The 46,523-nt window shown below is 28.8% G+C and carries 33 protein-coding genes; 1 reads left to right on the top strand and 32 read right to left on the bottom strand.

Going from position 1 to position 46,523, the window contains the following annotated elements:
* Positions 1-408: 408 nt before the first annotated feature.
* The 18 genes from fliY to ACTNAO_RS07915 form a co-directional block, all read right to left on the bottom strand.
* Positions 409-1,596, bottom strand: a complete 1,188-nt coding sequence (gene fliY / locus ACTNAO_RS08000; RefSeq protein ID WP_441027898.1) for a flagellar motor switch phosphatase FliY — start codon at positions 1,594-1,596, stop codon at positions 409-411.
* Positions 1,589-2,584, bottom strand: coding sequence for a flagellar motor switch protein FliM (gene fliM, locus ACTNAO_RS07995; RefSeq protein WP_441027897.1), 996 nt, complete (start codon positions 2,582-2,584; stop codon positions 1,589-1,591). The genes fliY and fliM overlap by 8 nt, the downstream gene beginning before the upstream one ends.
* 276 nt (positions 2,585-2,860) lie before the next feature.
* Positions 2,861-3,256 carry a chemotaxis protein CheW gene (locus tag ACTNAO_RS07990; protein WP_441027896.1) on the bottom strand — a complete coding sequence of 132 codons (396 nt, stop codon included), beginning with the start codon at positions 3,254-3,256 and terminating at the stop codon, positions 2,861-2,863.
* A 36-nt stretch (positions 3,257-3,292) separates the two neighbouring features.
* Positions 3,293-3,652: a response regulator gene (locus tag ACTNAO_RS07985; RefSeq protein WP_441027895.1), complete on the bottom strand. Its 360-nt coding sequence runs from the start codon at positions 3,650-3,652 to the stop codon at positions 3,293-3,295.
* Between the two features lie 12 nt (positions 3,653-3,664).
* Positions 3,665-4,264, bottom strand: coding sequence for a chemotaxis protein CheC (locus ACTNAO_RS07980; RefSeq protein WP_441027894.1), 600 nt, complete (start codon positions 4,262-4,264; stop codon positions 3,665-3,667).
* A 37-nt stretch (positions 4,265-4,301) separates the two neighbouring features.
* Positions 4,302-6,344 (bottom strand): chemotaxis protein CheW, encoded by a 2,043-nt coding sequence (locus ACTNAO_RS07975; protein ID WP_441027893.1) that lies wholly within the window; start codon positions 6,342-6,344, stop codon positions 4,302-4,304.
* Positions 6,345-6,359: 15 nt separating this feature from the next.
* Positions 6,360-7,127 (bottom strand): CheR family methyltransferase, encoded by a 768-nt coding sequence (locus tag ACTNAO_RS07970; protein ID WP_441027892.1) that lies wholly within the window; start codon positions 7,125-7,127, stop codon positions 6,360-6,362.
* A gap of 10 nt (positions 7,128-7,137) precedes the next feature.
* A complete protein-coding gene (locus ACTNAO_RS07965) occupies positions 7,138-8,223 on the bottom strand; it encodes a protein-glutamate methylesterase/protein-glutamine glutaminase (RefSeq protein WP_441046122.1) in 1,086 nt (361 codons plus the stop codon).
* A gap of 11 nt (positions 8,224-8,234) precedes the next feature.
* Positions 8,235-8,723 (bottom strand): chemotaxis protein CheD, encoded by a 489-nt coding sequence (locus ACTNAO_RS07960; RefSeq protein WP_441027890.1) that lies wholly within the window; start codon positions 8,721-8,723, stop codon positions 8,235-8,237.
* A gap of 3 nt (positions 8,724-8,726) precedes the next feature.
* Positions 8,727-9,185, bottom strand: a complete 459-nt coding sequence (locus tag ACTNAO_RS07955) for a chemotaxis protein CheW (RefSeq protein WP_441027889.1) — start codon at positions 9,183-9,185, stop codon at positions 8,727-8,729.
* A gap of 12 nt (positions 9,186-9,197) precedes the next feature.
* Complete coding sequence (locus ACTNAO_RS07950) at positions 9,198-11,138, bottom strand: flagellar assembly protein A (protein WP_441027888.1); 1,941 nt, start codon at positions 11,136-11,138, stop codon at positions 9,198-9,200.
* Positions 11,139-11,213: 75 nt separating this feature from the next.
* The gene (locus tag ACTNAO_RS07945; protein WP_441027887.1) at positions 11,214-12,014 is read right to left on the bottom strand and encodes an aminotransferase class IV; all 801 of its coding nucleotides are present in this window, start codon (positions 12,012-12,014) and stop codon (positions 11,214-11,216) included.
* A 24-nt stretch (positions 12,015-12,038) separates the two neighbouring features.
* Positions 12,039-12,677: an HAD-IB family hydrolase gene (locus tag ACTNAO_RS07940; RefSeq protein WP_441027886.1), complete on the bottom strand. Its 639-nt coding sequence runs from the start codon at positions 12,675-12,677 to the stop codon at positions 12,039-12,041.
* 193 nt (positions 12,678-12,870) lie between these two features.
* Positions 12,871-14,064, bottom strand: a complete 1,194-nt coding sequence (locus tag ACTNAO_RS07935) for a pyridoxal phosphate-dependent aminotransferase (protein ID WP_441027885.1) — start codon at positions 14,062-14,064, stop codon at positions 12,871-12,873.
* A gap of 16 nt (positions 14,065-14,080) precedes the next feature.
* Positions 14,081-14,905, bottom strand: a complete 825-nt coding sequence (locus ACTNAO_RS07930; RefSeq protein ID WP_441027884.1) for a PHP domain-containing protein — start codon at positions 14,903-14,905, stop codon at positions 14,081-14,083.
* A 117-nt stretch (positions 14,906-15,022) separates the two neighbouring features.
* Positions 15,023-15,343: a DUF1292 domain-containing protein gene (locus tag ACTNAO_RS07925; protein WP_441027883.1), complete on the bottom strand. Its 321-nt coding sequence runs from the start codon at positions 15,341-15,343 to the stop codon at positions 15,023-15,025.
* Between the two features lie 255 nt (positions 15,344-15,598).
* Positions 15,599-19,102 carry a pyruvate:ferredoxin (flavodoxin) oxidoreductase gene (gene nifJ / locus ACTNAO_RS07920; protein ID WP_441027882.1) on the bottom strand — a complete coding sequence of 1,168 codons (3,504 nt, stop codon included), beginning with the start codon at positions 19,100-19,102 and terminating at the stop codon, positions 15,599-15,601.
* Positions 19,103-19,399: 297 nt separating this feature from the next.
* Positions 19,400-20,458, bottom strand: a complete 1,059-nt coding sequence (locus ACTNAO_RS07915) for an undecaprenyldiphospho-muramoylpentapeptide beta-N-acetylglucosaminyltransferase (protein WP_441027902.1) — start codon at positions 20,456-20,458, stop codon at positions 19,400-19,402.
* Positions 20,459-20,684: 226 nt separating this feature from the next.
* On the opposite strand from ACTNAO_RS07915, the gene ACTNAO_RS07910 reads away from it, so the two are divergent.
* Complete coding sequence (locus ACTNAO_RS07910) at positions 20,685-20,900, top strand: alpha/beta-type small acid-soluble spore protein (protein ID WP_441027901.1); 216 nt, start codon at positions 20,685-20,687, stop codon at positions 20,898-20,900.
* Positions 20,901-20,954: 54 nt separating this feature from the next.
* Here the strand turns inward: ACTNAO_RS07910 and recJ are convergent, their stop codons facing one another.
* From recJ to ACTNAO_RS07840, 14 genes are all read right to left on the bottom strand, one after another.
* On the bottom strand, positions 20,955-22,724 hold the full coding sequence (gene recJ, locus ACTNAO_RS07905) for a single-stranded-DNA-specific exonuclease RecJ (RefSeq protein WP_441027881.1): 1,770 nt from the start codon (positions 22,722-22,724) through the stop codon (positions 20,955-20,957).
* Between the two features lie 89 nt (positions 22,725-22,813).
* Positions 22,814-23,377 (bottom strand): DJ-1 family glyoxalase III, encoded by a 564-nt coding sequence (locus tag ACTNAO_RS07900; RefSeq protein ID WP_441027880.1) that lies wholly within the window; start codon positions 23,375-23,377, stop codon positions 22,814-22,816.
* A gap of 17 nt (positions 23,378-23,394) precedes the next feature.
* Positions 23,395-26,325, bottom strand: coding sequence for a DNA topoisomerase IV subunit A (locus ACTNAO_RS07895; RefSeq protein ID WP_441027879.1), 2,931 nt, complete (start codon positions 26,323-26,325; stop codon positions 23,395-23,397).
* Between the two features lie 12 nt (positions 26,326-26,337).
* Positions 26,338-28,281 carry a DNA gyrase/topoisomerase IV subunit B gene (locus ACTNAO_RS07890; protein WP_441027878.1) on the bottom strand — a complete coding sequence of 648 codons (1,944 nt, stop codon included), beginning with the start codon at positions 28,279-28,281 and terminating at the stop codon, positions 26,338-26,340.
* Between the two features lie 190 nt (positions 28,282-28,471).
* Complete coding sequence (locus ACTNAO_RS07885) at positions 28,472-29,893, bottom strand: glycosyltransferase family 2 protein (protein WP_441027877.1); 1,422 nt, start codon at positions 29,891-29,893, stop codon at positions 28,472-28,474.
* Between the two features lie 302 nt (positions 29,894-30,195).
* Entirely contained in the window at positions 30,196-31,542 is a 1,347-nt protein-coding gene (gdhA, locus tag ACTNAO_RS07880) for an NADP-specific glutamate dehydrogenase (RefSeq protein ID WP_441027876.1), read from the bottom strand.
* A gap of 177 nt (positions 31,543-31,719) precedes the next feature.
* On the bottom strand, positions 31,720-32,316 hold the full coding sequence (locus ACTNAO_RS07875) for a hypothetical protein (RefSeq protein WP_441027875.1): 597 nt from the start codon (positions 32,314-32,316) through the stop codon (positions 31,720-31,722).
* Between the two features lie 17 nt (positions 32,317-32,333).
* A complete protein-coding gene (locus ACTNAO_RS07870) occupies positions 32,334-33,356 on the bottom strand; it encodes a rhomboid family intramembrane serine protease (RefSeq protein ID WP_441046120.1) in 1,023 nt (340 codons plus the stop codon).
* A 63-nt stretch (positions 33,357-33,419) separates the two neighbouring features.
* Positions 33,420-35,210, bottom strand: coding sequence for an oligoendopeptidase F (pepF, locus tag ACTNAO_RS07865; protein WP_441027873.1), 1,791 nt, complete (start codon positions 35,208-35,210; stop codon positions 33,420-33,422).
* A gap of 10 nt (positions 35,211-35,220) precedes the next feature.
* Positions 35,221-35,619: a DUF6762 family protein gene (locus ACTNAO_RS07860; protein ID WP_441027872.1), complete on the bottom strand. Its 399-nt coding sequence runs from the start codon at positions 35,617-35,619 to the stop codon at positions 35,221-35,223.
* Between the two features lie 262 nt (positions 35,620-35,881).
* Positions 35,882-43,213, bottom strand: a complete 7,332-nt coding sequence (locus tag ACTNAO_RS07855; protein WP_441027871.1) for an amino acid adenylation domain-containing protein — start codon at positions 43,211-43,213, stop codon at positions 35,882-35,884.
* A gap of 11 nt (positions 43,214-43,224) precedes the next feature.
* Entirely contained in the window at positions 43,225-44,994 is a 1,770-nt protein-coding gene (locus tag ACTNAO_RS07850; protein ID WP_441027870.1) for an MATE family efflux transporter, read from the bottom strand.
* 27 nt (positions 44,995-45,021) lie between these two features.
* Entirely contained in the window at positions 45,022-45,330 is a 309-nt protein-coding gene (locus tag ACTNAO_RS07845) for an STAS domain-containing protein (protein WP_441027869.1), read from the bottom strand.
* 53 nt (positions 45,331-45,383) lie between these two features.
* Positions 45,384-46,439, bottom strand: a complete 1,056-nt coding sequence (locus ACTNAO_RS07840; protein WP_441048065.1) for an AI-2E family transporter — start codon at positions 46,437-46,439, stop codon at positions 45,384-45,386.
* Positions 46,440-46,523: the final 84 nt, after the last annotated feature.

Below are 46,523 nucleotides of genomic sequence, written 5' to 3'. Positions count from 1 at the left end.
ATTATTAATCCTTAATTATTAATTAACCTAATTTATAAATGATGAAAAATAGAAAGCTTAATAATACAAATATTTGATCCCACACTTAAAATAAAATTAAAATTTTTGCGAGGCAAGGAGTAAAAATATCCTCAATTCTTAATTATTAATCCTTAATTATTAATTAACCTAATTTATAAATGATGAAAAATAGAAAGCTTAATAATACAAATATTTGATCCCACACTTAAAATAAAATTAAAATTTTTGCGAGGCAAGGAGCAAAAATACCCTCAATTCTTAATTATTAATCCTTAATTATTAATTACCAAAGTTGTAAGTGATAAAGAACAAAAAGCTTAATGACGTAAATATTTACGGCCACACTTAAAAAACCTTAGGTTCATAACCCAAGGCTTTTTATAAATACTATTTTAAAGATTTAATTCTATCAGCATTACTTACTATACTTGTTATTCTTACACCAAAGTTTTCATCTACTACTACAACTTCACCATAAGCTATTTGCTTTCCATTTACAAGTATTTCTACTGGTTCTTCAGCTAATTTATCAAGTTCTATAAGTGATCCTGTTCCTAGTGCTAATATATCCTTTATGTTCATTCTACTTCTTCCTAAAACTACTGATATATCAAGAGGTACATCTAAAATTAAATCAATATTTTTAGGAGCACTTGCACTTGCACTTTGATCTAGAGGAGCAAAGCTTGCACTATGTACTTCAACAGGCTTTGGTTGTGGCATTGGCTGCTGAACTGGTGGTGGTGCAGCTGGTTGACTAGGAGCTTGTTGCATTGGCTGACTCTGTTTAGTTACATCAACCTTTGGTTGTTCAGGTGGTGCTGCTGGCTGTGCAGGAGCTTGTGCTTCTACTGTAGGTGTACTAGGAGCTTGTGCTTCATCAGCTTCCTTATTTTCAGTTCCCATCATAATTGACACTATTTTTTTAGCAGTTGGAAGTGGTAACACCTGCATTATTTTACTATCAACAAGATCACCTATTGTCATGTTAAAACTTACTTTAACAAGCATTTCATCTTCTGGTATATCTTCTGTTAGTTTATCATCATTATTTTTCCAGATTTTTGATGTTGGAGTAGAAATATTAACTTCTCTTCCAAACATTTGAGCCATTGATGTTGCAGCTGAACCTATCATTTGATTCATAGCCTCTTGAACTGCACTAATTTCTATTTCTGACAATTCAACGCTATCAGATACTTTACCATCCCCGCCCATCATTAAATTAGCAATAACTGCTGCATCTTGAATATTTATTATAAGTATATTTCTTCCTACTATTCCGCTTGTATATTTTACATCAATAACAACTGTAGGTGCATCAAATCCTTGCTTTATTTCAGCTAATGTTGCCATAGATACAACTGGTGTTGTTATGTTAACATTTTGATTTATTATTTGATATAGGGCAGTAGACGCTGACCCCATTGATATATTTCCTATCTCTCCAAGTAAATCTTCTTCATCATGACTTAATCCGTTAGCATTATCTGCTGGCTTTGGGCTATCTGATGCACCACCTTCACCATTTAATAGTGCATTAATCTCATCTTGAGATAAAAACCCATTACTCATAATCATTCACATCCTTATTTATAATATCTAGTATGGATATTCCCATATTCTTACCTACTAAACCTGGTTTAGCATAATAATATTCTTCATTTTCAATTAAAACTTTTATTGGACTAGCTGAGTTAGTATCAAGTTTTATAATATCTCCACTGCTTAGCTTCAAGAAATCATCAACAGTAAGACTTGCACGTCCAAGTTCTGCTGCAATATTCACCTCTACAGGTTTTAACACATGTTCCATTTTTTGTCTAGTTTCTTCTTTGTCTTCAGTTTCATCATTTTTAAACCAATATTGAACTACTAATTTATCAATAAGCTTTTCTATACTTATGTATGGAATGCATAAATTTATAAAAGTAGTAGATTTACCCATTTCGACCGAAAAAGTTACAAGTGCAACAGGTTCATTAGGTGCAAGGGTTTGGTTTATTGCTGGGTTTGTTTCTATCCCTTCAATTTCTGGCTCTACATGAATTATATCTTCCCATGCAAGCTTAAGATTAGAAATCATACCGTCTGTAATCTGATACATTATATTTTTATCTATATCAGTAATTTCTTTTCCTGTTCTCTTTCTTTCACCTGTACCCCCAAGTAATATATCAAGTACTTGATATGAAAAATCTAGATTTGTCTCAAATAAAATTGTTCCATTTAAAGGAGGCATTTTAAAAAGTGTCATAATAGTTGGATTTTGTACTGAATGTATAAATTCCTCATATGTTATCTGCTCTACAGTTTCAATCTTAACTTTTACATTTTTTCTTATTTGACCAGTTAAATAGTTTGATAATATTCTTGCGAAATTATCATGAATCATTTCTAAAGTTCTAATATGATCTTTAGAGAACTTTTGAGGACTTCTAAAATCATAGACTTTTATTTTATGTTTTTCTTCTTCCTGTTCTATTTGTTCTGGTTCAAGATCTCCAGTAGACAGAGCAGATAACAAAGCATCTATCTCACTCTGAGATAAAACATCTGCCATTTCTCTCCCTCATTTCATTTTTTTATTTTCAAATCTTATAAAATAATAATTCTTAATTTAAATAAGAATTTTAAAAAAAGATAAGAATAAAATTTTTTACCCTTTATTTTTCTTTAGTACATCATATTAATTTTATCATTTTATACACAAATTTAATGCTTTAAATATAAAATTTCATATTTTTTTTACATTTTTAATATTTACATTAAGTAATTATCTTATTAAATAAAATGATTTTGTAAACACAATGTTTGCAAAATCATTTTATTTATAATATTATTCATTTAAAAGTGAATCCATATCTATTATTGTCAAAAGTTTATCTTCATGATTGTATATACCTTTTACATATTGCTTATCTTGATTATCCATCTTTTGAATTTGCTTTTGGTCTATATCTAAAACCTCTTCCACTTCATCAACAGATATTCCTATTTCTTCATCTTGTACATTTAATATTATTATACTATTTTGTTCTGTACTTTTATTAACCTTTAGCAATAAATTTATGTCCACAAGAGATTTTATATTTCCTCTTAAATTAATTAATCCTTTTATGTAATTAGGTGCTTTCGGAACTTTTGTAACACTCATCATATCATTTATACTTTGTACTTTTTCAGTTTCAACAGCAAAATGTTCATCACCTAATTTAAATACAACTATCTGCACTATACTCACCCCTTCGTAAATTACTATAAATAATTTTTATCCTACTACTTTTTGTACTGCTTCTAAAACTCTATCTGCCTGAAATGGCTTTACGATAAAATCTCTAGCTCCTGCCTTAATTGCATCCATAACCATTGATTGTTGACCCATTGCAGAACACATTATGATTTTTGCTCCAGGATCTATGGCTTTTATTCTTTTTACAGCTTCAATACCATCAACATCTGGCATTGTAATATCCATTGTAACCACATCCGGTTTTTCCTTTTGATACATTTCAACTGCTACTGCACCATTTGGTGCTTCACCAACAATTTCATATCCATTTTTTTCTAATATATCCTTAATCATCATTCTCATAAACGCTGCATCGTCAACTATTAATACTCTAGCCATAATTTCTACCTCCTAATTTATACCAATTGTTTTTAATATTTTTTCCAGTGATCCTGGTTCTGGCACATAATAAAAATGTGCTCCTAAATTGTTATTATTTTCATCCAAAAATATAGTTTCTATATCTAATATATAATCATCATACTGACCAGATTCAACAAATACTATTGAAAGAATTGAACTGCTCATATCATCTGCCAATTCTGGTACTGATGGTGAAATCTCAAGTCCAGTAAACTTTGCTATAGAATTCATATAAGAAGCTGATACAATATTTCCTATTTCACAAAGAGCTGATGTTGACATGCTATTAAGCTCTGTCATATCATTATTACCTATCAGTTTGTTAGCTATCTGCATTGCCTTGTCCTTTTCAAATTCTATAAGAATACTTCCTTTTATATCTCCAAGGACCTTAACTAAAATACCTATAACTTCTTTTTCTCCAGCACTATTAATAAGATCATCCATTTTTACAATATTAACTGCTGGAACAGTCATATCAATTTTTTTGCCAAGCATCATAGATAAAGAGGTAGCTCCATTTCCTGCTCCAATATTAGATACTTCTTTTAGAGCATCAAGCTGAATATTTGTAAATTTATCTTTCATTTAACTCCCCCTTTATAATAAATTTTAGGCTTTACATTTAGATAAGAGCTCCTACATCTAATATTAATGTAACAAGTCCATTTCCTAAGATTGTTGCACCTATATATTGATTTAATGATTTCAATGTTTTTCCAAGTGGTTTTATTACAATTTCCTGTTGACCACATAATGAATCTACAAGAAGTCCTACTGTCTTATCACCAACATTAACAATTATTACATATTTCTTATTTGTTTCACTTGCTTCAATACCTAATTTTTCATTTAACCTAACAAGCGGAATAACATCATCTCTATATATAATTACTTCTTTGCCATTAGTACTCTTTATCTTGTCTTCCTTATAATTAATAACTCTATCAATAAATCCTAATGATATTGCAAGAGTTTCCCCTCCAACCTTAACAAGTAATGCTTGGATAATTTGAAGTGTTAATGGAAGCTTAATTATAAATGTTGATCCTTTTCCTTCTTCACTTTGAAGATCTACTGTACCACCAAGAGCTGCAACTTTTGTTTTTACAACATCCATTCCTACTCCTCTTCCTGATATATCAGTAACAACTTCATTTGTACTAAAGCCTTGAGCAAATATAAGATTTTTTATTTCATCATCTGATAAACCTTCTGTAGGTATTCCTACTTTTTCAGCCTTAGCTTTTACTTTTTCAACATTTATTCCAGCACCATCATCAATTACTTTAATAAGTGCTTTTGTTCCTTCTTGATATGCAACAAGTTTTACTGTTCCTACGGGACTCTTTCCAGCTGCAAGTCTTTCTTCTTTAGTCTCAACACCATGGTCTGCTGCATTTCTAAGTAAATGAATAAGTGGTTCACCAATTTCATCTATTACTGTTCTATCAAGTTCAGTATCTGCACCTTCAATAACAAAATTAATTTCCTTGTTAAGTTCTACAGAAATATCTCTTATCATTCTTGGGAACCTATTAAATACAGTATCTAAAGGAAGCATTCTTATTTTCATAACAAGATCTTGAAGATCTGATGTTGTTCTTCCTATTTGTTCTAAAGTTTCTGTTAAGTCTTGAGACTTGTAATTTAATACAATTTGTTCAAGTCTTGTTCTATAAATAACAATTTCAGAAACCATGTTCATTAACTTATCTATTCTTTCAAGATCTACTCTTACTGATTGATGCATTTTTTTGTGTTCTTTCTTTACTGGTTTAGGTGCATCCTTCTTTTTATTTTCTTCCTTCTTAGCTTCTTGTGAAACCTTAGGCTTTTCTATTTGAACTTTTTTAGTTTCTTCCTGTTTATTTTTTTCTGTTTCAACAGCATCAATATCAATTTCAGAAACCAAAACATTTTTAACTTCTGATATTCCATTTGCTACACCTTGAATTTCTTCTAATGTATTAGAACTTAAAAGTACAAATTCTAATTTAAATTCAAAATCTTCATTTTCAATATCTTCAGTTGATGGTTCAGATTTAATTATTTCTCCAAGTTCTTCTAAATCTTTTACAATTAAAAATGCCCTAGCTGATTTTAAAAGTGTATTTTCACTAAGTTCAATTTTTATATTATAAGCTTTAAAGTCTTTTTGCTTTGCTTGTTTTATAACTGAAATATCATATTCATTTAATACAATGCCTTCAGTTTCTTTCTTTTCTTCAGTTGCACCTACCTCACTTGCAGCCATTTTTTCTGCTGCTTCTTCACCACCACTATCAGTAGCTTCTTTTATGGCAATTAACTTATTCATAATATCAGTTATGTCTACCTTATCCTCAATGCCTTCCTCTATATTATTGACCATTTTTTCTAGAGTATCTAGACATCCAAATAATACTGTTACAACATTTTGTGTAACCTTTAATTTTCCTTCTCTAAATTCTGATAATACATCTTCCATTTTATGAGTTAATTCTGCAATATCAGAAAATCCCATTGTTGCAGCCATACCTTTTATAGTATGAGCAACTCTAAATATTTCATTTAGTTTATCCATATCATCAGGATTTTGTTCTAGTTCTAATAATGATTCGTTTAATGTTTGAAGATTATCCATAGATTCTCCAAGAAACATTTCTAAATACTGTGATGTATCCATGTACAAATTCCCCCTTTACACCTTTTGATAAATAAATGTTGATAATTTATCAAATCCAAATTCTTTATACTTATATATACTTTCTGTTGCGCCGACAAATAATAAACCTCCTGGTTTAAGACTTTCTGCAAATTTCATATATATTTTTTCTTTAACATCATTATTGAAATAAATAACAACATTTCTACATAGAATCAAATCAAAATTACTCTCATAAGAATCTAAAATTAAATCATGTTTCCTAAAAGTAACCATAGATTTAATACTATCATCTATATAATATTTATCGTCCCTTTTTTCAAAGAATTTATCTAATTCATCACTTTTAACATTTTTAATTTCAGCATTTGTATATTCACCTTTTTTAGCTTTAGCTAAAATAGTATTATCTATATCTGTAGCAATTATAGTGTTTATGCCATTTCTATTGATTCTATTTAACATAATAGCAAGGCTATATGGCTCACATCCAATAGAACATGCAGCACTCCATACTTTTAAATTTTTACTTTTTGTTAACAATTCCTTCTTAATAGATTCTTCTAAACAATCAAATATTTCAGGATTTCTAAAAAATTCAGTAACATTTATTGTAATAAAATCTAAAAACTTCTGTCTTTGCTCACTATCATTTTTTATAACAGTTTCATATTCTTCTAAGCTACTAATACCATTTCTTTGCATTAAGCTATTAATTCTTCTGTTTAATTGTTCAGGTTTATATGCTAATAGATTTATTCCTAATTCTCTATATACCCATTTATGAAAATCCACAAATTCCATAGTCTCTCACCTACTTTTCCTTTAGTATTTCTGTAATTTTATTCCCTATATCTCCTATTTTTAATACCATATCAACTTTTCCTGTTTCATATGCAACTTTAGGCATTCCATATATAGTGCAAGTAGACTCATCTTGTGAAATTGTTATTCCTCCTGCATCCTTTACATGAATTGTACCTTCTGCTCCATCTCTTCCCATACCTGTTAATACGACTGAAAGCAAATTTCCACCATATATTTCTACTGCTGAATCAAATAATTTATCTACAGCAGGTCTTACTCCCCATATTGGAGGTTCTGTACTTAGCTTAATTGTGTCCTTACTATGTATTTTCATATGATACCCTCCTGGTGCGATATATATGGTATTAGGACATATTTTCATGTTATCCTCTGCCTCTACTACCTTAAGCTTTGAAAGTTTATCCATTCTTTCTGCAAATGCTTTTGTAAAACCTTTAGGCATATGTTGAACAACAAATACAGGTACATTTATATCTTTTGAAATAACAGGTAGAACACTTTGCAGTGCTTTAGGGCCTCCTGTAGATGCGCCTATTACTACTGCATCTATTTGGGCACCTCTAAATAAATCTTTGTTAGTATATTTATATCTATTGCCACTTCTACTATTTACTGCATTTAAACGATTACCATTTTTTGTCTTAATATTATTTTCCTTTCTCTTATTTTTCTCCTTTACTGTAGCTTCAATTTTTACTAACAATTCATCTTTTATTTTACTAATATCAGTAACTATTGTTCCTGGCTTTTGAATAAAATCTATAGCACCTAATTCTAAACATTCAATTGTATGTATAGAATCTTTAGATGTTTGATTACTAAGCATTATTACAGGATACCTTTTATGTAAATATTTCATTTTTTTCAGTGTTTCAATTCCATTTAAAACAGGCATTTCAATATCTAAAGTTACAATATCGGGATTATACTTATCAATATTATCTATAAGTTCTTGACCATTTTTAAATTTTGCTACTACTTTATAATTACTTCTAGATTCAACCATATCAGATATTACTTTTCTCATAAAAGCTGAATCATCTACTACTATTACTTTTACAATCTCTAGCATATTATCACCTCTCATATTGTAAATGCTTCCTGTCCAATTACTTTAATAGTAACTGTACCATCTTCTGCATTTGCAATCATAGTTCTTCCCTTGTTACCTCCAGTTTCTTCTGACAAAATAGGAATACCCTCCTTATCTTTCAATATGTGTTTAACCATTTCACAATTACGTCTACCTATATCACTAGATGCACTAGAGCCTCCAAATTTAAACATTGAAGCTCCACCAGCAATCTTTGCAACAATATTATTTTTAAAACAGCCCATATCTTGCATTTTTTTTAACAACATAGGAATTGCAAGATCAGCAAATTTCATAGGATTTGTTACTGTTGAAAATTGAGTACTATCAGGCAACATTATATGAGAAAGTCCTCCAACCTTAATTCTTCTATCATATAAAAATATCCCAATACATGAACCAAGGCCTATTGTTATTATTTTGCCTGGATTTTCTACTACATTTAAATCCCCAATTCCTACCCTTACTTCATTAGCCATAAATTATTTTTCAGAGAAAATAATTTCCTCTTCTTCCTCTGTTAAAAGATCAGTTAGACTTAATAAGATTATTATTTTTCCATCTAACTTTATTAACCCTTTAATATATTTTTGAGCTGATTTTATGGCAATTGTTGGTGGATTTTCAAAAGAATCTGTATTAGCATCTCTAACTTCATAAACATCTTCTACAACTATTCCAAATTTCTTTTCTTCCCTTTTTATTGATATTATTTTTTTAGCTTCTGCATTATTAGTTTCCTTAAGTTTAAATTTCTTTTCAAGATTTACTATAGGAAGTATTTCATCCTCATAATTAATAACCCCTTCAATAAATCTAGGTGCATCTGGCATAGGTGTTGTTTTTTCAAATCCTAAAATTCTCTCAACATCTCTAATATCTGTAGCATAATATTCACCAGCTACTCCAAATATTAATATTTTTATCTCTTTCTCATCCATACTTGATTCCTCCTAAAGCAATAGCTTATCTACAACTATTTCGCCTTTATTATCTACATATGCCTTTATACCCTTTGATGCCTTATCTAAAACATATTTCATTTCACCAAAACAGAATGTTGTATTTTGATATGCCACATCTGCTGTTATATTTCCAGTCTTTGGAACCCTCAACTCTGTTGTAACACCTGCTGCACTTCCTACAACCTTTGCATTTATATTTTTAGCTTTTATACTGCCACCTCTAGCTACAGATCCTTCTCTAGTAAAAATAACATCCTTCTTTGCTTCTATATCAGTAACATATTCCCCTTTTCCATCTATGTAAACTGTACCTGTAGCTTGAATTTTAGAATCTTGCATATACATAACATGTATATCTATAGGAATAAATATATCCCCCTTAAGTGGCTTTATTTCTTCATCAAGCCAGCTAATAAATTCACTAAGTTCACTTGTAAATTTAATTTTTAAAGGTCCTGCTCCTATAATTTTACCTCGTATAAAATTACATATATTCACATAGTTTTTTCCACCTCGTCCATTAAGAACCTTTAATGCTTTTCTTTGAATAGCTTTGAACTTAGTCTCCAGCAAAATTTTAACTATTTGTCCATCAGTTTTATCTGCTCCAAGTAAATTTCTTTCTTTTACATCCATAACTACAAGAACAAGATTTTCCATATCTTCCTTAAAATCTTCTAAGGCTTCTATATAATTCTGCTTTTCAAGATTTTTAGCCCCAACAATAATTTCAGATCCTATTATGCTTCCCTGTATTTTTGTTTCTCCTTGGGATTTTATTGTTGCCTGTTCAACGCTACCACTTATTTCTAATGTGTTACCACATTCAACAGTCATTCCTTCTTTAACGCTTCCATTAATAGTTACATCTCCAGAAAATTTAATATTTCCAGACTTCAAATCTACATCTCCTGGATTTTGAAGTACTTTATGAACATGAAGCATACCACCTTTAATATTAGGTTGTCCATCTATCAAAGAATAAAAAGAATTTCCTTCTATTTTTACTCCCTGGCCAGGTTTAATATCAAGAGTCTTTTTTACTTTTCTTGGTGTTTCATTACCAAAAACATCTACTCCATTTTGTCCTTCTTTACCTATAATTATTTGTGCAATTTCATCTCCTGCACAAACATTAGCTATAAAATTACTATTTCTGTAATCTATTGTTTCCTTTGAATTATCATTAATACTTTTTTTAGGTTTATCAAAAAGTAATTTTAAAGTATCATCTTCATCATCTATAACAGGTCTTCCTTCTGCAATAACAAGATCAGAAACATCATATTCTTTAGTTACTTTATTTAATGCATCTTTCTTAATTCCAAACTTTACTCCTTTTTTTTCAAGTAACTTAAGTATCTGATCCCTTGTATAAAGTGGTGGTTTTCTTCCTTCTTCCATTTTCTTTTTAACTCTTAGGTTATTACCATTTATTTTTCTACAATATATTTTTGCAACATATTCTGGCAGATACTTTGTTGTAACAGTTACCTTATTAGGTTCAACTTCAATATTTATACTTCTTTCTGCCTTTATTTTTTCAGTTGAAAATGTAATTTTATCCTTTGATGTAACCTTTGTACCGTTAATTACCTTTTTGCCATTAACTAATATATTTATATCAACATCAAAATATAATTCATATTCATTTATATCATTTTCATCTAAAATAATTTCAGAATAAGTTGTTTTAACTTCTTCACCTTTTTCTTTTGTATTTTTTTTATCTTCCATATCATTAGTTGAGGATTTATTGTCATCTTTTTGTACTTCATCATATTCTACAGATATCTTGCACTTTTTAGAAAATAAGCCTTTACTTTCTTCTTTAATTGTGTATTTTATTTTGTCTTCACTAATTCCCAATTCCTTTGAAGCTTTTTCCAAACATTCTTTCTTTGTTTTACCTTCGTATATATATTCCATACCAAACCCTCCTTATACCATAATTATTTAAAAACACTTTTAATCTGCTACCCAAAACAAATTATATATAATAATTTACTTGAAATTCAGAAAATATTCATTTCTCTTTTCTTTAAATAAATTAATTAACTTCTTTAAAAGCTCATTTTTACAGTTAAATTTATGCCCCTCTACAGAATTTATTGGTAAAATATGTGGTGATGTACCGCTAATAAACATAGCATCATAACTTGGAAGTGTTGTGTAATTAATATTTTCTTCAATAACCTCAATGTTATTTTCCTTTGCCATTTTTATAATTTCTGTTCTAGTAACACCTGGAAGCACACTTTCAACTTTAGATGTATATAATTTGTTATCCTTTATTAAAAATATATTGGATTTGCTTCCTTCTGTAATTACACCATATCTATTTACAAGTATAGCCTCAAAAGCTCCACGTCTCTCAATTTCAGCATTAACCTTTGGTCTAAAATTATTATCTATGACTTTAGCATTTGGATTATTTCTTTCACCAAAATATAAAATACATTCTACCCCTTCACTATACATTTTTAATGTAGGATATTTATGCTCTATTAAAAAAAGCAATAAGTCACCAGTTGATAAATTGTATGTTATCTTTATATTTTCGGACAATAATTTATTTTCCTTAACTAGCCTTTCTATATTTTTTCTAAACCATTCCCTTGTCATAGTAAAATTTGATCCACTTAATTTTAACGAATTAATAAATCTATCATAATGTGCTTCATAAAATAGTGGCTTTCCCTTAGTAATTCTTATTACTTCGTAAATTATTTTTCCATCCTTACATTCATTTTCAAATTGTTCTATGTTCCTTGGCAATCCATTTTTTATATATACTTTTTTCATATTATTACCCCCTGTAAAATTGTATTATTTCCAATTTAATATTTTATATTTGCTTTTTCCTTTATAATTAATAAGATATGGATTTCCTACTAAATCAAGAAGTGGTTTATCTGACAAGGAATCTGAAAACATATATGAATTTTTAAAGTCAACTTTCATATGCTCTCTTTCTATTACTTCCTTTAATCTTTTAACTTTCTCTTTCCCTTTACAATTAGCTCCATACATCTTTCTTGTAAATCTTCCATTTTCAAAGGAAAATCTTGTTCCTATTATTTTATCAACTTCTTTAATATCATATAATTCATTAAGATAAAATTCAGGTGATGCAGAAATAAGGTAAACCTTATATCCTTCCTTCTTCAGCTTTTTTATCATTTTTAAGCCATCCTTATATAAAATACCTTTTAAGGACTTTCTATAAAATCCATTTGTAAGTTTCCTTATTTCATTTTCGTCCATATTATCTAGAAATTTTAGAAAACTTTCTTTAACTCTTTTTTCATCATAAATCTTTAACAAATACATAAGACCGCTAAATAATGCACGTGGAAGATATTTTATATTCTTTTTATCTTCTTTTAATGTATATATATAAAGCTGCATAAGAGTTTCTTTTTTGGTGATTGTAAAATCCACATCAAATAAAGCTAATCTTTCCATTTTATCTCCTCCATTATAAATATATTATATAATATTTAAAAAGAATAACAAATATAATGGAAAAAACTAAGCTATTTTAAATTATTATATATAAAAAAACTTAGGTATAAATTCTACTCTATACCTAAGTTTAAATAATTTTTTTATTTAGTTCTACAAAAATGCATATATTTAAAAAAATATTAACACATTTTTATTTTAATTTCTTTGTAAAACATTCTATTCTCTTTAATCCTTCACCTATCATATCCTTTGATGTAGCATATGATAATCTTATGTAATTTTCAAGTCCAAAAGCAGCACCAGGAATAACTGCCACCTTTTCCTCATCAAGTAACATCTTTGAAAAATCCATAGAATCTTTTATTGTTTCACCATTAAGTGATTTATTAATGCAATTTTTTATATTAATCATTACATAAAATGCACCTGATGGTCTTATGTAGCTTAAGCCTTCAATATTGTCAATTAAATTTGTCATATAATTTCTTCTTTCTTCAAATTCCTTAACCATATCATTTAATGCATCTTTTGGTCCATTTAATGCTTCTACTGCTGCGTATTGGGTTATTGAATTTGCATTTGAAGTCATATGACTTTGAATACTTGACATAAGCTTTGTAATTTCTTCGTTAGCAGCTGAATATCCAAGTCTCCATCCAGTCATTGCAAAAGCTTTAGAAAATCCATTAACTATTATTGTTCTATTGTAAGCATCTTCTGAAAGGCTTGCAATACTTATATGCTTTTCTCCATCATATATTAGTTTTTCATACATTTCATCTGATATTATTATTAAATCGTGTTTCTTAGCAAATTCTGCAATTTCTCTTAATTCATTTTCTGAATATATACTTCCTGTTGGATTGTTAGGGCTATTAATAACAACTGCTTTTGTTTTTTTAGTAGTAGCTTTTTCTAAAGCTTCTATAGTAAATTTATAATCATTTTCTTCTTTACATTCAACAAATACTGGATTTCCACCTGCAAGTTTTACAAGTTCAGGATAGCTTACCCAATATGGAACTGGTATTAAAACTTCCTCTCCTTCATTTAATATTGCAAACATAGCATTTGCAAGAGCTTGCTTACCTCCAGTTGAAATAATTATATTAGATGTATTATATGATAAATTATTATCCTCTTTAAATTTTTTGCATAATGCTTCTTTTAACTCAATTATACCTGATGCTGCAGTATATTTTGTCTTTCCCTCATCCATCGCCTTTTTAGCTGCATCAATTATATTTTTTGGAGTATTAAAATCTGGTTCTCCTGCACCAAAACTTACTACATCAACACCTTGTGCTTTTAATGCCTTTGCCTTTGCTGTTATAGCTAATGTAATAGAAGGATTAATATTTTTAGCTTTTCTTGAATATTCCATCTTTGGCCTCCATTAATTATTTATATATACTTAATTTTTTAAATTTATATAACAAATTTTCATCTATCCCATAATCCCCAATAATACAATTTTTACTTGTACTGTAGTGAAAATCGCTACCTCCTGTAATAATTAGCTTATGCTTTAATGCAAGATTATAGAAAGCATTTCGCTGAATACTACTATGACTGGCATGATATACCTCAATACCATTTAAACCAGCACATTTAAAATCCTTTACTAATTGTTCAAGTGACATTTTTCTGTATATTTTACCTGGATGAGCAAGAACAGAAATACCTCCACTTTCTCTAATTATTTTTAAAACGTGCTTATAATTAAGCTTTTCACCCTTAACATAGGCAATCTTTCCCTTATCTAAATATCTAAGGAAAGCTTCTTTATAATTTTTAGCATAACCTTTTTCAGCTATGGCAGAACCTATATTGCCTCTTCCAAAGGATGTATTATTATTACTTTTAATATCTTTAATATTAATATCTATATTTATATCCTTAAGTTTTTTTAAGATTTTTTCAGCTCTCTCTCTTCTTTTTTCCTGTATACTATTTATATTTTTTATAAGAATAGGATTATTTATGTCTATAAAGTATCCAAGAACATGTATTTCCATGTCATCATATTCAGTGCTAAATTCTACACCTGGTATAATTTCTATGTTTGCAATTTTTTCTTTTGTTATATACTGAGAAGCTATAGTATCGTGATCTGTTATTGAAATGCATTTTATACCTTTTTCCTTTGCTAAATCAACTATTTGTTCAGGTGTAAACAAACCATCTGAATATGTAGAATGAATATGTAAATCAGCATACTGCATTTCCTATCACCTCACCAAAAAGCTCTTCATTAAAAATATAGCATTATTTTTATATATTGTAAATGTTATTTAATCATAAAGAGACCACCACAAAAAATATATGGTAGTCTCTTTTTTTTATTCTTCAGCTTCGTAATAAATCTTTGTAACTCTATCAAATTCTTCATCTGTTGGATTAACTAATTCTTCTCCATCAACCTTTAACATGAAAGTTGAATTATCATCAACATCTTGAATTAATACATATTCAACTCCCTCAACAGAAAAGCAGTCAACTATAGGATAATCTATAACATTTCCATTTTCATCTTCATATTGAACTGATCCAAATCCTTCATCTTCACAATTACAATTTTCATCATGATGATCATGATTACAATTACAGTCATGGTCATGATGATGATTTTTTGAATTACATGAACACTTATCTTTAGCCATAAAGCGCCTCCTTAAAATAATATTATTATGATAATATTCTAACCTTTTTTATCATAAAATAAAAGAAGTTTTTTTAATATTATTATTGTGATCAAATTTATTAGCTTCTATAAGCTTTCTATTCTTCAGTGCTTTAACTACAACTAATTAATAATTAAAAAAAGACCGCATTTTAGAAAATTTCTCTTCTAAAATACGATCTTTAAATGATTAGTTTTTATTTTTATGATTAGTTTTTAATATCCGTATCTAAAATTATTTACCTTCGTCTAATTTAATATATCCAGCTAATCTTTCTGCTGCATCTTTCTTAGTCTTTTCAAATAAAGCATCTGCAGCTTCTGGGAACATCTTAGCAAGTGAAGAGTATCTAACTTCTCCCATTAAGAATTCCTTAAAGTCAGCCTTAGGTTCCTTAGTAGAATCTAACTTGAATGGGTTTTGTCCTTCAGCCTTTAATTCTGGGTTGAATCTGTACATTGACCAATATCCACATTCAACAGCTCTCTTAGCTTCTTCTTGGCTCTTACCCATACCTATTCTGATACCATGGTTTATACATGGAGCATAAGCAATGATTAATGATGGTCCTTTATAAGCTTCAGCTTCAGCTATTGCTTTAAGAGCTTGAGCCTTGTTAGCACCCATGTTAATTTGAGCAACATAAACATATCCATAGCTCATTGCCATCATACCAAGATCTTTCTTCTTAGTCTTCTTACCACTTGCAGCAAATTTAGCTATTGCAGCAGCTGGAGTAGATTTAGAAGATTGTCCACCAGTGTTAGAGTAAACTTCTGTATCAAGTACAAGTACATTTACATCTTCACCTGAAGCAAGAACGTGGTCAACACCGCCGTATCCGATATCGTAAGCCCATCCGTCTCCTCCGAAGATCCATTGAGATCTCTTAACGAATAAGTCTTTATCTTCTAATATAGCCTTAGCAGCAGCTGATCCATCTTTTTCAAGTGCAGCTTCAAACTTATCAGCAAGGTCTCTAGTACCTTCACCTTCGTTCATATTTGCAAGCCATTCATCAGCAACAGCTTTTGCATCTCCACTTAAATCTGCAGCTTTAACTTTTTCAGCTAAAGTTTCTCTTTGAGCTTTAACTCCTAAGAACATACCTAATCCATATTCAGCATTATCTTCGAATAATGAGTTAGCCCAAGCTGGTCCATGACCTTTCTTGTTCTTAGTATATGGAGTTGAAGGAGCAGAACCTCCCCAAATTGAAGAACATCCTGTAGCATTAGCTACCATCATTCTATCACCAAATAATTGAGTTACAAGCTTAACATATGGAGTTTCTCCACAACCAGCACAAGCTCCTGAGAATTCAAGAAGTGGTGTTTCAAATTGGCTACCCTTTACTGAATCTTTAGCAAGTGGGTTCTTCTTGTCTGTTATATCGTATATTAAGTAATCCCAAGCATCTGCTTGATCCTTTTGACTTTCTGCTGGTTTCATTTCTAAAGCATCAACTGGACAGACTAAAGCACAGTTTCCGCAACCAGAACAATCAAGTGGAGTTATACCCATTGCAAAGTATAATTTTTCATCAGTCTTTAATCCCTTAGCATCTACTATCTTAGCACTTTCTGGAGCATTAGCTTTTTCAGATTCATTTACTAAGAATGGTCTAATAGCAGCATGTGGACAGACCATAGAACATTGGTTACATTGAATACACTTATCGCTATTCCATTCTGGAACATTTATAGCTATTCCTCTCTTTTCAAATGCAGCAGTACCAGCTTCGAAAGTACCATCTGGCATATGAGTGAATGCAGATACAGGAAGATTATCTCCTTCTAATCTGTTCATTGGGATAACTACATCTTTTACAAATTGAGAAGCATGTTTAATTTCAACTGGAGCTTCGTCAGCTACTGTCTTCCAAGCTTCTGGAACTTCTATCTTAACTAAAGATTGAACACCTTGATCAATAGCAGCATTGTTCATGTCTACAACCTTTTGTCCCTTCTTACCATAAGAAGTTACAACTGAATCCTTAAGATATTTAATAGCATCATCTATTGGAATAATGTTAGCTAATTTGAAGAATGCAGATTGCATTATCATGTTAGTTCTTCCACCAAGTCCGATTTCTTGAGCTATCTTAACAGCATTTATTGTGTAGAATTTAATATCGTTATTTGCGATATATCTCTTATAAGCTGCTGGTAAATGAGTTTCTACTTCTTCTGGAGACCAGATTGTATTTAAAAGGAATGTTGATCCTGGTTTTAATCCTTCTAATACGTTGTATTTAAATACATAAGATTGGTTTGAGCAAGATACGAAATCTGCTTTGTTTATTAAGTATGGTGACTTAATTGGTTTCTTACCAAATCTTAAGTGAGAAACTGTAATTCCTCCTGATTTCTTAGAATCATAGAAGAAATATCCTTGAGCGTACATGTCAGTGTGGTCACCAATAATCTTAATAGCACTCTTGTTAGCACCAACAGTACCATCTGATCCAAGACCCCAGAACTTACAAGCAGTAGTTCCTTCTGGTGTAGCATCTATATCTTCTGTTACTTCTAATGATGTATTTGTAACATCATCATTGATTCCAAGTGTAAATCCATTCTTTGGTTCAGCCTTTGCAAGATTTGCATAAACTGCAGCAATATGTCCTGGATTTGGATCCTTAGAACCTAAACCAAATCTACCACCAACGATAACTGGAGCATTTTCTGTACCATAGAATGCATCCTTAACGTCTAAGTATAATGGTTCACCAGCTGCTCCTGGTTCTTTAGTCTTATCTAAAACTGCAATCTTCTTAACAGTCTTTGGAACTGCAGCTAATAATTTTTCTATTGAGAATGGTCTGTATAATCTTACTTTAACTACACCGACTTTTTCTCCCTTTGACATTAAGTAATCAATAGTTTCTTCACAAACATCAGTTACAGAACCCATAGCAATGATTACTCTATCTGCATCTGGTGCACCATAGTAATCGAAGCAGTGATATTCTCTTCCTGTTAATTTAGTGATTTCAGCCATATATCCTTCAACAATATCTGGAACAGCTTCATAATACTTATTAACAACTTCTCTTTCTTGGAAGTAGATATCAGCATTTTGAGCAGTACCTCTTGTTACTGGATGATTTGGATTTAAAGCTCTCTTCTTAAATTCTTTAACTGCATCCCAGTCAAGTAATTTAGCTAATTCATCATATTCTAAAACTTCTATTTTTTGAATTTCATGTGATGTTCTGAATCCATCAAAGAAGTTTAAAAATGGAACTCTTGATTTAATAGCACTTAAGTGTGCTACTGCTGATAAATCCATAACTTCTTGAACTGATCCTTCTGCAAGCATTGCAAAACCAGTTTGTCTTGTAGCCATAACATCTTGGTGATCACCAAAAATATTAAGAGCTGATGTAGCTAAAGCTCTTGCAGATACATGGAATACTCCTGGAAGTAATTCACCAGATATCTTATACATATTTGGTATCATTAATAATAAACCTTGAGATGCTGTATAAGTTGTTGTTAAAGCACCTGCTTGTAGTGAACCATGAACTGCACCAGCAGCTCCTGCTTCTGATTGCATTTCCATAACCTTTACTGGTTGTCCGAAAATGTTCTTTCTTCCTTGTGCCACCCATTCATCAACGTGTTCTGCCATTGGTGAAGATGGTGTGATTGGATATATTGCAGTAACTTCAGTAAATGCATAAGACACGTGAGCTGCTGCAGTATTACCATCCATAGTTTTCATTTTTCTCATTACGTAAACCCCACTTTCAAAATATATTAAATTTTATAGAGCTAACAATTTTAGACTTTGTTAAAAAGTTAACATGGATTTGTTGTTAACTTTTTGCTTACAGTATTAATTATATATCAGTAATTTTATTTTGCAAGGAAATTTGCATATTAAAATCAAATTTCCAATAATGAAAATTTTCTGACAATTAACATTTTGTTAACAATATATATGTAGTATATATAATCTTTTTAATTTACCTTAGTATTTTTATAAAAAACAGAATTAATTAAAATAATTAATTCCGAATTTAAAATTTTATTTTTTTTCTTTTATTGCAGACATAATTGTATCTAACACTGCTTCATTTCCTACTTTTGATTTGCTTTTTTTCATATTAGATATTAAATCCTTCTTTTTGCTTTTAAGCTCTTTAATTTTATTCATAAAAGATTCATTATTTATTTCTTCCTCTTCCATTACTAATGCATATCCTTCATTTTTAAATGAATTAGCATTAAGAATTTGGTCACCTCTGCTAGCCTTCCTTGATAATGGAATTAAAAGTGTAGGTTTATTTAAAGCTAAAAATTCAAAAATAGAATTTGCACCTGCTCTTGAAATTATATAATCAGCAGCTGCCATAAGATTCGGAAGTTCTTCTCCTACAAATTCAAATTGTCTGTAACCAGCTTTATTTTTTAAAGCTCCATCTACATTTCCTTTACCACAAATATGAATTATATCAAAATCTTTTAGGAGTTCATTTAAATTTTCTCTTATAACCTCATTAATAACCTTAGAACCAAGACTTCCTCCCATTACAAATAATACTTCTTTCTTACCATCAAAATTACAATATTTTAATCCAAGTAATTTTGAGCCATTAAGTATTTCTTGTCTTATAGGACTTCCTGTTAATACACCCTTGTTATGTTTTATATATTTTAAGCTTTCCCTAAATGTAACACATAATTTATCACAAAAAGGAGATGCTAATTTATTTGCAAGTCCAGGTGTCATATCTGATTCATGAGCTACTACAGGTATTCCCTTCATTGATGCTGCAATTACTACTGGAACTGAAACAAAACCTCCTTTAGAAAATACTACATCAGGCTTTTCTTTTGAAAGAACCTTCCTTGCTTCAAAAACTCCCTTTATAACCTTAAATGGATCAGAAAAATTTTTTATATCAAAATATCGTCTAAGTTTACCAGATGATATTCCATAGTAAGGTATCTTATTATTATTTACAATATCTTTTTCTATACCATCTTTACTTCCAATATATTTAACCTCAAATCCTTTCTTTTTAAGACTCGGAATTAATGCCAAATTAGGTGTAACATGACCTGCTGTACCTCCACCTGTCATTATTATCTTATATTTATCCAAAAAATATCACTCCTAAACTTTTCTTTCATAATTTTAATTATAACTTCTTAAAAAATCTTATCAAGGTATTCTATTTATATTAAAGAATATATTTCCTATTATACCTCTAATTAAATAACATATAACAGCAAAATTTCGACAAAATAATAGTGTAACAAAAAAGGAGATGATTTATATGACAAATTCAAACAATCAAAATTCAAACATGCAATCAAATGCATCTTCACAAAATCAATCATATTCAAAAGTATTAGTTCCAGAAGCTAAAGCTGGATTAAATCAATTAAAAAATGAAGTTGCAAATGAATTAAATGTAAAATTTAGTGATTACAATGGAAACCTTTCTTCTAAAGAATGCGGAAGCGTTGGTGGAGAAATGGTAAAAAAAATGGTTGCTCAATACGAACAAAATTTAAAATAAAGGCACCATAAAATTAATTACTGCGCAATAAATTGATTTATTACGCAGTAATTTTTACTCTATTCTAAAATTCTTTATATTTAGTTGAATATTTCTATTTCCATTAAATTCATTAATACTAGGATAATATACTATACTCATATTAAAATTAGAATATCCCGTATCTTGAAGTTTTAAAAAGGCTTCATTGCCAAATTTATTTGTATACATTTCTTTAAATAAATCATATTGCGAAAAATTAACACCTTCTATGTATCCATTTAGATTTTTTGCATTAAATCTAAATTTCATAAATTTCTTTTCACTACCCATAAAGTACACTCTTGAAACTCTTATATTTTTATCGGCTAAAAGAGGACTTGGATTACCTTTTCCAAAGGGTCTTAATTTTTCTATTTGTTCTATAATATTTTCGTTTATATTACTAATTGCCATAGGTGAATCTATTTTTATAACTGGAATTATATCCTTATCTGTTAAAGGACAATTTTCAACTAATGATTTTTTAAAATTAAAAAAATCTTCTTCTTTTACGGAAAGACCAGCCGCCATTGGATGCCCTCCAAATTTATATATATGCTTTTTGCACTTATTTAGTTCTTCATACATATTATAATTTTCTGTACTTCTTCCTGAACCTTTTATCATATCTTTTCCTTTAGTTAAAACAATTGTAGGCAGATTATATTTTTCTCTTATTCTTCCAGCAACAATTCCAACTATACTTTCATGAATAGTAGGTTCATAAACTACAATTACCTTTTCATCCTTAAGTTCTTTTTCAAGTTTATATTTAACCTTTTCCAAACTTTCAGTAGTAATTTCTTGTCTTTCAATATTTAATTTATGAAGTTTACTTGCTAATTTATTTGCATTATTTTCATCACTTGTAACAAAAAGTTCTAAAGCATAATCTGCTATTTCAAGCCTACCAGTAGCATTTATACATGGTCCATATACAAAACCATATGTATATTCTCCTATGGTTTTTCCATCCATTCCCGTTACTTTTCTAAGAGCAATAAGCCCTTTATTTTGTGAGTCTTGTATAAGCTTAAGTCCAGATTTTACAATAATCCTATTTTCATCTTTTAAATCTACCACATCACATACTGTAGCTAATGATGCAAATTGTATCAATTCTTCAATACAATTTAATTGCTTATTTAAAGATTTTGCAAGACATATTGAAAATTTTAATGCAACAGAAGCACCACATAAATCTTTAAAAGGATAATTGCAATCTTGTTGCTTTGGATTTATTACTGCATCAGCTTCTGGAATTATAGGAATTCTACCTTCTTTATTTTCTATAAATGGAACATCGTGGTGATCAGTCACTATTACAGTGATACCTAAACTTTTTGCAAATTTAACTTCTTCAATTCCTGATATTCCATTATCACATGTTAATATAACTTCACATCCATCATCATAAAGCTTTTTTATTCTATCAATACTCATTCCATAACCTTCAGCTTCTCTATCTGGAATATGATATGAAAAATTGGCATTAAATTCACTTAATGTTTTATAAAGAATTGTTGTACTACATACACCATCACAGTCATAATCGCCATATATTATAATTTTCTTTTTACTATATATAGCATCTTTTATGATATCTACAGCTTTATGCATATCCTTCATAAGAAATCCATCATACAAATCATTTACTGTTCCATTTAAAAATTTTTCAGCTTCTTCCTTTGATGAAATATCTCTATTAGCTAATAATCTCAAAGTAAGATCAGGCATATTAAAATTATTCTTTAAATTTTCAAATTTTGTTTTTCTATTTATTACTATCCAATTTTCTTTCAATATTTAATCACCTATTTTTTAGTTTGGCACAATTATTTTCTTATTTAAGATTTTTTCCTTTATAATTTATAACTACGGTTAATTAAAGATTAATTATTAATTAAAAAGTTGTACATCATTCCTTCTTTTAAATCTTTAACATCAGCACCTAACTCTTCTGCTATTTTATAGCTAAAAGCCAATGCAGTTGCAGGCCCTCTGCTTGTTATCATTTTTCCATCAACAACAACATTTTCTGAAGATATGTAATTTCCTTCTGATAATTCCTCTTCAAAACCTGGATATGATGTAACGTTCTTGCCTTTTATTACTCCAGCTTTTGCTAAAACTATAGGTGCTGCACAAATAGCTGCAATATATTTATTATTTTCATTAAAATATTGTACTGCTTCTATAACTTTTTGGCTGCCTCTTAAATTAGTGCTTCCTGGCATCCCCCCTGGAAGTGTAATTAAATCATAATCTTTAATATCATCATCTAATACTTTATCAGCCTTTACTAAAATATTGTGTGCTCCTTTAACATATTCTTCTTTAATACTTACCATATCACAATGAATGTCTAGTCTTCTTAACACATCTACAACTGTTAATGCTTCTACCTCTTCAAAACCTTCTGCAAGAAAAACTGCTACTTTTTTATTTTTTGCCATATTTATCACCTCATTAATTATATTATATATGCTTTTTTAACTTCATCATCAAAACCAATAAGCATTACACTACTTCCACGTCCTGCTCTATTTTGCATTTTTATATCTGAAGCCAAAATTTCTTTTTCCTTTTTATTTTTTGAAACTAATTTATATTTTAAACTACCATGTAATAAAGTTACAGCTATTTCATTTTTATTATTGTCATTTAAAGATGTATTTAATACATCACCTAAAATAACAGAATCTCCTTCTTTTAAGCTTATTCCTGTAACACCTGATGCTATTTTCCCCATTGGATTTACATTTATTGCAGGGAATTTTATTGCCATTCCCTTCTTAGTAAACATTAAAACCTGTGATGAAATTCCATCAGCTATTTTAACTTCTACTACTTCATCCTTTTCTTGCTTAAATTTATGAGTTTGAGCAGCTAAATATTCGCCTTCATAATCCTTAAGAGAAGTTTTCTTTATATAACCATCCTTTGTAAAAGTAAAAACATAATAATTTTCTGTATATTCTTTTATAGAATATATAGCTATTACCTTTTCATCTTTTTCTATTGTAGATACAATATCCTCTAATATTATGCCATCCTTAATTGCATTTTCAATTATAAATGATTTTATTTTTATTACTTTGCCTTTATTAGTAAACATAAGTAATTGGCTAAGAGAATCTGTTGATGCTGACTTATTGTTTTTAGTTAACTTCGAAATGCACTTTAAACAATTTTTACCACGCACATTACTTATTCCTACTGTAAATTCACAATACTCCATATTATCTGAATATTCTATATTAACTACTTTATCATTATCACCTAAATCAAATAATTGAATTCCAAGAATATTTCTAGCCATATCAACAAGTTCTGGCATTTGAAGTGTAAATTCTAAGCCTTTCTTAGTTGTTACCTTAATAAATTCTTTTGATTCATCAAATACATTAACACTAATAACTTCTTCTGAATCTCTAAGCTTAGTGGCTTGAAGCTTACCATAATTTGTATCAAACTTATCTAAAGAAGTTTTCTTTATATTACCACTATCAGTTACAATTTGAAGATATACTTGTGGATTAAATGTAGTCATAGAAATTGCACTTACAATTATTTCTTCATCTAAATTAATTTGTTTTATAATTGTATCAATTCTTTCACCTTTTTCTTTCCACTTGCCTTCAGGAATATTTATGCCTTTGCATTTATACATATTTCCTTTGTTTGTAAATAATAATATATTATCTCTGGTATTAGATTTAAATAAGAATTTAAGGCTATCTCCTTCTCTATATTCAATATCTTCTGCATTAGCATTAGACCTCATATAATTCTTTTCTGGAATTCTCTTTATAAAGCCATCATTTGATAGAGTTACCATAACATCTTCAACTACAATAAGTTCATCTAAATCAATTTTTGCTTCCCTTTCATCTTCAATTATAGCTGTTCTTCTTGGATTTCTATATTTATCTGTTATTTCCTTAAGTTCTTTCTTTACTACTCTTAAAAGTTCCTTTTCTTCACTTAAAATCTTTTTAAATCTTGCTATTTTCTTTTCTAATTCTTTGTATTCTTTTTTAAACACATCAATTTCAAGTCCAGTTAATCTATAAAGCATAAGCTCTAAAATAGCATTAGCCTGAATTTCTGTAAAATCAAATTTATTAATAAGATTTGCACATGCATCCTTTTTAGATTTAGAACTTCTTATTGTTTTTATAACATCATCTAATATATTAATAGCTTTAATAAAACCTTCTACAATGTGGAATCTTTTTTCTGCTATTTCAAGTTCTTTTCTAGTTCTTCTTGTAACAACATCCTTTTGATGATTAACATAATGCATTATTATTGTTTTTAATCCCATAGTTTCAGGTTTTCCATTAGCTAAGGCAACCATGTTAAAGCTTATGTTACATTGAAGGTCAGTTTTCTTAAAAAGATATTTTAATACCTTATCTGCAATTTTTTCATCTGCTGACTTTTTAAATTCAATAACTGCTCTTACACCTGTTCTATCTGATTCATCTCTAATATCAGCTATTGCTTCTAATGCCTTTTGATGCCTCTTATCTCCAGTCATTTCCGAAATAGTTTGAAGAAGTTTTGCCTTATTTCTTTTGTAAGGAAACTCTGTAATTACTATTCCAACTCTTCCATTTTCAAGTTTTTCAATGGATGTTTTAGCTCTACATACAACTTTTCCCTCACCAGTTTCATAAGCTGATAATAGTGAATCTGTACCAATAAGTATTCCTCCAGTTGGTAAATCTGGCCCTTTTATATAATTCATTAATTCTTTTGTTGTTATTTCAGGATTATCAATATAAGCTAAGACACCATCTGTAACTTCACCTAAGTTATGAGGTGGAATATTAGTTGCAAGACCAACTGCAATACCAAATGTTCCATTAACTAAAAGATTAGGGTATCTACATGGTAAAACCTTTGGTTCAAGTTCACTATCTGAATAATTTGGAATCATTTCAACTGTATCTTTATCAATATCTCGAAGCATTTCCATTGCTATATTGGAGAGTCTTGCTTCTGTATATCTCATAGCTGCTGCACTATCACCATCCATTGATCCAAAATTTCCGTGTCCATCAATTAATGGTTCTCTAGTAGTAAAATCCTGTGCAAGTATTACAGTAGCATCATATACTGATGTGTCACCATGAGGATGATATTTACCTAAAATATCTCCTACAATTCTTGCTGATTTATAATATGGTCTGTCAGGAAATGCCTTAAGCATATATGCTCCATAAAGTATCCTTCTATGAACTGGCTTTAAGCCATCTCTAACATCTGGAAGAGCTCTTTCTTTTGCTACTTCTACTGCATAAGGTAAATAATTATCTGGCATTGCATCTTCTAAAGCAACAGTTAATATATTATTATCCTTTGGAATAGATTTAGATATTTGTTTTTTTCCCATATTAATCCTCCTTTAAAATTCTGCATACTTATACATATATTTCTTTCTAGGTTCTACAACATCTCCCATAAGAAGTGATATCATTCTTTCAGCTTTTGCCGCATCTTCAATAGTAACTTTTAAAAGAGTTCTTGTTTCTGGATTTAAAGTAGTATCCCAAAGCTGTTCCGGATTCATTTCTCCAAGTCCTTTATATCTTTGTATAAGTGCTCCTTTTCCTATCTTCTTTTTAGCCTTTTCTAATTCTTCATCACTATATGCATAAACTGATGTTTCTTTATCTTTATTATATTTATAAACCTTATATAAAGGAGGCTGTGCTAAATACAAATGACCATTTGAAATAAGAGGTCTCATATATCTATAAATATATGTCATCCAAAGAGTTCTTATATGATAGCCATCTACATCAGCATCACTCATTATTATTATTTTATCATATTTCAGATTTTCTTCTTTATAATTGTCTAATGTTCCTGTACCTATGGCAGCATTAAAAAGTCTTAATTCTTCTGAGGCTAATACATTTTCAAGTTTTTGTTTTTCAGTATTCATTATTTTACCTCTTGAAGGCATTATAGTTTGAAATCTTCTATCTCTTGCTTGCTTTGCAGATCCTCCTGCTGAATCTCCTTCCACTACAATAAATTCACTTACAGTATTATCTTTCATTGTACATACTGCAACTTTACCTGCAAGAGGTGATGTTCCTTTACCCACCTTCTTTTTTTCTGCATCATTTATTTTTTTTATTTTATCTCTTCTAAGAGCTGCTTGAAGAGCATTATTCATTATATTAGAAGCCAGTTCTTTATTATCTTCTATCCATTCAGAAAATTTAGTATATGATAAATCATTCATCATTGTATAAGCTTCATTATTACCAAGCTTAGTTTTTGTTTGACCTTCAAATACTGGATTTGTAAGCTTTATTCTTATTATTGCTGTCATTCCTTCTCTTAGGTCATCACCTTCAAATTCCTTATCCTTTTCTTTAACTATTCCAAGCTTCCTTGCCCATTCCTTAAAAGCCCTTGTCATTCCTGTTTTAAAACCTGTTTCGTGAGTTCCTGCTTCTGTTGTTGGTATATTATTTACATAACTTGCTATATAATCCGTAGTTGAATCTGTAAATTGTACACATACCTCTCCATACATTTTTATATTATTTACTTCACGTTCTCCATCAAAAAGTATAGGTGTCTGATGTATAGGTGTCTTACTTTCATTTAAATAATCTATAAAATCTAAAAGTCCACGCTCAGAATAGTATTCTTTAGATACTTCTTCATTTTTCCTCTTATCAATTAAAAATAATCTAATCCCTTTATTTTGGAATGCTAATTCTTGAAGTCTTTCATCTATTACATCAAATTTAAAATCTATTGTAGAAAAAATTTCATCATCAGGCATAAATGTTATTTTTGAACCTGTTTTATCGGTTTTCCCTATAACCTGAAGCTTAGTAACAGGGGTTCCTGGCATATTTCTTTTTAATTCTTTATCATATGCATATTCAAATCTCTGTCTATATGCATTACCATTTTGATAAACTTCCACTTCTACCCATTTTGAAAGTGCATTTACCACTGCTGCACCAACACCATGAAGACCTCCAGATGTCTTATAATTTTTATTATTAAACTTTCCTCCTGTATGAAGCTCTGTAAATACCATTTCTACTCCGCTTTTTTTCTTAATAGGATGAATACCTGTAGGTATTCCTCTTCCATTGTCTTCAATAGTTGCACTTTTATCTTTATTTAAAGTTATTACTGCCCTGTCACCAAATCCATTAGTTATTTCATCAATAGCATTATCTAATATTTCCCATATACAATGATGTAGTCCTTTGCTTCCTATAGAACCTATATACATTCCTGGTCTTACTCTTACTGGTTCTAATTTTTCAAGAGAAGTAAGATCAGTTACATCATATGTATTTTTATTATCCATAACATTCTCCTCCATACTTTTTTTACATCTTTTCTTAATATACTTATTTTTTTCTTACTTGTCAAAAATAACTTTTATCAAAAAACTTAAAAGTAGAAAAAAGCTTGCTATAAACTTTGATAAATATCCTTAGTTTATAGCAAGCATTAACATTACAATATTATTTTATAAACATTTTTTATTCTATTTATTAAACATCGCATATTTCTACATTTCTAACATGCTTTGTAGGATTCCAATCCTTATTATTCTTTCTTAATATACCTTGAATTGTTATTGGTATCCAAGTTAATGTATATATACTATAGAATAAATATCTAAAGAAAAATAAGAAACTCTTTCTATTTAAGAATATAAATGCTATTACAACTAATATTAAATAAAATGCTGCATTAGCACCATACAAGGCTAATGATAATTTAAAATCATTAACATCTGGTAAAGCATTTTTTATAATAGTTGTTGCATATGGTAAGACAAATATATTGGTTGCTAAAAGAATTACCATTGCAAAGAACTTTTTGGTTACCTTCTTGTCTAAAATAAGAACTAAAGGCGTTACAATAAATTGGAATAAAACAAATGCCTTAAATCCCATATTTCCAATAACATCACTAATTAAAAATATATGTGCACCATGTGGAACTCTTGCTTGAATAAAACCTAAAACAGCTGAAATTCCCATAAGCAATGTTATAAATGGTTGAAGTACATATAAAGAGGCATCTAAAACATACATTTTTCTTTCTTTTATGCCTTTTTTAAATAATTTAAAGAAATATCTTGAAGCAACATCTGCAAAGCCTTGCATCCATCTTCTTCTTTGAATCCATGATTGTTTAAGCTTTAAAGGCTTTTCATCATAAATTTTAGCATCATGAGCCCAGCCTACTTTTTCATTATCTAGTATAAGCTTACATGTAAACTCTAAGTCTTCAGTAAGACATGTAGCTCCCCATCCAAGCTGCTTTAATGTATCAACAGCTACTGCAAATCCAGTTCCTCCAATTTGATTAGAGAAACCTACATTATTTCTTGCAAGTTGGTATAACCTATTTTGAGACCAGAAAGCTATTGAATATGAAGTAGTGATCCATGAATCATTTGGATTTTTACTATCTATGTAACCTTGAACTACTTTATATCCTTCTTTCATTTTTGAATCAATTTCTTTTAAAAAGTCTTTATCTACTAAATTATCAGCATCAAATATTGATACAGCATCATACTTTACATCAAGTTTAAATAGTTTATCAAACATCCATTCAAGAGCATAACCTTTACCACGCTCATTTTCGCTTGTTCTCTCATATACATTTGCTCCAAGCTTTCTAGCAATTTCTGCTGTCTTATCAGTGCAGTTATCAGCTATTACATAAATGTCATAAAGTTCCTTAGGATAATTTTGATTTTTCATACTTTCTACGAGCTTGCCAATAACTACTTCTTCATTATGTGCAGCTACTATCATTGCAAATTTGTTTTTTGGATTATAATCCTTGTGTTCTTTCTTTCTGTAAACACCAAAAATCCCTAACACCATATAATAACAAGTTATTATAAATATAAATATTTGAAATATAGCAGTTATTCCATAAATGACGTCTCCCATTTTATTCACTCCTATTTTGAGATTTTTTTCTTATGAATACATTTAAGCTAGTAAACATAAGCTTCCACACCTGTAAATTAATTTCTTTTATTCATATTTTATTAACATAATGTCTCCTTAATAATATAGTGCAATTTATAAAAAAAATCAAGAATATGTCTAATTATTTATACATTATTATTTTATTCACTTTTATGTTTTTAATACAAATGAAAAAAACTGTCGCATTAAAAGTTAAAAAACTTACAATGCGACAGCTAATTAATTTTTGTTTATAAAAAATGCTATTTTAAAATTGCTTATTAAACAATACCTTGAGCCATCATAGCTTCTGCTACTTTCATAAATCCTGCAATATTAGCTCCCATTAGAATATTATTTTCATGACCATATTCTTTTGCAGCTTCACTTGCATTCTTATAAATATTCTTCATGATTCCTTGTAATTTTTGATCTACTTCTTCAAAAGTCCAAGATAATCTCATACTATTTTGAGACATTTCAAGAGCAGAGCAAGCAACTCCACCTGCATTAGCAGCTTTAGCTGGTCCAAACATTACACCATTCTTTTGGAATACTTCAATTGCTTCAAGTGTTGATGGCATGTTAGCACCTTCAGAAACACACTTAACTCCATTATTAACTAAAATTTGAGCTGATTCTTTATCTATTTCACCTTGAGTTGCGCATGGAAGAGCTATATCACACTTAATAGTCCAAATTCCTCTGCATCCTTCATGATATTCAGCTGTTGGAACTTTATCAAGATATTCTTTAATTCTTCCTCTTCTAACTTCTTTAATATCTTTAACAACATCTAAGTTTATTCCATTTGCATCATAAATATATCCATTTGAATCACTTAATGCAACAACTTTTCCTCCAAGTTGAGTAACTTTTTCAGTAGCGTATATTGCAACATTTCCTGAACCAGATATTACTACAGTTTGTCCCTTGAAGCTTGTGTTGTTATCTTGTAACATTTCTTCTGTAAAGTATGATAATCCATATCCAGTTGCTTGAGTTCTAGCAAGACTTCCTCCATAAGTTAAGCCCTTACCAGTAAGAACTCCTTGGTCATTAGCTCCTCTTAATTTCTTGTAATATCCATAAAGATATCCAATTTCTCTTCCACCAACACCAATATCTCCAGCTGGTACATCTGTATCTAAACCAATATGTCTGTATAATTCAGCCATAAAGCTTTGACAGAATCTCATAACTTCATTATCAGATTTTCCTTTAGGATCAAAATCAGATCCACCTTTACCTCCACCTATTGGAAGTCCAGTTAATGAGTTTTTGAATATTTGTTCAAAACCTAAGAATTTTATAATACTTGCATTAACTGATGGATGTAATCTTAAACCACCCTTATATGGTCCTATAGCACTATTAAATTGAATTCTATAACCTCTGTTAACATGTACTTCACCATTATCATCTACCCATGGTACTCTAAACATAATTTGTCTTTCAGGTTCTACAATTCTTTCAAGAAGATTTGCTTTAACAAATTCTGGGTGCTTGTCGATAACTGGTATTAATGAATTTAATACCTCTCTTACAGCATCTTGGAATTCCTTTTCTCCTGCATTTCTTTTTTCAACAACTTTTAGTACGCTTTCTACATACTCTTTTCCATTCATTTGTTTTGTCCTCCCTCATTTAAATAATTTTGATATACAACATCTAACCATTTAAATAATAAATATCTAACACAATATTAATAATACACTAATTTTTTTAAGATTACTACCTATTTTTATGGGTTTTTTTATCATTTTTCATAATTGTACTTCATTTTTTTAATTTTTTAATATTAATTATTCTTCTAATTCTTTTATTATTTTATTTATTATGGTACCCTTACCATTTATTCTCCATCTAAGACTAAGTAATAATGATATTATAGCACCTACTGTACCACATATAATATCTGTCATTGTATCAATAAGACTATTATTTTGAGCATTAAGACCAAAGGTTAAGTCAGTTGTAAATTCCCATATTTCCCACACACCTGCTAGGGCTATTGAAAAAAATAGCGGAAACAAGTAGAAAAATACATCTTTTTTATAATTGCTATTTTTATTTAAACTAACATATATAATTATGCCCAAATAATATATCATTATACCTGAAATTAAATGTAAAAATTTATCATAGTAACTAATACCATAAAATCCGAACAGATTTGCCAAATATATTGATAAAAAGCAAAAAAACATAACTCCAATATACCCTATTGAAGATTTTTTTAAGAAAGTCTTTTTAAATAATATTTTACTTATTGCTAATACTGCTAATAAAAGTATAGCTTTAAAAACCTTGCTATCATTTCCTTCTAGCAAATTATACATTCCTGTTATTATTGTTATGAAAAAAAATGATGTTCCTATTATGTCTACCTTATTATTCATAATATTCTCCTTAAGTCTTATTTTGCTTTTCTTTTATTATATATAAATATTATTATAAAGCTTACTAATATTCCTGCTACTAAACCTCCTATATGTGCTGCATTATCTATACTTTGTCCTGTAAATCCAATGTATACATTTAATAAAATAACAACAATAAGATTTGTTACAGCCCCTTTTGACATTCTTTTTCTATTTATAAATATAACACTTGCAAGAGCTCCTAAAAGTCCAAAAATTGCTCCTGATGCCCCAATAGACAATGTATTTGGAGCTATTATGCAACTTAATATATTAGCAGCTATACCTGATATAAAATAAATAATTAAATACTTAACTTTACCAAATATAACTTCAATCTGAGTGCCTAATATATACAATGAATACATATTAAATAATATATGGGTAATACCACCATGAAGAAACATTGCAGTTACAAGCCTCCAAGCTTCACCATGATAAATATTATATGCAAATTTTCCTCCCATAGAATATAAAGTCATTATATCAATATCAAAAAAATTACCAGCCTTAATTGCAGAAATTATATATAATAAAATATTCACTCCTATTAATATATATGTTACATATGTATTATGCCCATTGATATTTTTTTTATTATTTTTTTGAATATTATTTTGATTATTAATTTGAATAATTATATTGGCTATATTTACATAGGATTCATCAGCATATAATATATTATTTGTTATTGGATTTAAAATTATCCTATTAACTCTTACATTACCTGCATAATAATTATTGTTATAAAAATTATTATCCATACTATTTTCTGTTAAATAAACACTAAATAGATTATATTTAACACCTCTACTATTTAAAGTATTTACCACTACTTGCTCCTGATATTTATCATTTATATCAAAAAAGAAAGCAAAAGCAATACAAATATTATTTTGCATTTTAGTAGCACACCAAATAGTATTACTATTGGATTTTATTTCTTCTAAATTAAATCCTTCTCTATTAGATAAATAATTAAAAGTATTATTTCTATATTTTTCAAAAATATTTTCCACCATATCCTCCATTATATAAATTAAGGAGTCTGCAATTAACAAACTCCCTAAATATATATTATTTTATAATTCTTCTTCCATCATATCTAAAAGTTCATTAAATCTTTTTATTGTAGCTTCTATAGGCTTAGGAGTAGTCATATCAACTCCAGCCTCTTTTAATATATCAATTGGGTATAAACTACCGCCCCTCTTTAAGAAACCTTTATATTTTTCAACAGCACCTTCTTTTCCATCTAAAATAGAATTTGCAAAGGCTGTTGCTGCTGCATATCCAGTTGCATATTGATATACATAATAATCAGAATAGAAATGTGGAATTCTAGCCCATTCAATATCTATTTCTTCATCAACAATCATGTCTGGTCCAAAATACTTAACATTTAATTCATGCCACTTTTTATTAAAATCTGATGCTGTAAGTGCTTCACCTTCATTTAAGGCTTCATGAGTGTAAAGTTCAAATTCTGCAAACATTAATTGTCTAAAAACTGTAGTTCTAATTTGTTCTAATTCTTGATTAATTAAGTATAATTTTTTCTTTTTATCCTTTTCCTTTTCTATTTCATAATGAATAAGTAATGCTTCATTAGTTGTTGATGCAACCTCAGCACAAAATAGTGTATAGTTTGCATAAATATAGCTTTGATTTTTTCTTGAATAATAAGAATGAAGTGAATGACCCATTTCATGAACTAGTGTTGATATATCATTTAATTCATAATTGTAATTTAAAAGTACATAAGGCATAGTATCATATGACCCCCAGGAATATGCTCCACCCTTTTTACCTCTATTTTGATATATATCAATCCATCCTGAATTAATACCTTCATTAAATATATCTAAATATTCTTTACCTAAAGGTTTTAATGCTTCATTAGCTACCTTTACAGCTTCATCAAATTCTATATGCTCTTTTGGTATTTCTATTATAGGAACATATAAATCATACATATGCATATCTTTTAGTCCTAATAACTTCTTTTTAATATCAACATATCTATGAAGCGATTTTATATTGTCGTTTATTGTTTTTATTGCATTTTTGTATACTGATATAGGTATATTATTAGGTTCAAGAGAAGCCTCTAAAGGTCCTTTATAATTTCTAATATTAGCTCCAAAATTAAATGTTTTTACTGATGAACTTAATGTTGTAGCTATTGTGTTTTCAAACTTTTTATATTCACGAAATAATGTTTTAAAGGCATTTTTTCTAACATCTCTATCTTTACTTTTTATATATGTTGAATAATTTCCTTCTGTAATTTCTATTTCTTTGCCATTTTCATCTTTTATTTTACCAAAAGTCATATCAGCATTAGTAAGCATATTATACACACTTTCTGATGCACCTAAACAATCTGATGCTAGGGCTAATAATTCTTCCTTTTCCTTTGATAATACATGTGGCTTTTCCTTTAAAATAGTTTCAAGTAAAAACTTATATTCTTTAAAATTTTTATCATTTTTTATAAGGTCTTCTATAAATCCATCTTTAAGTGCTAATATTTCTGGTACAAAATATGCACTATAACTAGCATATTCTGCCATATAAGCATCTATTTTATTCATTCTAGCTTGATTTTCTTGATTTTGAGTATCCTCATCGCATTTCATATGAGCATATACATATAACTTTTCTGCTTCTCTTCCTAATTTTTCACTAAGTTTAAAATAACCTATAATGTTGTTTTTATCTGATAATTTTCCTGCAAAATTTAATAATGATGGTGCTTCTTTTTTTAAATCTTCAAAAGCTTTATCAAAATCACTTGAGTTTTTATATATTTTATCTAATTTCCATTTATATTTATCATCTATTTCTTCTCTTTTTTTCAATTCAGTCATAAAACTCCTCCTATTTATATTCTTCTTCTTTTCCCTTTATTGTTTCAAATACATTTTCCATTTCTTCATATATCATTTCAATAGCCTTATCTAAAATCTCCTTCATATCATTATGATCCTCTTTATATTGAAATTTTAATATAAATGTTGGATTATATTCATCCAAGTCTTCTTCTAATTTAAATCCAGCTTCATTAAATCTTTCTTCGTTAAATAAATCATAAATTGCTGAATACTCCCATTCCTCAACATCTTTACCTGTATCAAAGTAAAGATTTACTTCATTGTCAATAACATATAATTTTTTAACATGTAAAGCCTTTTCATCTACTTCAAAACTTCCAAGTTCTCTTTTTATAAATCCTGTTTCTTTATCCTTTTCCATTATTACTAAACTAGAAAAATCCATATATTCACCTTCTATTTATTATTTTAACTTGTTTTAATTATATTATAACAAACTTATTTAATTCATTGCACTTTTTTTCATTTTTAAGTGTGTTCTCAAATATTTGCTTCATTAAGCTTTATATTCTTTTATCACTTATACTTTGATTAATTAAGAATTCAGGATATTTTTGCTCCTTTCCTCAGAAAAATTTTGATTTTTAAAAAAAGCACTATAGCTTGCTAAAATAACAAACTATAATGCTTTAATCTTTTATTTATTACTATTTTCCATTAAAATCAAAGAAACCAAGACCATAAAGAGCTTTAATAAAACGTCTCATATAATCATCAGAAGTTACAGGCCAACGGAATCCCATTCTATAAAGCACTTGCATTGTATATTCATTGCTCTTTTTAACTGCAAATGTCTTTTGACCATGTGCCATATTTTGATAAGCAAGCATACTTGAAAGAATTTTTGCTTTTTCCGGATCTTGCTTTGCATCTTCAAGAGCTTGTTCATATTCTTCTTGTTCTGCTGCTACTGAATGTAATCCTATTTTATCCATTTCCATATATAAATCACCCATCATAAGCATATGGTTATTAAACGGATGGAATACAATACATTTCTTTGGTGTTTTAGCTAAAAGTAAAATTGCTTTAGCAACAAAATCTATTGGAGAAAGTTCAAATGGCATTTCTATCATATCATATGGATATTTCCCAATAATTACATTAGATTTTAATCTACCCATAAAAGTATTTGTAGTAAAGTTAATTTGATACTCACCATCACTATTTCTTGCAGCAAGTGTACCAACACGCATAATTTTTGCATTAAATCCTTTAGATACTTCTTCAAGAATTGCCCTTTCTGCTAAGAATTTAGAAAGAGTATATTTAGATCCTTGTTGTTGTCCAAAATAAAGTTGTGTTTCCTTAAGTTTAGTAACATCACCTTGCTTACCTACAAACATTCCACCTACACTCATGGTAGAAACATGAATAAGTCTAGCGTTAATTTGTTTACAGAAGTCTATTACATTTAATGTTCCATAAAGATTTACATCTTCAATATCAGTACCCTTTGAAAAATGCTTAACATTTGCTGCACAATTTATAACAGTATCAATATTAAACTCAAGGAATTTATCAAAAGATTCCCTAGATGTAATATCTCCATTTAAAATTAATACTCTATCACCATACTTTTCTTTTAAACTTTCCTCAAAATAGTAATAGAACATTGAGTTAAGCCTTACCTCAGCAGGATTATTCTTTTTGCTACGAAGAAGACAATAAACTTTTCCATTATATTTATTTAAAAGTTCATAAAGAATATGTATTCCAAGGAAACCTGCTGCACCTGTAAGAAGTACATCACCAATTTCTTGCATTTCTCCATTTTTAAAACTTTCAATATTATTATCAATTAATAAATTATTAATATTACTATAATCAAAACTACTTAAATCTTCAAAATCATCTTTGTCTTTTCCATTAGTTAAAAAGCTTGCTAATGCCATAGGTGTAGGATTTGCAAAAACATCTCCATATGAAATACCTATGTTATTCTTATTTGCTAAAATAATAACTCTTGTTACAGTTAAAGAACTACCACCTATATCAAAGAAATTATCATTTGCATAAACTGTATCAATTTCTAAGACTTTAGCAAAAATATCACAAAAGATTTTTTCAAATTTAGTTGATGGAGCAATACCATTACTATTTGCTGAACTTTCAGGTTCTGGCAAAAGCTTTGTATTAATTTTACCATTAGGTGTTAATGGCATTTCTGAAAGCTGAACAAATGCAGTAGGAACCATATATTCTGTAAGAGATTTTTTCAATTCATTTCTTATATAATCAGTATCAAGTTCTTTGTCAGCTACATAATAAGCACAAATTGCATCATTTCTATTTACCTTTCGTATAAGAACAGTTGAACTCTTTATTCCATCAATATTTGAAAGGCACTTTTCTATCTCTCCAAGTTCAATTCTTAATCCTCTTAACTTAACTTGATTATCTTTTCTACCTAGTATTACAACATCACCATCTTTAGTCCATTTAGCATAGTCACCAGAACGGTATGTTCTCTTTCCATTAAAATCAATAAATGCTTTGCTTGTCTGCTCAGGAAGCTTATTATAACCAAGTGCAACTCCATAACCAGAAATAAGAAGTTCTCCAATAACACCAATTGGAATTATATTGTCATCAGAATCTACTATATGTTCAATACAATTCATAATTGGTCTTCCTACAGATATTTCATTAGCATTAGTTAAATCTTTAGCATTTGAAGAAACTGTAATTTCAGTAGGTCCATAAGTATTAAGAATCTTTGCATTTGTTCTTGTACGTAAAAGTTCCAAAAGCTTATTTGGATATTTTTCACCACCACAAAGAACAACTTTGCATTTTTCTACTACTTCTACAAATTGGTCAAGTTCCATATACTGTAAAAGTCTTGATGGAGTACAATTTAATACATCTACATTGTTTTCTTTAAAAAATCTTGCAAGAGACATAGGATTAACTGTTTGTTCATCATCTGCAAAAACAAGTGTTAAGCCATTACATAATGAAGCTATTGTTTCTTTTAATGACATATCAAAAGCAATTGTTGTTACAGAACCATATGCCTTACAATTATCAACAACATATTTAACATAAATATTTGCATCACTATATGTAACAAAATTTGATATTCCTAAATGCCTAAGCATAACTCCCTTAGGTTTACCAGTAGAACCTGATGTGTAAATAAGATAAGCTAAATCCTCTGGTTTAACATCTACATTTGGTGTTTCTAAATTATTACCACTAAGAAGAACATTTACATCTATTGTTTTAGGATAAACATCAAGAAGTTCATCTTCTGTAACAACAAAATCTGCTTCACTATCTTCAATAATATTGTCTATTCTATCCTTTGGATAATCAGGACAAGTAGGAATAAAAGCTCCTCCAGCCTTAAGTATACCTAAAATTGTAGTAAAAACTTTAGATGTTCTTTTTAGAAGAACTACTACCTTACTGCCTTTTTTTAGCCCCCTTGCAATAAGTTCATTTGCAGTAATATTGGCAAGATTATCAAGTTCTTTATATGTAAGTGTTTTATCACATGCAACAAGTGCATTTTTATCAGGTGTCCTTTCTACTTGCTTTTCAAATTTTTTATGTAAAAGCTTAATTTCAACAGGAGCAATAAGTGATGTAGCAAAACTATCAAGTTCTTTAACTTGTTTATCATCAAGCATAGAAACTTTTCTGATTTTTTCATTTGGATTTTCAATAATATGCTTAGTTGTGTTAAAGACAGATTTTAAAAATGTCTGCATTAAATCTTTACTATAAAGAGCATCATTATATTTTATAACAATACAAGGTTCATTATTTACTCTTTCAATACAAATAGTTATTTTAAATTTTGCAGTGTCCATTGTTAAATAATCTCTTTCAACCTTGCTACCATCAATAATTAAATCATCTGTTACACCAAGTTGATATTCATATACTATATTAGGTGTATAACCAAATTTTGAACAAATTTTAGCATAAGGATAAATTTCATTTTCTATTGAACCTGCAAATACGTCCTTAGTCTTTTTAATAAATTCAAGTACTGAAGTGTCTTGAACCTCTATTCCTAATGGAAGTGTCTTTACAAACATACCAAAACAATTTCTAAGACGTATATCACTTCTACCATTACTAATTGTGCTTAAATAAACATTTCTGCTATTTATAAAACGTGAAACTGTATAAAAAGATCCTGCAAGGAAAAGCTGTGCTGGTGTAATATTATTCTCTGTGCAAAAGGCTTCAATTTTATCCATATTAAATGGCATTGAAATTTGTGCAAGGCTTCCATCTTCCATTTTTCCATTTAAATCATGTGGTATTTCTGACGCTGATTCAAAATCCTTAAGCATATCTTCAAAAAATTTCTCAGCTTTACTATATTCTTCACTTTTTTCAGCTTTTATTTCATCATCCACATAATCAAAATATGTATAATCCTCTGCTTCAATACTCTTTCCTTCATATACATCCTTTAATTGATTCATAAATACATTAAGTGAATAGCCATCAAAAATAATATGATGGAAATCCATGAAAAGATAAACATTGTTTTCAGTTTCCGCAACAATTATTCTAAAAAGCGGAGCTTTCATAAGATTATGCGGCTTAACAAATTCCTTTTTCATACTTTCAAGATTTTTTTCACTAACTTTCTTCACAGGAATCTCAATAGTTGGATCTTCAACATAAACCTGCTCTATATCATTGTTTTTCATTGTAAGATTTGTAAGTATATATGGATGCGCAAGTATAACCTTTTTTACACTTTCTGCTAGTTTATCTGCATCAACAGATTTTGAAAATGTTAAAATCGATGGAATATTATAAAGTGTTCCATATAAATTTTTCACATAATCAAAATATACTCCTAGTTGTGTCTTTGATAGAGGATATACAGACTTATGTTCCTTTTGTTTATTTTTTTCATTTTTAGTCATAGCGCTACTCATAATATATTCCTGTAATTCATTTTCTATAGATATAATAGAACAGCCTTTCATAAGTTTTTTAACATTAGGTTCAAATCCAAATTCTTTATAAATCTCTACTGCAAGTTTTATTATAGAAAGTGAGGTCATACCAGCAGACATAAGATTTTCAGAAATATTAAATTCATTATGTCCTATAACTTTTTCAACAATATTAAAAAGTTTCTTTTCCATAAATGTTAAAGGTTTTGATACAGTATTATCTTTTTCTTTTTTAGACATGTTAATTTTAGGAAGCTTTTTCTTATCAACCTTACCATTTACATTAAGTGGAATCTTATCAATTTGCATTGTAGCAGCCGGAACCATATAAGGTGGTTTTTTCTCAAGAATAAATTTGTTTAATTCATCAATATTTATAGTTTCATCTGATACTATATATGCAGCAACATATTTTCCTCCAGATGGATTATCTAAAGCTACAACTGTTGCATCTTTTATACCTTCATATTCACGTATAATTTCTTCAATTTCAGAAAGCTCAATTCTAAAGCCCCTTATCTTAACTTGAGAATCACGTCTTCCAACAAATTGCAAATTACCATCAGGTAAGTATCTTACTATATCTCCTGTATGATATACTCTTTCATAAAATTTCTCCTGTGTAAATGGATTAGCTGTAAAGACATTTTCAGTTTGATCTGGTCTATTAAGATAACCTCTTGATACTTGTTCTCCTGAAATCCATAATTCTCCTGGTGCTCCAGGTGGAAGCATCCTTCCATTTTTATCAACAACATAAAGTTTTGTATTACTTAGTGCTTTTCCAATAGGAATATCTTCATATTTTTTTGTAATATCTAATATTGTTGCAAATATCAAAGTTTCAGTAGGTCCATAAGCATTATTTATAACTACATCCTTAGGTAAATCAAAGTTAACAAGCTTTTCTCCTCCTACAATTATAGTTGAAAGAGTTTTAAATCCTCCCATAAGTGCAAATTGACGTCCTACTTGTGTTGTCATAAATGTATTTGTTATACCAATTTCATTATAATATTTTTTTAATGCAACAAGATCAAATCTCATATCCTCTGGTATAACTACAAGTGTTCCTCCTACTGTAAGAACAGGATATATGTCCATTACACTTGCATCAAATCCAAAACTTGCATAAGAAGTAGCTTTTGTCTTTTCTGAATATTCAAAATGTCTTGTAAACCAATTTGAAAATGCTGAAACATTTCTATGTTCAATCATACAACCCTTTGGTATTCCAGTAGAACCTGATGTATATAATAAAATAAACAAGTCTTCTGGTTTTGGATTATTTAATAATACATTTTTATTTTCAAGCTTGTCAATGTCCTTTGTAAGTAAAACAGGGCCATTATAATTAGGTATTAATGGTAATAATTCTTCATCTGCAATAAGAAGCTTTGCATTAGCATCTTTCATCATAAATTCAAGTCTTTCACTTGGATATGTAGGATCCAGTGGTTCATATGCAGCCCCTGATTTTAAAACTCCTAAAGAACATATTGGCATTTTTTCACTTTTATTAACTAATATAGACACAGCATCCTCTGCTTTTATACCAAATGATACAATATATTTTGCAAGTTTTTCTGTAATACTATCTAATTCCCTATATGTAATTTTCTTATTTTGGTAAATAACAGCAATATTTTCAGGTGTTTTATTTGCCTGTTCTCTAAATAAATCAATTATTGTTTTTTCTCTATTATAGGAATATTCTGTTTTATTGAATTTATCAATTACAGCTAATTGTTTACTATTTGCAATCTCAACTTCACAAAGCTTATCTTTTTCCATAAATTCTTCAAGAATATTTACATATGAATCTGCAAAAGAACGTATATTTTCTTCTTTATATAAATCGCTTCTATAATCAAATCTTATTTCAAAACCTTGTTCTGTTTTAAATATTCTAACATTTATCTTTGAAATTGAACTATTTAAAGGAAGTACTTCAAAATTAAACTTTACTCCATCTATTTCAAAATCAGAAAGTATGTCTGACTGATATGCAAACATAATGTCAGGTGAAATATCATAATCAGAAGTTAATTTTACAAGAGGGTATGAATCATTTTTTACAGTATCTTTTAAATTTTTCCTTACACTTAAAAGAAAATCTGCAATAGTACTTTCTTCATTAATATTTGTATAAAGCGGTAAAGTTTTAACTAACATACCAATTGTATTTTGTATACGACTATCAAATCTGCCATGAGATACTGCACAAACAACTGTTTCAAATTGATTAGAAAATTTTGCAACAGCATATTCATATGCACCAAGAAATAGGGTACTTGAAGTTACTCCAATTTTATTTACAAATTCTTTGACTTTTTTATATTCAAGTTTATCATTTAAAAAAATACTAAATTCTTTACTTGGCTTATTTTCATCATCACTATTTTCTAAAAAGTCCTCTATAATCTCAGATTTTAAATCAATTCCCTTAAAAATATTATCATAATATTCCTTAGACTCTTTATATTTTTCTGTGTTTTCAAGACGCTCCTCATAAAGAGCAATATCCATTTGTGTTACTTCTTCTTTTGGAAGTTCCTTGCCTTCATAAGCAAGTTTAATTTCTTTACATAATGTAGCATATGATGTTCCATCAAATATAATATGTTGGAAATCCATTATAAGCATGTATTCTTCTTCTGATTCAAAAATTACAAGCCTAAATAGTAAATCATTTTTAAGATCAAAAGGTTTTAAGAAATCCTTTTTTGCCTTTTCAAAATCATCTGTTTTAATAACAGGAACATCTACTTTAATGTTCTTTCTTAATTTCATCATAGGACTTCCTGTTGAATCATCAATATATGCTCTAAGTACCTCATGATTTAAGACAGATTTTTGAATTGCTAAAATCAATCTATCTACATTAATTTTTCCTTTTCTAAATTGGCAGCTACAAGGAGTATTATACATTGTACCTTGTGGATTTTGCACACAAGCTAGATAAATTCCCATCTGACTTGGTGTAAGTGGATACATTTCCCTCCTTTGGTTAATGCATTCTGTTAAAACATCTGAATAGTTCATTTTTTCCCCTCCTAAATTCTTATCATTATTCTATTAAATCCTAATACATTAGAATATTCTATATTTTTTGAAATAGCTCTAATAACCTTTATTTCTGAAAGAATATTATCTTCACTATGGCTTTCTAATATATCAAAAGGTTCTCCATTATCTCTAATAGAAATTACTACTTCATTATTATTTTCAATCATTATTCGAATATCTATATCAACTAGTTTTCTTTTATTTATATATGTACGCTCAGCTAAATCAGCGGAAATACCTTCAACAGCTACTGCTATTCTGTTTGCCTTATTTTTTTCAATATTATGACTTGTTAAAAATGACATTAAATATGAAGAAACACCTGATGCATTTTCTTTTGTAGCTTTAAATGAAAGTGAAACAATTTCATTATTGTCAGCAGCTTCAAGAAGATAAAAATCTTCATATTTTCCTTTAGACTTTTTCTTAATTATTAATGTAATTAAACTTATAGCTGCAAGAGTACCTACCTGAGCAACGCAAAGTGACATCCATACACCTGTTATTCCAAAAAACTTTGACAAAATTAATGTTGAAGGAATTAACATTACAATTCCATTAAGAACTGCAATAGTTGTAGATAATGCCTTTCTTTGAGTTGACATATAATAGTATAAAAGTAAAAATGAAAAAGCAAGAGCTGGAAATGATAATGCGTTTATACGAAGTGCAGGAATTGCATTTGCAATATCATTTTCTGAAGTAATTCCAAATAATCTTATAACAGGCTCTGGTGAAACCTCTATAAATATCATTATTACAATACTGGATATTGCAAGAATTTTAGCTGCTCTTCTAAAAGCATAACGTATTCCATCATGATCCTTTTCACCAAAACAAACTCCTATAATAGGTATCATAGTTTGTGATGCCCCTGTTATGAACATAGACATAAAAATCTGACTAGAAGAACATATAGAATATGATGCCATAGCATCTCTACCTCCAATACTTTGGATAGTGCTATTTAAGAAAAGCATTTTTATAGTTATAAGAAGAGTACCTAGAGCACCTGATAAACCTACTGTAATAAGACTTATAAAAATATTTAAAAAATCTTTTGGCATTTTTAATATAGAAAAATCAAAATAAATAGTACTTTTTTTGAAAATAAAATGCGTAATCATTATAATAAATCCTACTGCATAACCAGTAACAGTTGCTATTGATGAACCTTCTATATTCATATTAAATACCTTCATATATACAAAATCCATTATTAAATTTACTATATTTACTATTATAATTATATTTGAAGCAAATCTTGGTCTATTGTCTGCTCTTATAAAATAAATAGAACAAAGAAGTAGTAAATTAAGTGGTGTTCCTATTATAAATGGTATGTAATATTTATATAGAAGAGAATGAAGAACACTGTCATTAGTTAATAGTGAACATATTTCATCTGCTAAAGAAAGCTGAACTGCAATAAGTATAATACAAATTAAAATAACTGATATAAAAGCTGTAGTAAAAACACGATTAGCTTGTTTATTATCATTTTTACCCTTTGCAATTGAAATAATACTTGATGCTCCAAGTCCAAACATAATTGTAAGTGAAAAGTAAAGCTGTGATATTGGCGATAAAAGATTTATAGCTGACAATGCATTTTTTCCTAATATATTTCCAGCTATCATTGCATCAACTATCATTGATATATTTGTAGCCATAGCTGTAAGTACAGTTGGTAGGAAATATTCTGAATATTTTCTGTTAATAGTAATAGAATTTCTTTTTAATAATAACTCACTCATATAATACCTCACTAAATAAAATTTATTTTATGCCTGTTCTATTTCAAGATAATCATCCATTCCTACCATAGTAAAAAGTTCTTTTATAACATTATTTGCATTTATAATCTTAAGTTTTCCACCATTCTTTATTATCTTCTTGTTAAGCATTAAAATAACACGCAAACCAGCACTAGCAACATACTCAAGTTCTTTCATATTTATTGTTATATTTCTAATTTCATCAAAAGATATACTTTTAATTTTTTCCTCAAATTTTTGCGAAGTCATAGTATCTAATCTACCTATTAATGAAATTATAAGATTATCATTCTTCATATTAACTTTTATTTCCACAATAATCCCCCATATTTTAAATATTTAGAATAATTGTAACAAAAATAATATATTTATTCAATTATTGAATTTTCTTTTATCCTTTCATTAACAATTTCTCGAATAATTGAATAAATAACTGAAAAAAGTGGTATAAACAAAATCATGCCAAGTACTCCCATTACACTACCACCTACTGTTACTGCAACTAATACCCATATTGATGGAAGTCCCACAGAATTTCCCACCACATGAGGATATATAAAATTTCCTTCTATCTGTTGAAGTACTAAAAATAATATAATAAACCATAATGCTTGAATTGGATTAACCATTACAATTAAAAATGCACCAAGTATACATCCTATAAAAGCTCCAAATATAGGAATTAATGCTGTAATGGCTATAAGTACTCCTATTAAAAGTGCATAAGGCATTCTAAAAATAGTCATTGATATAAAAAATAATATTCCAAGTATCATTGCTTCTATAACTTGGCCAGATAGAAAATTAGAAAATGTTTCATTACACATTTTGCATATTTTTAAAATTCTTTCTACTATTTTTCTATTAAAAAATGAATAAAGAATTTTTTTTATTTGAAGTGCTAATTTTTCTTTTTGCATTAAAATATATATTGCAAATATAAATCCAATAAAAAAGTTAATTACTGTTCCAATTATTGAAGATACCACTCCAAAGGTTGAATTAAAAAAGCTCCCTGCACCATTCTTTATAAAATTTAATACATTCTTTTGAATTTCATACCAATCAATATCAATACTATTTATATAATCTTGAATTTCTGTACCTTCTATTCCTAAATTATTAAGAAATCTTTGAAGATTATTTATATAACTTGGCATATTATCCTTTAATATTGTAAATGTCTTTACCACTTGTGGAATAATTAAAAAAACAGCTATAAGAATAACTGCAAAAATTGATAAAATTGTTATTGCTAATGATATACTCCTTTTAAATTTTTCAATTCTTTTTAATTTTTTGCATTCAGTTATTTTTCTTTCAAAGAAAACCATAGGCACATTTAGTATAAATGCAATAATTCCACCAATTAAAAAAGGCGCAACTATACTTGCTATTATTGAGAATCTGTCTCTTATACACATCTCCGAGCCCACGAGACAACAGTAGCAATCTCGGTTGGCGGGTGGGGGGTGGGTACCGGGGGGGGGGGGGGGGGGGGGGGGGGG

Source organism: Clostridium sp. HCP1S3_C6 (assembly GCF_052066735.1).
Classification (GTDB): domain Bacteria; phylum Bacillota; class Clostridia; order Clostridiales; family Clostridiaceae; genus Clostridium.
The sequence above is the reverse complement of the archived record's forward strand: the minus strand, read 5'-3'. Positions and strand labels throughout refer to the sequence as shown.

Bases quoted from the DNA above. Each gene is read 5' to 3' on its own strand.
- ACTNAO_RS07980 (WP_441027894.1), bottom strand. From the start codon at position 4,264: ATGAAAGATAAATTTACAAATATTCAGCTTGATGCTCTAAAAGAAGTA.
- ACTNAO_RS07895 (WP_441027879.1), bottom strand. From the start codon at position 26,325: ATGGGAAAAAAACAAATATCTAAATCTATTCCAAAGGATAATAATATA.
- ACTNAO_RS07910 (WP_441027901.1), top strand. From the start codon at position 20,685: ATGCAATCAAATGCATCTTCACAAAATCAATCATATTCAAAAGTATTA.
- ACTNAO_RS07945 (WP_441027887.1), bottom strand. From the start codon at position 12,014: ATGAAAAAAGTATATATAAAAAATGGATTGCCAAGGAACATAGAACAA.
- fliY (WP_441027898.1), bottom strand. From the start codon at position 1,596: ATGAGTAATGGGTTTTTATCTCAAGATGAGATTAATGCACTATTAAAT.
- ACTNAO_RS07960 (WP_441027890.1), bottom strand. From the start codon at position 8,723: ATGGCTAATGAAGTAAGGGTAGGAATTGGGGATTTAAATGTAGTAGAA.
- ACTNAO_RS07965 (WP_441046122.1), bottom strand. From the start codon at position 8,223: ATGCTAGAGATTGTAAAAGTAATAGTAGTAGATGATTCAGCTTTTATG.
- gdhA (WP_441027876.1), bottom strand. From the start codon at position 31,542: ATGAATGGAAAAGAGTATGTAGAAAGCGTACTAAAAGTTGTTGAAAAA.
- ACTNAO_RS07900 (WP_441027880.1), bottom strand. From the start codon at position 23,377: ATGGCAAAAAATAAAAAAGTAGCAGTTTTTCTTGCAGAAGGTTTTGAA.
- ACTNAO_RS07955 (WP_441027889.1), bottom strand. From the start codon at position 9,185: ATGGATGAGAAAGAGATAAAAATATTAATATTTGGAGTAGCTGGTGAA.
- ACTNAO_RS07930 (WP_441027884.1), bottom strand. From the start codon at position 14,905: ATGCAGTATGCTGATTTACATATTCATTCTACATATTCAGATGGTTTG.
- nifJ (WP_441027882.1), bottom strand. From the start codon at position 19,102: ATGAGAAAAATGAAAACTATGGATGGTAATACTGCAGCAGCTCACGTG.
- ACTNAO_RS07975 (WP_441027893.1), bottom strand. From the start codon at position 6,344: ATGGATACATCACAGTATTTAGAAATGTTTCTTGGAGAATCTATGGAT.
- ACTNAO_RS07860 (WP_441027872.1), bottom strand. From the start codon at position 35,619: ATGGATTTTTCTAGTTTAGTAATAATGGAAAAGGATAAAGAAACAGGA.
- ACTNAO_RS07890 (WP_441027878.1), bottom strand. From the start codon at position 28,281: ATGGATAATAAAAATACATATGATGTAACTGATCTTACTTCTCTTGAA.
- ACTNAO_RS07855 (WP_441027871.1), bottom strand. From the start codon at position 43,213: ATGAACTATTCAGATGTTTTAACAGAATGCATTAACCAAAGGAGGGAA.
- ACTNAO_RS07850 (WP_441027870.1), bottom strand. From the start codon at position 44,994: ATGAGTGAGTTATTATTAAAAAGAAATTCTATTACTATTAACAGAAAA.
- ACTNAO_RS07875 (WP_441027875.1), bottom strand. From the start codon at position 32,316: ATGAATAATAAGGTAGACATAATAGGAACATCATTTTTTTTCATAACA.
- ACTNAO_RS07985 (WP_441027895.1), bottom strand. From the start codon at position 3,652: ATGGCTAGAGTATTAATAGTTGACGATGCAGCGTTTATGAGAATGATG.
- ACTNAO_RS07935 (WP_441027885.1), bottom strand. From the start codon at position 14,064: ATGGAATATTCAAGAAAAGCTAAAAATATTAATCCTTCTATTACATTA.
- fliM (WP_441027897.1), bottom strand. From the start codon at position 2,584: ATGGCAGATGTTTTATCTCAGAGTGAGATAGATGCTTTGTTATCTGCT.
- ACTNAO_RS07885 (WP_441027877.1), bottom strand. From the start codon at position 29,893: ATGGGAGACGTCATTTATGGAATAACTGCTATATTTCAAATATTTATA.
- ACTNAO_RS07970 (WP_441027892.1), bottom strand. From the start codon at position 7,127: ATGGAATTTGTGGATTTTCATAAATGGGTATATAGAGAATTAGGAATA.
- ACTNAO_RS07915 (WP_441027902.1), bottom strand. From the start codon at position 20,458: ATGACAGGTGGAGGTACAGCAGGTCATGTTACACCTAATTTGGCATTA.
- pepF (WP_441027873.1), bottom strand. From the start codon at position 35,210: ATGACTGAATTGAAAAAAAGAGAAGAAATAGATGATAAATATAAATGG.
- ACTNAO_RS07940 (WP_441027886.1), bottom strand. From the start codon at position 12,677: ATGGAAAGATTAGCTTTATTTGATGTGGATTTTACAATCACCAAAAAA.
- ACTNAO_RS07925 (WP_441027883.1), bottom strand. From the start codon at position 15,343: ATGGCTAAAGATAAGTGTTCATGTAATTCAAAAAATCATCATCATGAC.
- ACTNAO_RS07950 (WP_441027888.1), bottom strand. From the start codon at position 11,138: ATGGAATATATATACGAAGGTAAAACAAAGAAAGAATGTTTGGAAAAA.
- ACTNAO_RS07840 (WP_441048065.1), bottom strand. From the start codon at position 46,439: ATGTGTATAAGAGACAGATTCTCAATAATAGCAAGTATAGTTGCGCCT.